The sequence below is a fragment of the Streptomyces sp. NPDC050703 genome (assembly GCF_040654435.1).
Classification (GTDB): Bacteria; Actinomycetota; Actinomycetes; order Streptomycetales; family Streptomycetaceae; genus Streptomyces.
In genome coordinates this window covers 1-56858 of record NZ_JBFAHX010000012.1, presented here as the reverse complement: position 1 = coordinate 56858, position 56858 = coordinate 1, and the positions used below count along the sequence as shown (strand labels likewise).

The 56858-nt window shown below is 71.6% G+C and carries 52 protein-coding genes, 1 tRNA gene and 1 pseudogene (1 of these 54 running past the window's edge); 28 read left to right on the top strand and 26 right to left on the bottom strand.

Annotated elements, in window-relative coordinates; translation table 11 throughout:
• From AB0I16_RS14100 to AB0I16_RS14090, 3 genes are all read left to right on the top strand, one after another.
• Positions 1-171: the final stretch of a PE-PGRS family protein gene (locus AB0I16_RS14100; protein ID WP_363249625.1), read on the top strand. It extends 1161 nt beyond the left edge of the window; the window shows 171 of its 1332 coding nt (coding positions 1162-1332); its start codon lies beyond the left edge, outside the window; the stop codon is at positions 169-171.
• A 147-nt stretch (positions 172-318) separates the two neighbouring features.
• Positions 319-516 (top strand): type I restriction enzyme endonuclease domain-containing protein, encoded by a 198-nt coding sequence (locus AB0I16_RS14095; RefSeq protein WP_363249624.1) that lies wholly within the window; start codon positions 319-321, stop codon positions 514-516.
• Positions 517-771: 255 nt separating this feature from the next.
• Complete coding sequence (locus AB0I16_RS14090; RefSeq protein ID WP_363249623.1) at positions 772-1905, top strand: hypothetical protein; 1134 nt, start codon at positions 772-774, stop codon at positions 1903-1905.
• 242 nt (positions 1906-2147) lie between these two features.
• On the opposite strand, the gene AB0I16_RS14085 is transcribed toward AB0I16_RS14090, so the two are convergent.
• The 3 genes from AB0I16_RS14085 to AB0I16_RS14075 all read right to left on the bottom strand — a co-directional run bounded on the left by AB0I16_RS14085 (position 2148) and on the right by AB0I16_RS14075 (position 4307).
• Positions 2148-2393 carry an integrase core domain-containing protein gene (locus AB0I16_RS14085; protein ID WP_363249622.1) on the bottom strand — a complete coding sequence of 82 codons (246 nt, stop codon included), beginning with the start codon at positions 2391-2393 and terminating at the stop codon, positions 2148-2150.
• Between the two features lie 502 nt (positions 2394-2895).
• Positions 2896-3036, bottom strand: coding sequence for a hypothetical protein (locus AB0I16_RS14080; protein ID WP_363249621.1), 141 nt, complete (start codon positions 3034-3036; stop codon positions 2896-2898).
• Between the two features lie 239 nt (positions 3037-3275).
• Positions 3276-4307: a hypothetical protein gene (locus AB0I16_RS14075; RefSeq protein WP_363249620.1), complete on the bottom strand. Its 1032-nt coding sequence runs from the start codon at positions 4305-4307 to the stop codon at positions 3276-3278.
• A 280-nt stretch (positions 4308-4587) separates the two neighbouring features.
• Between AB0I16_RS14075 and AB0I16_RS14070 the strand changes: the two genes are divergently transcribed.
• Genes AB0I16_RS14070 through AB0I16_RS14060 form a run of 3 tightly spaced genes read left to right on the top strand, consistent with a single transcriptional unit; the run spans position 4588 to position 9268 of the window.
• Positions 4588-6696, top strand: coding sequence for a DUF87 domain-containing protein (locus AB0I16_RS14070; RefSeq protein WP_363249619.1), 2109 nt, complete (start codon positions 4588-4590; stop codon positions 6694-6696).
• A gap of 2 nt (positions 6697-6698) precedes the next feature.
• A complete protein-coding gene (locus AB0I16_RS14065) occupies positions 6699-8108 on the top strand; it encodes a hypothetical protein (RefSeq protein WP_363249618.1) in 1410 nt (469 codons plus the stop codon).
• A complete protein-coding gene (locus AB0I16_RS14060) occupies positions 8105-9268 on the top strand; it encodes a DNA adenine methylase (RefSeq protein ID WP_363249617.1) in 1164 nt (387 codons plus the stop codon). Before AB0I16_RS14065 ends, AB0I16_RS14060 begins: the two co-directional genes overlap by 4 nt.
• A 683-nt stretch (positions 9269-9951) precedes the next feature.
• Here the strand turns inward: AB0I16_RS14060 and AB0I16_RS14055 are convergent.
• The 7 genes and pseudogenes from AB0I16_RS14055 to AB0I16_RS14025 all read right to left on the bottom strand — a co-directional run bounded on the left by AB0I16_RS14055 (position 9952) and on the right by AB0I16_RS14025 (position 19972).
• Positions 9952-11520, bottom strand: a complete 1569-nt coding sequence (locus tag AB0I16_RS14055) for an alkaline phosphatase D family protein (RefSeq protein ID WP_363249616.1) — start codon at positions 11518-11520, stop codon at positions 9952-9954.
• On the bottom strand, positions 11517-12095 hold the full coding sequence (locus AB0I16_RS14050; protein WP_363249615.1) for a phosphoesterase: 579 nt from the start codon (positions 12093-12095) through the stop codon (positions 11517-11519). The genes AB0I16_RS14055 and AB0I16_RS14050 overlap by 4 nt, the downstream gene beginning before the upstream one ends.
• A gap of 243 nt (positions 12096-12338) precedes the next feature.
• Entirely contained in the window at positions 12339-13208 is an 870-nt protein-coding gene (locus AB0I16_RS14045) for a methyltransferase domain-containing protein (protein WP_363249614.1), read from the bottom strand.
• Positions 13209-13400: 192 nt separating this feature from the next.
• The gene (locus AB0I16_RS14040) at positions 13401-15473 is read right to left on the bottom strand and encodes a M6 family metalloprotease domain-containing protein (protein WP_363249613.1); all 2073 of its coding nucleotides are present in this window, start codon (positions 15471-15473) and stop codon (positions 13401-13403) included.
• A 184-nt stretch (positions 15474-15657) separates the two neighbouring features.
• A pseudogene (locus AB0I16_RS14035) lies at positions 15658-16776 on the bottom strand (polysaccharide lyase family 1 protein); the annotation flags it as partial.
• A 167-nt stretch (positions 16777-16943) separates the two neighbouring features.
• Positions 16944-18155 carry a serine/threonine-protein kinase gene (locus tag AB0I16_RS14030; protein WP_363249612.1) on the bottom strand — a complete coding sequence of 404 codons (1212 nt, stop codon included), beginning with the start codon at positions 18153-18155 and terminating at the stop codon, positions 16944-16946.
• Positions 18152-19972: a hypothetical protein gene (locus tag AB0I16_RS14025; protein WP_363249611.1), complete on the bottom strand. Its 1821-nt coding sequence runs from the start codon at positions 19970-19972 to the stop codon at positions 18152-18154. Before AB0I16_RS14025 ends, AB0I16_RS14030 begins: the two co-directional genes overlap by 4 nt.
• 151 nt (positions 19973-20123) lie before the next feature.
• Between AB0I16_RS14025 and AB0I16_RS14020 the strand changes: the two genes are divergently transcribed.
• Positions 20124-22034 carry a hypothetical protein gene (locus tag AB0I16_RS14020; RefSeq protein ID WP_363249609.1) on the top strand — a complete coding sequence of 637 codons (1911 nt, stop codon included), beginning with the start codon at positions 20124-20126 and terminating at the stop codon, positions 22032-22034.
• A 71-nt stretch (positions 22035-22105) separates the two neighbouring features.
• Here the strand turns inward: AB0I16_RS14020 and AB0I16_RS14015 are convergent, their stop codons facing one another.
• Positions 22106-23194 (bottom strand): mechanosensitive ion channel family protein, encoded by a 1089-nt coding sequence (locus AB0I16_RS14015; protein ID WP_363249608.1) that lies wholly within the window; start codon positions 23192-23194, stop codon positions 22106-22108.
• 479 nt (positions 23195-23673) lie between these two features.
• Between AB0I16_RS14015 and AB0I16_RS14010 the strand changes: the two genes are divergently transcribed.
• The 10 genes from AB0I16_RS14010 (at position 23674) to AB0I16_RS13965 (ending at position 33330) form a co-directional block, all read left to right on the top strand.
• The gene (locus tag AB0I16_RS14010; protein ID WP_363249710.1) at positions 23674-24807 is read left to right on the top strand and encodes an amidinotransferase; all 1134 of its coding nucleotides are present in this window, start codon (positions 23674-23676) and stop codon (positions 24805-24807) included.
• Between the two features lie 193 nt (positions 24808-25000).
• Positions 25001-26143 (top strand): ROK family transcriptional regulator, encoded by a 1143-nt coding sequence (locus tag AB0I16_RS14005; RefSeq protein WP_363249607.1) that lies wholly within the window; start codon positions 25001-25003, stop codon positions 26141-26143.
• Between the two features lie 81 nt (positions 26144-26224).
• On the top strand, positions 26225-27481 hold the full coding sequence (locus tag AB0I16_RS14000; protein WP_363249606.1) for a sugar ABC transporter substrate-binding protein: 1257 nt from the start codon (positions 26225-26227) through the stop codon (positions 27479-27481).
• Positions 27478-28416: a sugar ABC transporter permease gene (locus AB0I16_RS13995; protein WP_363249605.1), complete on the top strand. Its 939-nt coding sequence runs from the start codon at positions 27478-27480 to the stop codon at positions 28414-28416. The genes AB0I16_RS14000 and AB0I16_RS13995 overlap by 4 nt, the downstream gene beginning before the upstream one ends.
• Entirely contained in the window at positions 28409-29272 is an 864-nt protein-coding gene (locus AB0I16_RS13990; RefSeq protein ID WP_363249604.1) for a carbohydrate ABC transporter permease, read from the top strand. The genes AB0I16_RS13995 and AB0I16_RS13990 overlap by 8 nt, the downstream gene beginning before the upstream one ends.
• Positions 29273-29313: 41 nt before the next feature.
• Entirely contained in the window at positions 29314-29997 is a 684-nt protein-coding gene (locus AB0I16_RS13985; protein ID WP_363249603.1) for a Gfo/Idh/MocA family oxidoreductase, read from the top strand.
• Entirely contained in the window at positions 29997-30134 is a 138-nt protein-coding gene (locus tag AB0I16_RS13980) for a hypothetical protein (RefSeq protein WP_363249602.1), read from the top strand. Before AB0I16_RS13985 ends, AB0I16_RS13980 begins: the two co-directional genes overlap by 1 nt.
• 201 nt (positions 30135-30335) lie before the next feature.
• Complete coding sequence (locus AB0I16_RS13975; protein ID WP_363249601.1) at positions 30336-31691, top strand: radical SAM protein; 1356 nt, start codon at positions 30336-30338, stop codon at positions 31689-31691.
• Positions 31692-32004: 313 nt separating this feature from the next.
• Entirely contained in the window at positions 32005-32739 is a 735-nt protein-coding gene (locus tag AB0I16_RS13970) for a glucose 1-dehydrogenase (protein WP_363249600.1), read from the top strand.
• Positions 32740-32775: 36 nt separating this feature from the next.
• The gene (locus AB0I16_RS13965; RefSeq protein WP_363249599.1) at positions 32776-33330 is read left to right on the top strand and encodes a GNAT family protein; all 555 of its coding nucleotides are present in this window, start codon (positions 32776-32778) and stop codon (positions 33328-33330) included.
• Between the two features lie 12 nt (positions 33331-33342).
• On the opposite strand, the gene AB0I16_RS13960 is transcribed toward AB0I16_RS13965, so the two are convergent.
• Both AB0I16_RS13960 and AB0I16_RS13955 read right to left on the bottom strand, forming a co-directional pair.
• Positions 33343-34869 (bottom strand): amino acid permease, encoded by a 1527-nt coding sequence (locus AB0I16_RS13960; RefSeq protein ID WP_363249598.1) that lies wholly within the window; start codon positions 34867-34869, stop codon positions 33343-33345.
• 69 nt (positions 34870-34938) lie between these two features.
• Positions 34939-35925 carry a hypothetical protein gene (locus AB0I16_RS13955; RefSeq protein WP_363249597.1) on the bottom strand — a complete coding sequence of 329 codons (987 nt, stop codon included), beginning with the start codon at positions 35923-35925 and terminating at the stop codon, positions 34939-34941.
• Between the two features lie 299 nt (positions 35926-36224).
• Between AB0I16_RS13955 and AB0I16_RS13950 the strand changes: the two genes are divergently transcribed.
• From AB0I16_RS13950 to AB0I16_RS13935, 4 genes are all read left to right on the top strand, one after another.
• Positions 36225-37688, top strand: coding sequence for an FGGY family carbohydrate kinase (locus AB0I16_RS13950; RefSeq protein ID WP_363249596.1), 1464 nt, complete (start codon positions 36225-36227; stop codon positions 37686-37688).
• On the top strand, positions 37685-39121 hold the full coding sequence (locus AB0I16_RS13945) for an FAD-dependent oxidoreductase (RefSeq protein ID WP_363249595.1): 1437 nt from the start codon (positions 37685-37687) through the stop codon (positions 39119-39121). Before AB0I16_RS13950 ends, AB0I16_RS13945 begins: the two co-directional genes overlap by 4 nt.
• The gene (locus tag AB0I16_RS13940) at positions 39118-40359 is read left to right on the top strand and encodes an FAD-dependent oxidoreductase (protein ID WP_363249594.1); all 1242 of its coding nucleotides are present in this window, start codon (positions 39118-39120) and stop codon (positions 40357-40359) included. The genes AB0I16_RS13945 and AB0I16_RS13940 overlap by 4 nt, the downstream gene beginning before the upstream one ends.
• 142 nt (positions 40360-40501) lie before the next feature.
• On the top strand, positions 40502-41689 hold the full coding sequence (locus tag AB0I16_RS13935) for a thiolase family protein (protein WP_363249593.1): 1188 nt from the start codon (positions 40502-40504) through the stop codon (positions 41687-41689).
• A gap of 218 nt (positions 41690-41907) precedes the next feature.
• Here the strand turns inward: AB0I16_RS13935 and AB0I16_RS13930 are convergent, their stop codons facing one another.
• Both AB0I16_RS13930 and AB0I16_RS13925 read right to left on the bottom strand, forming a co-directional pair.
• On the bottom strand, positions 41908-44001 hold the full coding sequence (locus AB0I16_RS13930; RefSeq protein WP_363249592.1) for an MDR family MFS transporter: 2094 nt from the start codon (positions 43999-44001) through the stop codon (positions 41908-41910).
• 89 nt (positions 44002-44090) lie between these two features.
• The gene (locus tag AB0I16_RS13925) at positions 44091-44621 is read right to left on the bottom strand and encodes a DUF309 domain-containing protein (protein ID WP_363249591.1); all 531 of its coding nucleotides are present in this window, start codon (positions 44619-44621) and stop codon (positions 44091-44093) included.
• Positions 44622-44728: 107 nt separating this feature from the next.
• On the opposite strand from AB0I16_RS13925, the gene AB0I16_RS13920 reads away from it, so the two are divergent.
• Both AB0I16_RS13920 and AB0I16_RS13915 read left to right on the top strand, forming a co-directional pair.
• A tRNA-Pro gene (locus AB0I16_RS13920) sits at positions 44729-44802 on the top strand.
• Between the two features lie 480 nt (positions 44803-45282).
• Entirely contained in the window at positions 45283-45525 is a 243-nt protein-coding gene (locus AB0I16_RS13915; protein WP_363249590.1) for a hypothetical protein, read from the top strand.
• Here the strand turns inward: AB0I16_RS13915 and AB0I16_RS13910 are convergent.
• The 4 genes from AB0I16_RS13910 to AB0I16_RS13895 all read right to left on the bottom strand — a co-directional run bounded on the left by AB0I16_RS13910 (position 45494) and on the right by AB0I16_RS13895 (position 48320).
• Entirely contained in the window at positions 45494-46180 is a 687-nt protein-coding gene (locus tag AB0I16_RS13910; RefSeq protein ID WP_363249589.1) for a YceI family protein, read from the bottom strand. The two genes, AB0I16_RS13915 and AB0I16_RS13910, sit on opposite strands and share 32 nt — an antisense overlap.
• Before the next feature lie 169 nt (positions 46181-46349).
• Complete coding sequence (locus AB0I16_RS13905) at positions 46350-46586, bottom strand: helix-turn-helix transcriptional regulator (RefSeq protein ID WP_363249588.1); 237 nt, start codon at positions 46584-46586, stop codon at positions 46350-46352.
• On the bottom strand, positions 46586-47083 hold the full coding sequence (locus AB0I16_RS13900) for a DUF2975 domain-containing protein (RefSeq protein ID WP_363249587.1): 498 nt from the start codon (positions 47081-47083) through the stop codon (positions 46586-46588). Before AB0I16_RS13900 ends, AB0I16_RS13905 begins: the two co-directional genes overlap by 1 nt.
• Positions 47084-47183: 100 nt before the next feature.
• Positions 47184-48320 carry a glutamate--cysteine ligase gene (locus tag AB0I16_RS13895; RefSeq protein ID WP_363249586.1) on the bottom strand — a complete coding sequence of 379 codons (1137 nt, stop codon included), beginning with the start codon at positions 48318-48320 and terminating at the stop codon, positions 47184-47186.
• A gap of 170 nt (positions 48321-48490) precedes the next feature.
• Between AB0I16_RS13895 and AB0I16_RS13890 the strand changes: the two genes are divergently transcribed.
• From AB0I16_RS13890 to AB0I16_RS13880, 3 genes are all read left to right on the top strand, one after another.
• Positions 48491-49456: an LLM class F420-dependent oxidoreductase gene (locus AB0I16_RS13890; RefSeq protein WP_363249585.1), complete on the top strand. Its 966-nt coding sequence runs from the start codon at positions 48491-48493 to the stop codon at positions 49454-49456.
• A 72-nt stretch (positions 49457-49528) separates the two neighbouring features.
• Entirely contained in the window at positions 49529-49948 is a 420-nt protein-coding gene (locus AB0I16_RS13885) for a hypothetical protein (RefSeq protein WP_363249584.1), read from the top strand.
• A 72-nt stretch (positions 49949-50020) separates the two neighbouring features.
• A complete protein-coding gene (locus AB0I16_RS13880; RefSeq protein WP_363249583.1) occupies positions 50021-50425 on the top strand; it encodes a hypothetical protein in 405 nt (134 codons plus the stop codon).
• A gap of 34 nt (positions 50426-50459) precedes the next feature.
• Here the strand turns inward: AB0I16_RS13880 and AB0I16_RS13875 are convergent, their stop codons facing one another.
• From AB0I16_RS13875 to AB0I16_RS13860, 4 genes are all read right to left on the bottom strand, one after another.
• Complete coding sequence (locus AB0I16_RS13875; RefSeq protein ID WP_363249582.1) at positions 50460-51476, bottom strand: iron-containing redox enzyme family protein; 1017 nt, start codon at positions 51474-51476, stop codon at positions 50460-50462.
• On the bottom strand, positions 51473-51727 hold the full coding sequence (locus tag AB0I16_RS13870; RefSeq protein WP_363249581.1) for a CDGSH iron-sulfur domain-containing protein: 255 nt from the start codon (positions 51725-51727) through the stop codon (positions 51473-51475). The genes AB0I16_RS13875 and AB0I16_RS13870 overlap by 4 nt, the downstream gene beginning before the upstream one ends.
• On the bottom strand, positions 51711-52403 hold the full coding sequence (locus AB0I16_RS13865; protein ID WP_363249580.1) for a HemK2/MTQ2 family protein methyltransferase: 693 nt from the start codon (positions 52401-52403) through the stop codon (positions 51711-51713). The genes AB0I16_RS13870 and AB0I16_RS13865 overlap by 17 nt, the downstream gene beginning before the upstream one ends.
• A 214-nt stretch (positions 52404-52617) precedes the next feature.
• Positions 52618-53142 carry a DUF6328 family protein gene (locus tag AB0I16_RS13860; protein WP_363249579.1) on the bottom strand — a complete coding sequence of 175 codons (525 nt, stop codon included), beginning with the start codon at positions 53140-53142 and terminating at the stop codon, positions 52618-52620.
• Between the two features lie 128 nt (positions 53143-53270).
• Between AB0I16_RS13860 and AB0I16_RS13855 the strand changes: the two genes are divergently transcribed.
• Complete coding sequence (locus AB0I16_RS13855) at positions 53271-53498, top strand: DUF5133 domain-containing protein (protein ID WP_363249578.1); 228 nt, start codon at positions 53271-53273, stop codon at positions 53496-53498.
• A 31-nt stretch (positions 53499-53529) separates the two neighbouring features.
• On the opposite strand, the gene AB0I16_RS13850 is transcribed toward AB0I16_RS13855, so the two are convergent.
• The 3 genes from AB0I16_RS13850 to AB0I16_RS13840 all read right to left on the bottom strand — a co-directional run bounded on the left by AB0I16_RS13850 (position 53530) and on the right by AB0I16_RS13840 (position 56097).
• Complete coding sequence (locus tag AB0I16_RS13850; RefSeq protein WP_363249577.1) at positions 53530-54927, bottom strand: NADP-dependent succinic semialdehyde dehydrogenase; 1398 nt, start codon at positions 54925-54927, stop codon at positions 53530-53532.
• 152 nt (positions 54928-55079) lie between these two features.
• Positions 55080-55496 (bottom strand): CBS domain-containing protein, encoded by a 417-nt coding sequence (locus AB0I16_RS13845; RefSeq protein ID WP_363249576.1) that lies wholly within the window; start codon positions 55494-55496, stop codon positions 55080-55082.
• Between the two features lie 127 nt (positions 55497-55623).
• Positions 55624-56097 carry a nuclear transport factor 2 family protein gene (locus AB0I16_RS13840; protein ID WP_363249575.1) on the bottom strand — a complete coding sequence of 158 codons (474 nt, stop codon included), beginning with the start codon at positions 56095-56097 and terminating at the stop codon, positions 55624-55626.
• Between the two features lie 108 nt (positions 56098-56205).
• Between AB0I16_RS13840 and AB0I16_RS13835 the strand changes: the two genes are divergently transcribed.
• Complete coding sequence (locus AB0I16_RS13835; protein WP_363249574.1) at positions 56206-56763, top strand: TetR/AcrR family transcriptional regulator; 558 nt, start codon at positions 56206-56208, stop codon at positions 56761-56763.
• Positions 56764-56858 lie beyond the last annotated feature (95 nt).

The following is a 56858-nucleotide window of genomic DNA, read 5'->3' as shown; positions in this document are numbered from 1 at the left end:
GGCACCCAAGGCATCCTCGGAACCCTCCACGTCCTGGGGATCGACACCCATGTGTCCCCGCAGCATGGGGCGTTGTGGGCGCGTTCGGAAATACGCTGGCCGCAGACTGACGACATCTACCCGCCAGTGGTGAGGCAGGGACGACCGGGGCTGCTCCGGCGCTTGCTGTAGTCCCATTTCCGGGCGATCAGCCTGCGGTGCCACGCCAGCAGCATGGCGGGCGCCACCGAGGATACCTGCGCCCACCGGCGTCGCGGAATCAGCGAGCACAGCCCTGCGAACCACGGTCGATCCGCCAGCTCGAGGCGCGCCGACTGCGTGAGCTGCCTGCGCAGCGCCGCGTTCTCGTGCCGCAGCACCAGCAATTCCGTCCGCGCGGGTCTGCGCTCGGAGACCCGCCGACTACTCGCGATCAACAAGTACCCGCCGGACGAGGCCCCGGCGGCCGTCGAGCTTGTCATCAAGCAGACGGAGCACTTCGCCGACGAGTGGTCGGCGAAGCCTGCTGAGGGGTGAGCTGTCTGGCTGGCATCCACCGCAGCCGTGGCACCGGCTTCCAGACGCGTTGCCTTTTGATCGGCGCCTGGGCCTGCTCTGCGCTGTGGACTGCGACTTCCGTCCACAGTGAGGGATTTCCGTGTCCGAGGGAGGTAGTGGGTGACCATTGAGGTCATCTCCTAGGGCAGCATGTGCAATTGGCGTACACAAGTACGACTGACTAATGTCCAGTAGAGGGGCAGGAGCGGCGTGGTGGGCTTTCCGACGAGCGACATGCTCAACGCGATGTCGTGGTACTTGAAGTTCCAAGGCCTGCGCGACCTCCTTCTGGAACGCCACGCGGAGTGGGGTTCCAGGGCCGAGGTCGTGGACGGGAAGAACGTCCTAAAGATCACGCTCGACGACATGTCGGATCGAGGAGTGGTCCTTGCTGTCATACGCGCGGGCCACCTTCACACGTGGGCGGTCATCGACGGCACGGACGTACTGCGTGGAAACACTCGCGTATGGCCCGTCCACGGAACCACGGACGAGACGCTCGTGGACGCTCTTCACGCCTGCGCCGCTGCTACTGATCGGAGAGAACCGCTCCCATCCCCGTGGTGCTGGAACGAAGCCGAGGCCTCGGAACTCACCGAGCTTGCCGACCTGCTTACCGCTCGCCGCGTGACGGTCGAACACGTGGCGGCCGGCAATCCGTACCGAGTGAGAAGGAACGGGCTGGCAGATCTCGATGTGGACGTTGCCGAGTCCTGGGAAGGCCAGTTCCTCGAAGCGCGGACGGACGACATGGATGTGCGCGTCTCCTTGAAGTCCGCCTTGGGGTGGTTCGTTGACGTCCGGTACGACCAGGAGGGCGTCTGGCGACGCGTCGATCTGGGCGCATGGCTTGCAGGAAAGGAGGTCACTCCTGAACCTGGCGTACCGCAGGACACCGTCGCTCTCACCCAGGTAGCAGACTTCGTTGCGTATGAGCTCCACAGCCTTGACGCCGCGGAGTACTGGATGCGCGAAACGGATGATTGCGATCTGGATGCTGAGGACAGACCGCGGCCTCGGTCCGGACTCTCACCATTCATGCTGGTGGAGGCTGCTGCCGCGCAGCTGGCTGAGCGCGGATTCGGCGACATCTATGTGGGCGATGGGGAGTCGGTGTTCCGGTCCGATCAATTCCGGGTTGACTGGAGGGACGGCGGCACCACCCTGTCGACGTCAACGCTGCAGAGGCTGAACGGGATCGCGGCGGCCGAAGAGCGGAGGCTCGTGCTCATTACGACGTCGGGACTCAGCAAGCCGGCCGCCGCCTTTGCCGACAAGGCGCGTGGGTACGTCTTCCAGGTCAGGCTGGACACCGGCGAGCTGATGCCGTTGAACCGGCGGGCGCGCGAGACCCAGTTGCCTCGGTAGCTGCACGAGGGTCGATCTGGCGAGCTCGACCAGCGACGCCAGGAGCGTCGAGACATCGGGTGAGGAGCAGGTCGTGGAGTTCCGATGAGCAGACAGCAGGGGCGCGGACGCCTACGATCGCGGTATGTCTGCCGTGATCTGGGCGTACGAGCTGGCGGGGGGGGGGGGGAGGGCAGGCAGCTGAGCTCGCACCCATGGGGGGCTCGAAAAGTCCTCGCCGCGGTTCAAGACGCGTACTGATATTATTTGATGGCTCCGCCGAGGATGCGTGTGCGCAGGAGCTTGCGCGGCGTGCCCACGGGCACGACGGGCGAAGCTTGTGGGGCTTCGGGTGGCCGTTGGCCTCGCGACCTGTGCGGCCGGTGGGAGTTGTAGTGCTTGTGGAATTCGGCCAGGGCGCGTCGGGCGTGGGCCTCGTTCATGACCAGAACGTGGTCGAGCGCCTCTCGTCGGATTGTGCCGATGACGTGCTCGCAGTGGGCGTTCATGCGGGGCGCCTGGGGTGCACTGAGCTGCGCGTCGATGCCTTCAGCCTCGTAGATGGCGTCGAAGGCGTCGGTGTACTTGCTGTCGCGGTCGCGAAGTAGGAATCGGAGCGACTTGACGCGGGTGCCGAGGGTGGTGCTCGATGACGGCGAAGACGTACAGCCGCGCCCCGGACAAGGCGATCGTCTTCAGGAAGTCACAGGCCAGCAGGGCCTCGGCCTGCGAGCGCAGGAAGTCCGCCCAGGTGCTTCTGCTTTGTTCGGGCCCAGGGCCGATCCAGGCCTCCCGCAGGATTTCCCAGACGGTGGAGGCGGCCACCTTCACTTCGAGGACCAGCCAGGTTCGCCGTGGAGGCGCCGGTAGCCCCAGTGGGGGTTCTCCCGTGCCAGCGCAGGCCCGTGTCCGGCCGGACCAGCAGCCGCAGTCTGCGCAGCACATCTTGCGGAAACCGGTGTGGCAGCGCCGCCAGGAACGCCCGATCACTTGGGCGGAACCGCACCTTCTTCATGCCGAGTTGGCGCACCAGGCCGTGATCTGGTGGCGCAGGGCGAGGATCTCGACGGTCTTGTCACGAGCGTTCATCGGCAGCAGTCGCAGCCTCGCGAACGCGTTCGCCACACCCAAGTAGGCCAGTCGCAGCAGCATGGTGGATCATCAGGCCCCGGCGCTCGTCAGCCGGGCGAGAGCCCCGGTGCTATTGGCCGCAGCCGTCATGCTTCACACTCCGCACCCCGGCCTTCACCAGGACGGATGAGTTTTCGGCTGGGGCACCGCCGGCCGGGACGGTTGTTCTCGGCCGGCAGGCTTCGATCTCCTCGGAGCACAGGCGGCGTTCCACTTCGGGCAAGAGGCCTTGTGCGCCGATTCTTTTCAACCCTGTGGGCTCAGGCGGCATCCGCGACGGTCAGTGGTCCCGGGGCGCCGGGAGGCCGGCCGGCCTTGACGAACTCGCCCCTGTCCTCGGCCACGAACTCCTCCTGAGCCTCGTGCACGTCCGCCAGGAGATGCATGATGCGCTCCTCCCTTTCCAGCGGGGTGAGGTGCTGGGGAAGGGTCACCCAGACAGGTCCGTCCTGCCGGGTGCTGCCGACGCTGTGTCCGAAGAAACCGGGAGCGTCGTAGGGGTGCTCGACGATCCTGGCGCCGCAGTACTCAACCAGTTCCTGGCAGGTGGGCGGGGTGTACGACGACGCGTACTCCCGTCCCAGCGCCAGGAGTTCGTTCAGGTGGGTGCGCAGTTCGTCGGCCTCGGTGAAGGTGAGCGCCACATGGTGTCGGCGTTCCGGGTTGCCGACGGTCAAATCGAGCTGCGGGAGCGGCGTGTACGGCATGTGTTCCATGCACAGTTCCAGCGTCTCGGGTTCGCGTGCCCTCTCGCGTTTGTTCCAGGTCAACGACTGCAGTGCGAGGACCATGACATGCTCGGTCGAGCCGTGGAAGTAGTCGCGCAGCAGCCCGGTCAGGTTGTGCTCGTCCCAGTCCCGGAACTGGCACCACGGCGGGCACGGAGGGACGAGCTCGAGCGGATGGTTCGGCGACGGGTAGTGATCGACCGCTTCGGGAATCCCGCCGCGGATGACGTTGTCGAAGCGGTGCTGAAGGCCGCGCAGCTGCAGGGCGAACTGCTCCACGCTCTCGATGAGCGCACCGAGAGCGTCGCTGTCCAACTCGGCGGTGCAGTCCGCGGCGGACAGCCACAGGCGAGGCGACTGACCGCGTGCCTCTTCCGCGTGGCCGAGCCCGAGCCGCACGGTCACCAGCGGCGCGTCGCCCGCCGGGTCGGCCGACTGGGGAGCGTCCAGGCCGACAGGGACACCGAGATGGCTGCCCGTGGCCTCCGCCGCGGAATCGCCCGAGCACCAGCTGGGGCAGGCCGGTGCGGCCGGCACCGCGTGGAGAGATGTAGCGGGGGACATGATGCCTCCTTGGTGGAGAACTTCTCTGGTTCCCACGAGTCTTCGCCGCATTGCCGACCGTAATCGGCAACAATGCCAATGTCGGTGTAGGGCCTGACCAGTTCAGCCAGCCTCCCGGGCCTCGCTCCACCCCCGCACGTACGCGGCCTGCAGTGCGAGACGCCACCGAGGCGCGCAGCAACCCCGCCAGACACACTCTGTCGCAGTGTGGTCGCTCTGTGGTACCCATGAAGTGCGGTGACGCTCTGAAAGGGCGCGGATCGCACGGGGAGGGGGCGTCGTGGGCGATCTGGTACCGGGCGTCGGCTCGGGCCGACTCCTGGAGGAGCTGCTTCTCTCGCGTGCACGCGCACACCGCATCGGCGCGATCCATCGCCTCGACTATGAGCGGGCGGTGGTCCTCACCCACGACCGATGGAAGTTCGAAGCCGGTGGGATCCCGCGGTTCTGTTTCCTGCTGGCGACCGCCCGCAATACGCAAGGGCCGGGCGGGGACGACGACGAGGTGCTGCTGCTGCGCGTCGAGGGGACGGCGGCCCTGTCGATGGAGGCGGACCTGTTCGCGGTGCGCGAGGAGTCGCTGCGCGACGCGCTGTCCGCGGTGGAGGACCCCTCGCCCGGCACCGTCCTGGATGTGTCCCTGGACCCGTTTACCCGCAACCGGATCTCCTTCACCGGGCTGAACTGCCGTATCCTTGGCACCTTTTATGAGGATTCTGCCACTGGCCGCCCTCAGCTGGCCTGGGGGCACGACGTCGACAACTTCTATGCCACAGCGACCTACCAGGTTTACAAACCACTCGGTGAGGGGCTCTCGCAGATCGCCTCCTACCTCAAGCCCGATCCGGGACACCCGGTTCAGAAGGTGCGCATCGGAGCGGTGCGCTATGCCTCCACCCGCCGCCGCGAACAGGCGGCCAAGCAGTCGCCCGCGCCGGTGCAGGTGAACGTCTACGACTTCATCGGTCACAAGACCGGGATGTTCGGCATGACGCGGATGGGTAAGTCCAACACGATGAAGACGCTCGTGGCCCGCACCTTCGCCGCCTCCGAGCAACAGCGCCGTCAGGGGCGACGGCCGGTCGGGCAGCTGATCCTGGACCCGCAGGGCGAGTACGCCAACCCCAATATCCAGGACGGCACCGAGATCGCGGCCATCGGCCAGGAGCACGTACTGATCTACAAATTCGGTGCGGACCGGCGCGAGCCGCATGTACGCCCGCTGGGATTCAACTTCTACGACGACCGCCAACTTGACGCCGTCCAGGGGGTGATAGCCGAAGCGCTCGCGGACAGCACCGCCGACTACATCCGCGCATTCACAGCGGCTGAGTACGCCGAACCCCTGCGGCGGGACGACGAGACGGAGGGGGAGTATCACCAGCGTAACGACGACGCTGCCCGTGGACGGCTGATCCTGTATGCAGCGTTGAAGAAGGCCGGCTTCCCGGTGCCGCGGCACAGCGCACGCTACCCGCACCAGCCATGGCGCGCCGGGGTGAAGATGGCCAAGAAGCTTGCCGACGCCCTCGAAGCGGCCCACAGCACGGTGCACCTCGACCGCCGCACGCACGGCTGGGTGGGTGTCCCGGCCGAGGCCCTGGAAACGGTCGTCGACTGGCTGCTCGAACAGATCGACGCGGACTCCACCGCGATCGACGGTCTTGCGGCCTTCGCCAAGAGCAACGCCTGGAAAGCCGCCGTACCGATCTACACCCAGACGCACGGCAAGCGCACCGTCTCCGGATACACCAAGCTGCAGCGGCTCAAAGGTTTTCACCAGCCGGGCTCTGGCGATGACTACCGCAAGCATGTGTACGAGGCGCTGCTCACCGGCAAAATTGTCATCGTCGACCTGCACCTGGGACCGGAGAACGTTACTCGGCGACTTTCCGAGGACTGCGCGGAGTATCTCCTCGAGCGGCAGACCGAAGTGTTCACCGACGGCCGTGAGGCCCCGCACATCCAGGTCGTCCTCGAAGAGGCGCACAACCTGTTCACCGCCCAGCGCTACAAGGACGACCTGGACGTCTGGGTGCGGCTCGCCAAGCAGGCGTCCAAGCTCAACCTCGGCATGGTGTACGCCACGCAGGAGGTTACGGGCGTGGCGCACCAGGTCCTGGCGAACACCAAGAACTGGGTGGTCGCCCATCTCAACAACCGGCCCGAGGTGAAGGCCCTGTCCCAGTACTACGACTTCGACGCGTTCGCCGACGCGATCGTCACGAGTGAGGACCGCGGCTACGTCCGCCTCAAAACGATGTCGTCGCCCTACATTGTCCCGGTCCAGATCGACCGCTACGGTCCGGAGCTGGTCGATGAGGCCCGTCGCGCCGCCGGAATGCCTCCGCTCGCGCCGTTGCCCGCGCAGTCCCGTACGGAAGGGTGAGCATGCCCTATCGGCAGATCAGCGGCAGACCAGAGCGCGCATCGCGCACCTCGCATGCGCAGGCCGCCGTGCGTGCGGCCGCGGACCGGGCGGTTTTCCACGTGCCCGCCGAACACATCCGCGACATCGAATGGCTCGCCCCACGCGTCGTCCCGCGCCGACAGACGGACCACCCGGCGCAGGCACCCCGCCTGTCGTCCGTCATCGCCATCGACGGCTCGCAGATGGCCCTCCCGGTACGCGACGGCCTGCCCTCGGTCCGTTACGGATACGTCCAGGCCGCAGCCGCCTACCTGGACCTCGACGCCCTGGACGCACAACGCCGCGAGCGCTACGTCGACCCGGTCGTGCTGCACGCCGCGGTCAACACCGCCCTGGTCTCTCTCGATCTTCCCACCGCAGGGGCTTATACCCGGGAGGGCATCTCGATCCAGCAGTCCTGGCGCGAAGCCGTGGACCGTCTCTTCGATGCCAAGAAGGTCGAGGTCAACCGGCTCGACCAGAGCTTGCTCGACCTCCTCTTCCGGCTCCATGGCACCCCGGCCCATCCCGCCACTTCCGTTCCGGTCAACTGCCCGCGTCCGGGCTGCACCACGCAGCGCCTCGCCGTGGGGCGCCGTGGCGGCACCTGTCCCGGTTGCCGCACGCGCCTCTACCCGACCGACGTGCTGCGCCTGCACGACGAGGTACTCGAGGAAGGAAGCAACCAGGCAGCCCTTGGGCGCTTGATGCAGACCGTCGAACTTCTCGTCCTGATCGGCCTGTCGACCCTGCTGTGGGACCAGGCCCGCGACGATCTCCTGCCCAGCACACTGTTCATCCTCGACGGCCCGCTCGCCATGTACGGGCCCTCCGCGAAGCTGCGAGCCCGCGCCCTGGAGTACTTCCAGGCGATGACCGATACCGTGTCGCACGGCGGCCCGTACCTGTGCGGTATCGAAAAGAGCGGTGCCATGGCCGACTACGCTCGCGCCCTGGCCCGCCACGACGTGCTGAGTCCGGGCGACCTCCTGACCGTCGACGACAAGGTCATCTCGGTGGTGACCCAGGCCGACAACCCGCGCGCGTACGGCGCCGAAACGTACTGGGGCCGCAAGTTCATCTACCGCAGCCTGGACGGCCGCGTACTCGTCCTCACCGTTCCCCCACCCCGCGGAGCCCCGTACGACGACCACGGCGGACAGCCTGAGCCGGCCGCCTACCCCACGCTACCCGCGGTCCTCGACGTGATCGACCGCACCGGCTCCTCCATGTTCCAGGACGGCCTCATCCCGGTCGCGCTTGCGCACGGCACGGCGGCGTACCCCATCGGGGTCGGCACAGACGTGCTGCGCTTGGTCGCACGCCGCAAGCTGGGCCTCCCCGCGGCGGCTACCGGTGAGCGCGTCAAGGCCGACCCTCAGACCTCATGACGTTCTCACTGCCCGGCCCACCGTTCGTGCCGCCCTCCGGTGCCAGCCCTGCGGCGGCCGCCCTCGTGCCTGAATTCCCGCGCACCCCACGACGATTGCGCGAGATCACGGCACCGCCTGCACATCCGCTTGCCCTGGCCCGCTACCAGTCCCCGCTGCGCTACCCCGGTGCCAAGTCCGGTCTCGGGCGCCACATCAAGACCCTCGTCGACGGTGCCGGCACCCTGCTCGGACGACCCGATCTCTTCGTGGAGCCATTCGTCGGCGGCGCCTCCATGGCTCTGCGCCTGGTCGGCGCGGGCAGCGTGGCCCGCGTGCTGCTCGCCGACGCCGATCCCTTGGTCGCCGCGTTCTGGCAGACGGCCGCCGCCGACACCGACTGGCTCATCGACCGAATGCACGAGGAACCCGTCACCCTGGACCGCTGGGACTACTGGCGGCACCGGCCAACTGCCCGCCTCGGCCGCAAGGAAGCTGCGGTCAAATGCCTGTTCCTGAACCGGACCACGTTCTCCGGCATCCTTCAGGGCCGGGCAGGCCCCGTCGGAGGACGCAAGCAGGCCGGTCGCTACCGGATCGACTCCCGCTTCAACAAGAACGGCCTGGAAGCGCGGCTGCGTTTCGTCGGCCACCTCTACGACCGGGGGCACATCGCCGATGTCTGGTGCAAGGACTGGTCCGCCACCATGAGCGACGTCACCGAGTGGTACCCCGGGCTCCTGCCCAACCGCGTCATGGCCTATCTCGACCCCCCGTACCTCACCAACTCCCCCCGCCTGTACACCGTCTCCTTTGACCCCGCCGGCGGATATGCACCCGGCCCCAGAGGCATCACCGGCCGCGCCTGGACCGAAGGCGCAGCCCACTACCGCCTCGCCCACTACCTGCGCACTGCCTGTCCGTTCCGCTGGATCCTCTCCTACGACCACCAGCCGGAACTGACCAACGACTTCCTCCTGTACAAGGCACATCGCATGACCCCCTGCGCCGAGGACCGCCGTGCTCTGGGCCTGCGAACCTGGCGTATCAGCAAGCGCCTGGTGAGCCTCCGCTACACGGCGTCCAGCTCCCGCAGCCGTACCACCGCCGACGAACTCCTGCTCACGACTCTGCCGCCGCGCTGTGTGCCCGCCAACAGTGAACTTCGGTGCATGACGTGACGCCAGGGGGCGGCTGGACCCGGCCAGCATCTCGTCCCGGTTGTCGGACACTGGGCTGCCCCGCTGCGCGAACTCGACGCTTGTGCATGCCGAAAACCCCGTCCGTGCAGGTCGGTCTGCTGAGCGGTGGTATTCGCGGAGGATGCCTCTGAGGCGGTTGCGGCGGCGGATGCCGAGGTGTCGCTGTGTGCTGTTGCGGTCAGCTTGGTACGCGGCAGATGCTGCCGGGTGCCGTAGTGCGATCCTTGCGGACGTGGCATCAGGCAAGCATGTCCGGGGCAGGTCCCCTGCATGAGTGATGGAGGAAAACGCGGCTGCCAACGGCGGCGACAATCCGTGTCCAGCGTCGAATGGCTGCGTAGTGCGCCCGATGGCGCCGTGCTGCTTTTGACGTCTCTGAACAGTCGCCCCATCTACTCAGCGCGCCCGACAGCGCGTCACATCCGCCAAGAACTCGTGACGGAATCCAGCGCGTTGCTGGGGGTCAAGGGGTCGCAGGTTCAAATCCTGTCGTCCCGACTAGTTCGAGCGATCGAACGTCGCAGGTGAAGGGCCGTTTTCGAACGGCCCTTTTTCTGTTGTCCGGGCGCTTCCGGGTCGGAGCGGGAACGCGCCGCCGACGGGGCGGGGGCGGAGGAGAGGGGCGGGCCCGCTGGAGGGGAGCGGGACCGCCGCGATGTGTGTCAGTGGTCCCTGCGGTACTGCGCGGGCGACCCCTTCGTCCTTTCGTCCTCGTACGAGCCGGCCTCGCCGCGGTCCACGTGGAACGTCGTCAGCGTCGTCACGGGGGAGTGCGGGTCGCGGCGGTCGCCGACCACGCGCATGTGGGCGGTGAAGCGCCGGGGCGTCACCTCGTACACGTCGTAGCCGTACCGGTTGCCCTCGAAGTACTTCAGGTGCGGGTTGGCCTCGCCCATGAGAGGGCCGTTGGCGGCGTTCCACTCGGGCGAGTAGGCACCGGACGTCACCGAGTGGGCGGTGATCTCGGTCCCCACCAGCGGTGAGTCGGGCTGGTCGAAGTCGGTGCGGACGTCGTCGACGAACGCCGAGTGCCAGTCGCCGGTGATGACGACCAGGTCCTCCAGGCCGCTCCTGTGCACATGCCCGAGGACCTCCTTGCGCTCGGCGAGGAAGCCGTCCCACTGGTCGGTGAACATGTACGAGCCGCCCGGCCTGCCCCGCAGCTGGCTCAGCATGATCGAGTTGGCCCACACGTGCCAGGAGTCCGGGGCGCGGTCGACGGTGCGCTTGAGCCACGCCTTCTGCTCGGCGCCGAGGATCGTGCCGTCCGGCAGGTTCTGCGCGGAGCGGTACGAGCGCAGGTCGAGGACGCTCAGTTCGAGCAGGTCGCCCCAGCGGCGCACGCGGTGGATCTCGGGGTCGGGCAGGGCCATGCCGCCGAACGAGTCGCGGTGCGGCATGTGCTCGAACCACGCCTGGTAGGCCGCCGCGCGGCGGCGCATGAACGGGGCGCCGCCCCCGGTGCCGCTGTAGTCGTTGACGACCTCGTGGTCGTCCCAGGTGAGGAACCACGGGTGGGCGGCGTGCGCCTCGCGGAGCGACTTGTCGCCCTTGTACAGGGCGTGCCGCTTGCGGTAGTCGGCGAGGGTGAGGATCTCCGGGCCGTCGTGGTCGCGTACGTGCCTCTCCGGCACGCCGCCGACCTGGCCGTGCTCGTAGATGTAGTCGCCGAGGTGGACGACGAAGTCCACGTCCTCGCGCGCGATCCCGCGGTGCGCGGCGTAGAAACCGTCGTGGAACGCCTGGCAGTTGGCGGCGGCGAAGGTGACCTTGGAGACCCGGCCGCGCGGCGCGGTCTTCGTACGGCCGACGCGGCTGGTCCTGCCGAGCGCCTTGAACGCGTACCAGTAGTGGCGGCCGGGCGCGAGACCGCTCACCGGCACGTGCACGCTGTGGCCGAGCGTCGCGGACGCCGGCGCGGTGCCGCGGGCGACGACGTGCCGCAGCCGGGAGTCCCTCGCGACCACCCAGTCGACCTCCACGACCTCGGGGAGTCTCTGCTCGGCGGCGAGGGGTTCGGGCGCGAGTCTGGTCCACAGGAGCACCGAGTGCGGCTGTGGATCGCCGGAGGCCACACCGAGCGTGAACGGCGCCCGGTCGTACTCCGCGCCCAGGCGCTCGGCGGCCTCACGGGCCTGCGCCGGGGTGAGTCCCGCGGCCAGCGGCCAGGCCAGGTTCAGGGCGCCGGCGGCCGCGGCGGCCTTCAGCAGATCACGGCGGTTGACGCTCATCGGTGGCCTCCGTCGGCGCTGAGGGTGAGGGAGAGGGCGTCCGCGTAGCCGTCGTTGGAGGTGCCGCCGCCGCTGCGGGTGAAGACGAGCAGGAGCCGCGCCGAGCGGGCGGTGGGCGGCACCGCGGCCTCGGCGGTGCGTTCCACCAGGCCCGTGCGGCCCTCCCGGTCCCCGGCGCCGACGGGGCCGAGCACGCTGAGCGCGACCGGTGTGCCCCTGGCGTCGCGGAACTCCACGGAGAGCCGGGCGCCGTCCTCCTGCCCGGCGTAGCCACCGAGCCAGGCGGACAGGGTGTAGCGCACCCGCCCCGCGTCGACGGCCCGGCGCCCCGTCCGGCCGGTCCCGGGCAGGGGGATGTCCTGGACCAGGGCGGTCCGGGCGCTGTTGCCGCCGGAGAAGAAGCGGCTGCCGCGCCGGGCGGGGCCGGGGTCCGACGCGGTCGGGTAGCCACCGCCGAGGCTGTAGGCGATGAGTGCCGGGGCTCCCTGGGCGACCCGCCAGCCGCTGACCTCCGTGACGGGTTCGGCGGTGCCGCCCGCCCCGCTCTCCGCGTCGCCGTTGACGACCAGATTCACGCGCGCCTCCTGTGATCGTTGGATCGAGCGCGGCCAGCCCACCAGCCGCGTGTGAACCAGGAGAAGCGTTTCGGCGAATTCCGTTGCGTCCACTGTCCGGGGCACCGCCCCTCACCACCGGCGACTGCCCCTCACCACCGGCGACCGCCGCACCCCGCGCGTGCCGGCAGCACCGCGCGTGTCAGGAGTGACGCGTCCCGACGGGGCCGGTACGCCGCCACGGACGCCGGCCCCGTCGGCCCGTCAGCCCACGGGCTTGCGCAACACCAGCAGGTGGTACTCCACGTGGTCGCGGGTGAAGGAGCGGTAGGGGCCCATCAGCGGGTCGACGCGGGCGACGGTCTCCTTGCCGTACCGCTGCTCCATCTCCTCGCGCCGGTCCTGGTAGAGGACGGACATCAGCTCGCCGCACACCACCGCGTTGGCGGTCATGTCCTGTGCCTGCCGCACCTGGAAGCCCGCCTCCTCGACCTCGGCGAACAGCGCGGCGAGCGGCCTGAGCGGCGGAGACGTCCACAGCCTCGTGTACGCGGCCACCTCCTCGTCCGTGGGCCTGCCGCGCACCGTGAACTCGGTCAGCAGGAAGTGCCCGCCGGGCTCCAGGACGCGCCACGCCTCCCGCAGGCCCTGGGCGCGGTCGGACAGGTGCGGGAAGCAGTCGATCGACCACGCGGCGCCGAACGACGCGTCGGGGTGTTCGATGGCCATGGCATTGCCGTACGCGAAGACGGCCCGCTCACCGGCGGGATGGCCCGCGCGCCGCTCCTGGCAGCGCGCGAGCTGGCTCCGGCTCACCGTGATACCCGTGACGTGGCACCCGGTGCGCTCCGCGAGCCGCAGCGCGGGGCCGCCGGTCCCGCAGCCGATGTCGAGCACCCGGGTGCCCGCCGCCGGGGCGAGCGTGTCGATCAGGAACTCCGTCTGCCGGTCCTGCGCGAGGTCGGCCAGGCCGACCAGGTCAGGCACGGGCGCGCGCGTCCCGTGCGGCACGAACAGGCCGATGTGCACGGCACTCGAACCGAGCGTCATCGCCAGCAGGTCGCCGTACTGGTCGTACATCGCGCCGACATCCTCGGGCGTGGGAGCCGTGCCGCCGCGTGCGTCCACCGTCATGTGCGTCTCCTCCCTGGCGTGCGGAGGCCGGTTCCTCCGCGCGGGCAAGACCATTGCACCCGTCCCACCGGGCTCCCGCGAGGGCGTAGTCGAGCCACATCAGGCGCGGCCCTCACGTCCCGTGGGGCGACAGCGGCCCCAGGGGGCCCGAGGCCGCTGCCGCTCCGCCGTCACCGGCCCGCCGGCCGCCGTCTACCTCCGGCCGCTCTTCGTCAGCTTGCAGACGGCCCGCGCGGACTCGCCCGGGTCGCTCTCCGAGCGGGCGGTCAGCGTGACTCTGCCGTGCCGGTCGGCGTCGCGCCCCGCGTTCACCGCGACGTCGACCTCGACGGTGTCGCCGGACCGCGCGGTGGCGAGCCGGTTGGGCAGCCAGGCGGACCAGCCGTCGCCGGACGCCTCGGCGGAGAGGCGGTAGACGTCCGAGCGCAGATAGCGGTCGACGTCCTCGGGGTGCCCGGAGTCCGACGGCGCCCCGCGCCCGGTGTTGGCCAGGTCGAAGGAGCACACGGCGCGGCGCTCGGCGCGGCCCTTGGCGTGTCCCCGGCCGAGCGCGACGCCCCGGCGCTGCGGTCCCGCGCCGTCGAGCGACCTGACCGCGAGGGTGTACGACAGGACGCCGTTCCCGCGCCGCTCCAGGTCGAGGACGTAGAAGTGCAGCCGGTTGGCCTCGTCGACGTACTCGTACATGCTGCCGGAGTCGGCGCCCGCGTGCAGCAGTGCGTCGCTGAGCTGCCGGTAGTCGCCCATGGTGATGTTCTGGAGGGTGCCGTCGGGCCGCTCGAAGTCCACCATGCCGATGTCCTCGGGGTGGGCGTCGACCACCCACGCGAACGGCTCCCGGTCCTTGTTCTTCGTCTTGGCGAGCAGCACGCCGTGGTCGGGCGTGAAGGAGTCCATGCCCATGCGGTCGACGACCTCGACGGTGTAGTTCTCGTAGCCGCCGCCGTCGCACAGGGGGTCGGTGTCCGTGTCGCAGCCGGGGGACCGGTCGCGGTCCATGGCGATGTTGACGCCGCTGAGCCCCCGGGAGCCGGGCGGCGCCGAGCGCGCCGTCACCCGGGCCACGACCGTGCCGGAGTCCTTGAGCGCGTCGCGGTCGAGGCGCAGCACGTTCCGCTCGTCGACGATGCCGAGCTTGAGCTTGTCGCGCAGGATGTGCTGGGCCCCCATGGAGCCGCCGTCGGTCGCCGGGATGTGCCAGCGGGTGTGCGGTCCGCCGGGGCCGTTGAAGGAGCCGCGCGAGAGCATGCTCCAGATGCCGGTGTAGGAGCGGCGCAGCGGCTTGCCGTAGGGGTTGTTGTAGTTGTCGGCGATGCCCAGGATGTGGCTCAGCTCGTGCGCGTACACGCCCATGCCGGAGCTCTCGGCCTGGGTCGAGGAGCCGGCCGCCGCGTTGGGCCAGATGCGGGCGGCCGCCGCCCACGACGTCCACGGCACGTAGCGGGTCTCCGCCGCGTTGCCCCCTGCGGCGATGGGCGCGGGCGGGCCCCACGCCGGGGGCACGGCCTCCGGCGAGGCGAACTTCATCTGCCCGAACTCCTGCCACACCGAGGACTCGTCCTGCCCGGCGGTGAGGAAGAAGACGAAGTCGTACTCACCGGTCTCGCCGCTGCCCACGTCCGCTTCCCAGGCGGCCTTGCCGTCGGCGCGGATGTCCTTGCCACAGCTGGTCCCGCTCGGGCACGCCCCCGGGTTCATCCGGGGTTCGATGCCGTACTGGAAGGACTTGTGCGGCATGCGGTAGACGCCGAAGGCGGTCAGGTCGACGCCGATGCGGCCGCCGGAGTCCTCCATCCAGTACTCGTTGATGGTGTGGCCGCGGTTGAGCTTGCCGGGCTTGTTCAGGAAGTCGCGGTAGAAGGCCGGGAGCCGGTCGCGCGGGATGCCGGACGCGCTCGGCCGCGGGTTGCCGAAGAGGCTGGAACCGGCCGGTCCGCTGACGGTGAACTCCTCGTCGGGGTAGTCGAGGAGCACCAGGGCGCCCTTGAAGGTGCGCCGCGTGGGCTTGAGGCCGGGGTCCGCCCAGTCGGTGCCGGGGACGGACCGGTAGTCGGCCCAGGTCATGTCGTCGGGGTTCTGCCAGCGCTGCGGGTCGATCGGCCGGACGAGGGGCGGGCGGCCGTCGGGCTCGGGGTTCGCCCGGGCGGGGCCGGCGGCGAGGACGGAGGCGGACAGGCCCAGGAGCGCCGCGAGGAGAGCGGCGCGGCGGGCGGGGGACGTGCGCGGTCTGTGTGAACGCGGTCTGTGCGGACGACGGAGGAACAAGGGTCACCTCTTGCCTGAAGGGTGTGGACAAGAACATGACAAACCGTTCAGCCGTACCCTCCGCCCCGCACCTCCCAAGAGTCAACAGCCTTTCGGGACGGTCCGCGAACGTGCGGCCGGTGGAACCGGCGGGCCCGGGCAGCCGGACGCGTGACCGGGCCCGCCGGAGTGCGTGCGGCCCTCAGCAGAGCCCGTCCGACACCTTCAGGCCGGTGCCCGCGCCCGCCGTCCTGCCCACGATGTCCGGCACGCAGCCGGCGCTGTCGAGGGTGTACGCGTAGGGGATGCCCACCGTCGTGTTGGACGCCGGGTTCGGGCCCGCCGGGCGGTACTCGTCGTCGGCGGGGGACCAGGTCACCCGGTCGAAGACGTTGCCGCTGACCTGCCAGTGACCGGCCGCGTCGGTGTAGAAGGTGCCCAGGACGTCCTTGGAGTCCTCGAAGTAGTTGTTGTCCACCTTGGCCTTGGCCCCTGCGCGCGAGTTGATGCCGGACTCGTTCAGCCTCACGTAGTGGTTGTTGTAGATGTGGGCCGTGCCGCCGCGGAGCAGCGGCGTGCGGGAGTCGATGTTCTCGTACTTGTTGTGGTGGTACGTGAGGAAGCCGTTGGAGACGTCGCTCTCGCTGGACCCGACGAGGCCGCCGCGCCCGGAGTCGCGCAGGACGCTGTACGACAGGGTCACGTACCGCGTGTTGTTCTTCATGTCGAAGAGGCCGTCGTAGCCCTCCGACTCGCCGCCCGACGCCTCCAGGGTCGTGTGGTCCACCCAGACGTTGCGGACACCGCTCTCCATGCCGATGGCGTCGCCGCCGTTGGACGTGGGGGAACCGGACTTCTTGACATTCCTGACGGTCACGTTCCGGATGACGATGTTGCTGGATTCCCTTATGTGGATGCCCAGTTGATCGAAGACGGCACCGCTGCCGACGCCGACGAGCGTGACGTTGCTGATCTGCTTGAGCTCGATGACGCCCGCGGCGGTGTTGCAGCTCTCGCCCGACACCTTCGCGGTGTTGGCGTGGTTGATCGTGCCCTCCACCTCGATGGTGACCGGGGTGTCGTCGGCGGCGCGGTCGCAGAGGGCCGCGTGGATCGCGGTGCCGGTCGTGGCCCGCACCGTCTTCCCGCCCGCGCCGCCGGTGGTCCCGCCGTTCTGCGCGGCGTAGCCGTCGGCGCTGCCGGCCGCGGCCGAGGCCCGCGGCTGCGCCGCCGCCTCCGGCAGCGTCACCGCCGCACCGGTCGCGGCCGTGACGGCCAGTGCGGCCAGCGCGGCGCGGACTCTGCGTGAACGTGCTCGGCTCATGGTCGGCTCCCTGTTCGTCGGCGCGTTGCGGGAAGGGGTGTGGCTGTCCCGTACGCCGTAGTCGCCGCGAAGGTCATAGGGGTTGCCGCTTGGTCGCCGCGCGGTTCACGTCAAGCCGTGCCTCACCGGCCGGCCCCCCGCTGGCCGGCCCCGCACCGGCCGACGCCTCACCCCGACCCCTCGCCCCGGCCGCTCACCCAGCGGGCCATCTCGGTGAAGGCGTCGAGGGTGCGCGGGTGGCCCGGCCCGTACCAGTCCCTGCAGTCGCGGCCCAACCGGTCGTACAGCTCGGCTGCCCCCCGCGGATCACCGCTGCGGCCGGTGAGGCCGGCCAGCTCCATGCGAGCCGCGACGACCAGGGCGTGGGAGGGGCCGTGCTGCCCCGAGAGCCTGCGTACGTTCAGTTCCGCCGCGCTCAGGCGGTCGGCGAAGCCGCTGTCGGCGGAGGAACCGTCCGAGGGCGAGGGCAGGACGTGGGCGGGACCGGCGCGCGGGTTCGCCTCAGCGGCCTCCAGGGGGCGCTCCACCTCGGCGATCGCCCGCACGACCATGCGGGCGTTGTCGGGCCGCTGCCGGGGGGCCTTGGCGAGCAGCGCCATGATCAGTTCGTCGAGCGCGGCGGGGACGCCCGGCACCTGCACCTGCGGCGGTGTCGGGCTCTGCAGTTCGTGCGCGCGGGCCAGGGCGACGGGATCGGCGCGGTCGTCGCCGAACGGAGGCCAGCCGGTCACCATCTCGTACATCACGCAGCCGAGCGAGTACAGGTCGCTTCGCTCGTCACCGGCCTCGCCGCGGCTCCGCTCCGGCGACATGTACAGCGGCGTCCCGGCCGCGCCGCGTGTCTCGGAGGCGTCGATGAAACGGGACAGGCCGAAGTCGACGATGCGCACGGCGCTGTCGACCTCGCGGATGAGTACGTTGCGGGGCTTGATGTCACGGTGCAGGATGCCCTTGTCGTGAGCTGCCGCGAGCCCTTCGGCCATCTGGCCGCTCCAGCGGCACGTGCGCGCCAGGGGCAGCGGCTTGGGGCGCACGTAGGCGCTCAGCGGTCGGCCGTCGACGTACTCCATGACGAGGAACGGATCAGTGCGGCTCATGTAGCAGTCGTGGATCTTGGCGACGTACGGGCTGTCGACCTTCGCGGCCATCAGGCTCTCGCGCGCGAACCGTTCCCGGACCTCCTCCAGTCGTCCCGGATCGGGACGAAGGCCGACGAGCCGGTCCAACGCCAGGAACTTCAGGGCCACCTCCCGGGCGAGGACACAGTCACGGGCGAGCCACACGTGCCCGAACCCGCCGCTGTCGACCAGATCGACCAGCTCGAAGCGCCGGTCGGGCCCGACGAACCGGCGGCGGCCATCGAAGGGGCCATGCGTCACGGCGCCTCTTTCCTCCGGGCGTCCCTCTCCTCGGCGGGGCCGGCTTCGAGAGCGCCGGCCTCGCCCTGCCACGCCTGTTCCGCCCAGTCCTCCAGACGGGAAACGGCGTCGAGGTTCTCACGCCACGCGGTGAAGAAGGCGACGCGCTGAGCCAGCGTACGGCTCGCGGCGCTGGTCACGGCGTGGACGGTGTGCCGTCCCTCGCGGCTCAGCTCCTCCTTGCGCGACGGTACGCGGCGCCACTCGAAGGCCGCCCAGACGGCCGCCGCGACCCCGGTGAGGATCACGGCGATCCGCGGTGTCCCGCGCGGCACCAGGAACACCGACGCGGCACTCATCAGGATCACCGCATTGGCGGCGATGAACCGGAACGCATCGATCCGGACGGACTCGACCCGGTGGCGTGTGCGTTCCTCGATCTTCCCGCGCAGGTTCCTGATGAGCGTCTCCTCCGCCACCGCCTTGTCCGGATCGGCGGGCAGGGGGCAGCGCCACTGGTCCCAGGTGACGTCGATCCGCGTGGGGAGCAGCGACTCGGAGCGGTCCGCGTAAGCCTGGAAGGCGCGGCGCATCTGTGGCCACACGGCGCGCAGCGCCAGCAGGCGGGCCTCATGGCCCAGGCGTACCGATTCCGGTGTGAAGACGGCATTGACCAGCAACGTCCGCAGGTCTACCGGTCTGGCGGCGATCTGACGCGCCGCGTGTTCCTCGCGTGCGCCTCGCTCGTCACCACCGTGCTCGATGACGAGCTCCAGGTAGCCGATGCGCGTGGCGAGGGCCGCCTCGTCGGCGTCGTGCCGGTCGATGAGCGCGTCCAGGGCACTGTCCGCGTGCCCGGCGTGAGGTCTGTCGTCGCGGTCGGCGGGGAACGCGTCCCGCAGGTGGGCAAGGGTGCTCTGGGGGACGGTCGCCCATTCCCACCCGCGGCGCAGCGCGTCCCAGTCGGCGCCGCACGCGATACTCAGTTCCCGGTACGTCTTGATGGGCAGTTCTTTCGCCAACGCCCCCATGTGATGGGCCACTTGATTGACGAGCAGACCCGACTGGGACAGATCGAGACGGCCGAGCCAGCGGTTCATGGCCTGCTGCGTGGAGGAGAGCGCGGTGATGCCCAACTCATGGCAGGCGACGGCGTCGAGTACGACGTGGAAGTCCTCGTCCAGGTTGTAGGGGTCGAGAGCCTGGAGATAGCGGTCCATCCAGGAGGCGGCCTCACCCTGCTCGCCCAGGCGGGTGCAGGCCAGCGCGAAGAACAGGTTGGACCGGGCCGAGTCGAGGGAGTACGCGTGACCGCGGGCGCGGTGCATCTGCTCCGCCCGGTCGAGGTGCCGGGCGGCGAGGGCCACCATCGCGGGGCCGAGCCAGAAGTCGGGCGCCATGAGCATGCGCTCCTGGGCGCAGGCGGCCACCAGGTCCTTGTCCACCGTGCCGTGCTCCAGCGCGTTCCGGGTCAGCGCGCTCACGAGGCCGTGCGCGAGGGCGCGGGTCCGGCGGCGCTGCTCGAAACGGGCGTTCCAGTCGACGGTGAGCCGGGTCAGCTCGGCCTCGGCCATCGCTCGCACCTGGTCCTTGGCGTACCGATCGGTGAACTCGTCGAAGGCGTCCCCGAGTTGCCGTACGGCATCCTCGACCCGGGTCATGGTGTGCGAGACGCCGTCCAGTGTGGACGCCACGGTCCGTACTTCGTCCCTCAGCGACGAGACTTCGCCCTGCACGGCGACGACCTGCTCGCCCACAGTGTCGATGTCACGGTCCACCTGCGCCAGCGCGCCGAGCAGCTCCGTGAGGTCCTCTTCCGCGCTCTCCTGGTCACCCATGTCGTCCCCCATTATCCGCATGGACACGACGGCCGGGCCATGAACGACTAATCTGTGAGGGCCGGTTGACGCGATGGTGGAGTGCCGTGTCCGATGAAGGGCCGTGGACGGGGGGGGAACCGTGGACCCTGAGGATCGACTTCACCGACCCGTGCGCGACCTGTTCTTCGGACGTGACGACGCCGAGCACGACTTCGCCGACGGCCTGCTGCGGCAGGGGTTCCAGCGCACTCTCGCCTACGAGGCGGCGCTGGGCGGCCGCAAGTCACTGATCGTCGGGCGCAAGGGGTCGGGCAAGAGCGCCATCTGCGCACAGCTCGCGCATGGCGGTCTGTACCCCGGGCCCACGGCCGAACTCTCGCCCGACAACGCGGCGGGCGACGAGATCCGCCGCTTCGACCTCCAGGGCCTCACCTCGGACAACGCCAAGGCGCTGATCTGGCGTTATCTGTTCGCTGTCCAGGCGGCCCGGCACGTGGTCGACCATGCGCACCGGGTCCGGCACGGCCGCAACCTGCGGCAGCCCGCACCGGTGCGGGCCCTGCGCGACTTCCTGCGTGCCAACGGTGAGGATGCCGATGTCCGGCTCACGGACCGGCTGCAACGCGGTACCCATCGTCTGCAGTCGGCGACACTCTCGCTGAAGATGTTCGGCGTGGAAGCCAGTGTGCAGACCGGCGAGGACGCGACCGAGCACACCTCCGAGGGAGCGCGCGCGATGCGCCAGCTCGACGCCCTCGAAGCCGGTGTCCGGGTCGGCCTCGACACGCTGGGCTGCGTCGCCGCCGGACATCCGCCGCTCCTCGTCCTCGTCGACCAGTTGGAGCGGGTCTGGGTGGCCGACCCCGACAGCCACGCCCTGGTCACCGGCCTGCTACTGGCCACCAAGCAGATCGCGCGGACATACGGCGGGGCCGTCCGCTGCGTGCTGTTCATCCGCTCCGACATCTACGACACGCTGAACTTCGCGGACGGCGACAAGTTCCGCAGCGACGAGGTGCACATCACCTGGACACCCGAGGCGCTGCGCGACCTGGCGCTTGCCCGGGCCTCCCTCTCGCTGCGACGCCCCCTCACCCACGACGAACTGTGGGGCGAGGTCTTCCCCGCCACGGTCCGCGGCGAGCGGACCGCCGACTACCTGGCCCGCCGCAGCCTGCTGCGCCCGCGCGACGCCATCCAGTTCCTGACCCGCTGCCGCGACGTGGCCTGGGAACGGGGCCATGCGAAGATCCACGAATCCGACGTCATGGTGGCGACCAAGCGTTTCTCACAGTGGAAACTCGCGGACCTGGCCCGCGAGTACAACGTGGGGTTCCCCTTCCTCCGCCAGATCTTCGCCCTGTTCGAGAACGGCGCTCACCGGGTGCACCGGGAGACGTTCGACGAACGGTTCGCCGAGATCCGCGCGGACCTGCACGAGGCCCACGCCGCCTACACCGAACACCTCACCGCGCCGGCCGTGGTGGAGGCACTCTTCGCCATCGGCTTCCTCGGCGTGGGCCGCGGTGACGGTGTCGTGTACGCGGGCTCCACGTCGCTGCCCGTCCAGTCGTACGAGGACGATCTGCACGTCCACCCCTGCTTCCGGCCCGCGCTGCACTGTGAGGCGACGGCTCCGGGACACCCGCCGACGGACATCGAGCGCATGTCGGACCGGTCATCGCGCTACGCGCACACCAGCTTCCTGCGCAATATCGCCGTGACGGACGCGGGGTTCAGCGTCAACCGCGACGTGCGGCTGCTCGCCGAGGCCGACAGCGCGGGACAACGACTGCTGCGTCTCCTGGGACGGGCGGGCCTGCCGGCCGCCACACGCACGGAGATGAGCGGCCTCCTGACGGAGGCGTTGGAGAACGCCCGTGCCTCCGGCAGGGACGGCGAGAGTGTCACCACGCGCGTTCGCTCCTTCGCCGCCGCGCTGCAGGCACTCGCCGCGACCCTGACCGAAGCCGGGTACGGCCGTGAACCGGTCACCCTCCGCCTGGCCGACGAGGCGTGGAACATCGAACGCGTGCTGGGCGGCATGACCGGTGGCGGAGGCTCGGACTCCTCCGGGTAGGCACACCGCCGCGCCGGCCATGGGGGCCGCCACCGGCAGCCGTCGCCCGGCAGCGCCCCCGTGGGCAGGGGTCAGTGCACCCGCGGCACCGAGATGTCGCGCTGGTGCGGGATGCCGAGCGGGGGCGGCAGCTCGCCCTGCTGGACCGTGACCGTGCGGGCGGGGGCGGGGACCCTGATGCCCTCGGCGCGGTAGCGCTGGTGCAGGCGCTTGATGAACTCGTGCTTGACGCGGTACTGGTCGCTGAACTCGCCGACGCCGAGGATCACCGTGAAGCTGATCCGCGAGTCCCCGAACGTGTGGAAGCGGACGGCCGCCTCGTGGTCGGGGACCGCGCCCGTGATCTCGGTCATCACCTCGTCGACCACCTCGATGGTGACCCGCTCGACCTGCTCCAGGTCGCTGTCGTAGCTCACCCCGACCTGCACCGTGATCGACAGCTGCTGCTCGGGGCGGCTGAAGTTGGTCATGTTGGTGCCCGCCAGCTTGGCGTTGGGGATGATGACCAGGTTGTTGGAGAGATCGCGCACCACGGTGTTCCGCCAGTTGATGTCGACGACGTAGCCCTCCTCACCGCTGCTGAGCTGGATGTAGTCGCCGGGCTGCACGGTCTTCGCGGCGAGGATGTGCACACCGGCGAAGAGGTTGGCCAGGGTGTCCTGGAGCGCGAGGGCCACCGCGAGGCCACCGACGCCGAGCGCCGTGAGCAGCGGCGCGATGGAGATGCCGAGGGTCTGCAGGACGACGAGGAAACCCATCGCCAGCACCACGACCCGCGTGATGTTCACGAAGATGGTGGCCGACCCCGCGACCCCGGAGCGCGACTGCGCCACCGCCCTGACCAGGCCCGTCACGATCCGCGCCGCGGTCAGCGTCGCCGCGAGGATGAGCAGCGCGGTCAGCGTCATGGTGACGTTGCGGCCGGTGCGCGAGGTCAGGGGCAGCGCGCCCGCCGCCGCGGCGAGGCCCGCGGTGATGGCGGCGCAGGGCACGAGGGTGCGCAGGGCGTCGACGATGATGTCGTCGCCGTTCCACCGGGTCCGGCTCGCCCGCTCGCCCAGCCAGCGCAGCAGCGCGCGCAGCAGGAGTCCGGCCGCGACCCCGGCGGCCACGGCGATCCCGGCCATGATCCAGTCGTGCAGTGTCAGGGCACGGGTCATCGGTGCACCTCCGGCGTGCGGGCGGAGTGTGCTCGGTCCACGGCCGGCGTACCGGCGGAGTGCACGCGTGCCCGGAATATGTGATGTGTCGTCACCTTGTGTTACCTGCTCGGTTCCTGGAGTCCGTTCGCGGTGCCGGAGCGAAGGGCCCGGCGCGGTCGTCATCCTGCCGCATGCGTGCACGGCGGGTGCGCGTACCCCTCTCCGGATCTCCACGAATCGGCCATGCCTCCGGACGGCGGCCACGGGCGGCGAGCACGGTGGCGGCCACCCCCGTGAGCTGCGGGAAGGCGCCCGGCCCGGGTCGAACGGACGTCACACCGGTGTACGGGGCCGTTCGGGTGACGCCTCTTCGCCGCACGTCCCACGCGCACGGGGGTCGACGACGGGCGCGCGGCCTGCTGTCATGCGTTCATTGTCGTAGTCGACGGTTCTTCTGCGATCGGGAGCGGTTCAGCATGGCGACAGTGGACGAGTCGGTGTGCCCGGCGGCCGGACCAGGCCGAAACAGCCCCCTGGAACCACCGGGGCCACTCCTCTCCCCGGTGAACTCGCACAACGAGTGGGACCCCCTTGAGGAGATCGTCGTCGGGCGGCTCGACGGTGCCACCATTCCCTCCGGTCACCCGGTGGTGACCTGCAACATCCCGCCCTGGGCGGCGCGTCTGCAGGGCCTCGCCGCCGGCTTCGCGTACCCGAGCGGACTGGTTGAGCCCGCCCAGCGGGAACTGGACGGTTTCATCGCGCTCCTGGAGTCCCTCGGCGTCACCGTCCGGCGGCCCGACGCCGTCGACCACAAGCAGCGCTTCGCCACCCCCGACTGGTCCTCGCGCGGATTCTGCAACGCGTGCCCGCGCGACGGCCTGCTCGTCATCGGCGACGAGATCATCGAGACCCCCATGGCCTGGCCGAGCCGGTACTTCGAGAGCCACTCCTACCGCGCGCTGCTGAAGGACTACTTCCGGCGCGGCGCGCGCTGGACGGCGGCGCCGAGGCCGCAGCTCACCGACGCGCTCTTCGCGGACGGCTTCCGGCCCCCCGCGCCCGGTGAGCCCATGCGCTACATCCTCACCGAGCACGAACCCGTCTTCGACGCCGCGGACTTCGTGCGCGCGGGACGGGACCTGTTCGTCACGCGCAGCAACGTCACCAACCTGACGGGCATCGAGTGGCTGCGCCGCCACCTCGGCCCCGGCTACCGCATTCACGAGATCGAGAGCCGCTGCCGCACCCCCATGCACATCGACACGACGTTCGTCCTGCTCGCCCCCGGCAAGGTCCTGGTCAACCCGGAGTACATCGACGTCGACCGGCTGCCCGACGTGCTCGCCTCCTGGGACGTGCTGGTCGCTCCCGAGCCCGACCCGATCAACGAGCGGCTGCTCAGGATGACGTCGATGTGCGGCAAGTGGCTGAGCATGAACGTGCTGATGGTCGACGAGAAGCGGGTGATCGCCGAGCGGCACCACACCGGCATGCTGCGCGCCCTGGAATCCTGGGGCTTCGAGCCGATCCCGTGCGACCTGCTGCACTACGCGCCGTTCGGCGGCTCCTTCCACTGCGCGACGCTCGACGTCAGGCGGCGCGGGACGCTGGAGTCGTACTTCGACTGAGCCCGCCCCGAAGCCCGACCCGCCCCCGAGAGCCCGGTCCTGTCCCCAGGGCCGGGCCTCGCCGTGGTCCGGCCGTGCAGAGGGGTTCCCGCGCCGCACCGGTTATGAAAGTGTCCTACCGAATTCAGCGGGCAGACACGCGTCCGAGCCCGTCACATGGGCTGTCGCGGCCCGGATTCGGGGTGGAGCAGCGATGCGCGAAGCGGCACGCGGGCACGATCTGGTCGCACTGCGACGGCTCAACACCACCGTCGTCCTGCGCGCGCTGCACCACCACAGCCCCCAGACCCTCACCGGACTCGCGGTCGCCACCGGCCTCTCCCGCCCCACCGTCGAAGCCGCCGTCGAGGAGCTGACCGAACGCGGCCTCGTCGGCGAGGCCGCGGAGGCGGCGGGAGCGGCGGGGGAGCGGGCACCCGGGCGGCCCGCGCGGCGCTTCCGCTTCCGCACCGAGGCCGGATACGTGCTCGGCGCCGACATCGGCCTGCACAAGATGGTGCTGCTCCTCGCCGACCTTGGCGGCACCGTACTCGCCACGCACCACACCGACATCGACCCCGGCCTCGGCGGCGGCCCCCGGCTCGACCTGCTGCGCCACGCCATCGGCGCCTTCGTCGACGACCACGCCCCGAGCCGGGCCGCCGTGCTCGCCCGCTGTGTCGGGGTGCCCGGCACGGTCGGCGCGGACGGGGTCGTCACCACCGTGGTGGTGCCCGAGTGGTCCGGCGCCGACCTGGGGCGGCTGCTCTCCGAGGACGGCCCCGACCGCACCCTCGTCGAGAACGACGTGAACCTCGCGCTCCTCGCCGAGCGCTGGCAGGGCGCCGCCACCCTGGCCCGTGACGTGGTCTGCGTGCTCACCGGGCACCGCGTCTCCTGCGGCCTCACCATCGGGGGCCGGCTGCACCGCGGCAGGCGCGGCGGCGCCGGGGAACTCGGCATGCTGCCGCTGCTCGGCCTGAACACCGCCCAGCGGGCCCTGGCCTGGTACGGCGAGCGGCTCCCGGGGGAGTCCGAGGTGGCCGCCCTCGCCCGCGCCGCCGACGCCGCCGACCCGCGCGCCCTGGCCGCCGTCGCCGACTTCGCCGACCGGCTCACCCCCGGCATCGCCGCGCTCGCCCTGGCCGTCGACCCCGAGCTGATCGTGCTGACCGGCGGCGCCACCCCCGTGGGCCCGCACCTGCTGCCGCTCCTCGAACAGCGGCTGCGCCCCGTGACCCTGCACGTCCCCCGCATCGCACTGAGCTCGCTCGGCGAGCGGGGCGTGGCCATCGGCGCCGTACGCATGGCGCTCGACCAGGTGGAGGAGGACCTGCTCGCGGACAAGGCGTCGTAGCGGCCCGCCCGTGCGCACGCGGGCAGGGCCGGGAGGCGTCCGACGACACACCGGCCGGCACACCGGGAGGCGAAGTCGCCCATGCGCAGAAGGACTCTGCTCGGCGGGGCGCTTGCCGCCCCCTTGCTCGCCGCCTGCTCCGGCGGGGACGGCGGCACGGAGGGCGGGGGCGGGACCACGCTCTCGTACGGCATGTGGGACCCGGCGCAGGTGCCGGGCATGGAGAAGATCATCGCCGCGTTCGAGAAGGAGAACCCGCGGATCTCCGTGCGGATCGAACTCACGCCCTGGGCGACCTACTGGACCACGCTCAAGACCTCGATGCGCGGCGGCACCGCACCGGACGTCTTCTGGATGAACGCCGTCAACTTCCAGCTGTACGCGTCCAGCGGCGTCCTCGAACCGCTCTCCGGGCACATCGAGGCCGACGCGACGCCCGTCGACCGCCACCCGGACGCCCTGGTGAAGCTGTACGCCCACCGGGGCACGCAGTACGGCCTGCCGAAGGACTTCGACACCATCGGCCTCTGGTACAACAAGGCGCTCTTCGACAAGGCGGGCATCGGGTACCCCGACGCGGACTGGACCTGGGACGACGTGCGCGACGCCGCCGCCGAGCTGACGAACCCCCGTGAGCGGGTGCACGGCTTCGCCGCCGAGATGGACCGGCAGATCAAGATCTACCCCGCCGTCTGCGGGGCGGGCGGGTACGTCCTCAGGGACGGGCGCTCCGGCTTCGGCGACGAGCGGTCCATCGACGGGCTGCGGTTCCTGACCGACATGATCGACCGGGGCTGGTCGCCGCCGCAGAGCGCGATGACGGAGTCCGTCGGGCGCGTGCGGTACTGGTCGGAGAAGGTCGCCATGAACTACGACCTCTCCGCGATGGCCGGGCAGATGTACGCCGTGCCCGCGCTCAAGGACCACGGTGGCATCGCCGTTCTGCCCGAGGGGCGCCGCAGGGCCACCATCATCCACGGCCTCGCGAACGTCATCTCCGCCAAGAGCCGCAAGAAGGCGGCGGCCTGGAAGTTCGCGCACTTCATGGCGGGACGCAGGGCCGCCGAGATCCAGGCGGAGGCGGGCGTCACCATCTCCTCGTACGAGGGAACGCAGGAGGCCTGGCTGAAGTCGATGCCGGAATTCGACCTGAAGAACTTCATCGACATGCAGGAGTACGCCGTTCCGTACCCCAGCTCCGAGAACACCGCTGTCTGGGAGAACCTGCAGTACCCCCTCCTCGGCGCCGCGTTCAGCGGCAAGGGCGGCATCGAGAGCGCCGCCCGCACCCTGGGTGAACAGATGGACCGGGCCCTGAAGGAGGAGAGCGGCTCATGAGCGTCTTTCCCGCGACGGCCGCCGCGAAGGCGAAAGGGCGCGGCGCCGCCGTCTCCGGCCCGCGCTCCCGCGACCAGCGCGCCGCGTACCTCTTCATCGCGCCCCTCGGCATCGGCTTCGCCGTCTTTTACTTCTGGCCGCTCCTGCAGACGTTCTTCTTCAGCTTCACCGAATTCGGGGCGTTCGGCGGCCACACCTTCATCGGCGGCGACAACTACGCCCGCGTCGTCAAGGACGTCACCGTCTGGCAGGCGCTCGGCAACACCCTGATATACAGCGCCATCGGGCTCACCGCGCTGCCGATCGCCGTCGTCGTCGCGTCGCTGCTCAACCGGCGCGGACTGCGCGGCGTCGCCCTCTACCGCGCCCTGTACTTCGTGCCGTTCGTGACACTGCCCGTCGCCGTGGGCCTCGTGTGGAACTGGCTCTACAACGGCGACTACGGCCTCCTCAACGACCTGCTCGGCCGGTTCGGCATCGACCGGAACTACTGGGTCTCCGACCCCTCCACCGCCGTCTACGCGATCGGCGCCGTGATGGTCTGGTCGACCACCGGCTACTACCTCGTCATCTTCATGGCCGGCATCAAGGGAATACCGCGGGACTACTACGAGGCCGCCGAACTCGACGGGGCGGGGGCGCTGCGCAGGTTCTTCACCATCACCCTGCCGCTGCTGAGCCCCACCCTCTTCTTCGCCTCCGTCATCTGCATGATCAATTCGCTGCAGACCTTCGACCTCATCTACATCATGATGGCCGAGAAGAACCCCGCGATCGGCGACACCCAGTCCGTCGTCGGCCTCTTCTACACATGGGCCTTCATCGAGAACGCGCAGGGCGCCGCCGCCGCGCTCGCCTTCCTGCTCATGCTGCTCATCGCCGCCCTGACGTATCTGCAGTTCCGGCTCCAGAAGAGGTGGGTGCACTATGCCTGAGACGCCGGGGACACGCGTCACCCCCGCGGCGCGCCGGCGTCCGAAAGCCGGTTCCCTCGCCACCCACGCGGTGCTCTCGCTCGGCGCCCTCGTCATGGTCTTCCCGTTCCTGTGGCAACTGCTCACCGCGCTCAAGACCCTCGCGGAGACCTCACGGGTACCGCCGACCTTCCTGCCCGACCGCTGGAACTGGTCGAGTTTCGAAGAGGTCTTCACCGCGCTGCCGTTCCGCGAGATGCTCACCAACAGTGCGATCAACACCCTCGGCCGCACGCTCGGACAGCTCGTCCTCTGCTCCCTCGCCGCCTACGCCTTCGCGCGCATGCGCTTCCGCGGCCGCGACGTCCTCTTCGCGCTGTTCCTCTCCGTCCTGATGGTCCCCAGCTCCCTGCTCGTCCTGCCGCAGTACGACATCATCCAGCGGCTCGGACTGCTCAACTCCGCGCCCGCGCTGTTCCTGCCGGGCATGTTCAGCGCGTTCGGCACCTTCATGCTGCGCCAGTTCTTCCTCGCCCTGCCCAAGGAACTCGAAGAGGCCGCCCGCATCGACGGCGCCGGGTCCTTCCGCGTCTTCTGGTCCGTCATGCTGCCGCTGATCAGGCCCGCCCTCGCGGCCCTCGCCGTCATCACCGCGATGTGGTCGTGGAACGACCTCCTCTGGCCCCTCGTCGTCAACACCGACCCGGTGAAGATGCCGATCAGCGCGGGACTGACCTCGCTCGAAGGGCAGTACGAGACCAACTACCCGGTGATGATGGCCGGTTCGTTCATCGCCGGCCTGCCCATGCTGCTTGTCTACGTCTTCCTCCAGCGCCACTTCGTGCAGAGCGTCGCCCTCTCCGGCTCCAAGAGCTGACCCCGCGCCTCGTACGCCCCCTACGAAAGGGAGCCCCCTTTATGCCACCGCTCCACATCGGCATGCTCGGCTGGCTGCGGCTGCCCTCCCGCATGCCGGGCGTCGAGGTCCTCGGCAGCGACCCCGACCAGGACCTCGCGGCCCCGACGCGGTGGTCGTCTGCTCCGAGAACGCTCTGCGAGAAGCCGCTGGCCGCCTCGGTGGCCGACGGCGAGGCGATGGTCTCGGCCTGCCGCGCCGCCGGGGTGCGGCTCGCGGTCGCCTTCCCGGTCCGGTTCAGCCCCGCGTACGCCGCGGTCCCGGCGGCCGTCGCCTCGGGCGAGGCGGGCCGCGCGCTCGCGGTGTCCGGCGCGAACAACGGCTCGATGCCGAACAGGGCCCGGCGCTGGTTCGCCGAGCCCGGGCTGTCGGGCGGCGGCGCGCTGATGGACCACACCGTGCACATCGCCGACCTGCTCGACGACCTCTTCGGCGACGCCCGGCCCGTCGAGGTGTACGCGCGGACCAACAACCTCATGTACGCGGACGAGGCCGCCGTCGGGACGGCCGGGCTCGGCAGCTGGTCCCACCCCCGCTCGCACCACTCCTGGGGCGGCCCGGAACTCACCGTCGTCGGCGAGCGGGCCACCCTGGAGATGGACGCCTTCGACCAGAAGGTGCACGGCTTCGACGAGCGCCGGGGGCGCGGACCGAGCTGCCCTTCGGCGCCGACCTGGACGAGCTGATGCTCCGCGCCTTCCTGCACGGGCCGCCGGAGGGCGGCATGGACGTGGCCGACGGCGAGGGCGGGCTGCGGACGCTCCGGGTGGTCGCGGCGGGGTACGCGTCGGCGCGGAGCGGGAAGCCGGTCACGGTCGACTGAGGGCCGGCCGGGAGGGGGCCCGGGGGCCGGCGGGACGGGCGGGGCGCGGGGGCGGTCCGGCCCGGTCGTTTCACGGCACGTCTCCCGCAGCCTAGCCCCGCGGGGGAGCGCGGCTCCGACCGGAGCCGGGTCCGGGCGCGATCGGGAGGGTATTAGCGTGGACGGAACAGATCGACCGACCGGATCCGAGGTGCCCCGTCCATGACCACCCGCAGCGAGAGCCGTACCCAGCTCATCGAGTCGCTCATGGAGCGGTTCCCGCACGTGCCGCGGGAAGCCGTGATCAAGGAGGATCTGCTGCGCGGCGGCATCGCCTTCGACGAGTCGGCGCTCAGTGACAACGAGAGCGGCGAGGTCAAGCCGAAGTCCTACTTCATCTTCTCCTTCGACCACGGCACCCTCCCCGAGCTGGGCGCCGCCGCCCTGCGCCGCCCGCCCGAGGAGATCGTCCTCACCGGCGGCCCCTACGGGCTGCGCCGCACCGTCGTCTCGGTCCGCGTGAACCCCTCGTCGCCCTACCGGGTCGCCGCCGACGACCACGGCGTGCTCGGCCTCTACCTCGACGGCGCCCGGATCTCCGACGTGGGCCTGCCGCCGATGCCGGACTACTACCGGCACACGCTGGAGAACGGCAAGTCCGTGATGGAGGTCGCACCCACCATCCAGTGGGGCTACCTCATCTACCTGACGGTCTTCCGGGTCTGCCAGTACTTCGGCGCCAAGGAGGAGTGCCAGTACTGCGACATCAACCACAACTGGCGCCAGCAGAAGGCGGCGGGCCGCCCCTACACGGGCGTGAAGCCGATGGACGAGGTCCTCGAAGCCCTCGCCATCATCGACAAGTACGACACGAACAAGTCGTCCACCGCGTACACGCTCACCGGCGGCGCCATCACCACGCGGCTCCAGGGCAAGGACGAGGCCGACTTCTACGGGCAGTACGCCAAGGCCATCGAGGAGCGCTTCCCCGGCCGCTGGATCGGCAAGGTCGTCGCCCAGGCCCTGCCCAAGGCCGACGTGCAGCGCTTCCACGACTACGGCGTGCGGATCTACCATCCGAACTACGAGGTGTGGGACCCGTACCTCTTCGAGCGGTACTGCCCCGGCAAGGAGCGCTACGTCGGGCGTGACGAGTGGCACCGCCGCATCCTGGACTCCGCGGACGTCTTCGGGCCGCGCAACGTCATCCCGAACTTCGTCGCGGGCGTCGAGATGGCGGAGCCGTTCGGCTTCAAGACGGTCGACGAGGCGATCGACTCCACGGTGGAGGGGCTGCAGTACTTCATGTCGCGCGGCATCACGCCGCGCTTCACCACGTGGTGTCCCGAGCCGACGACGCCGCTCGGTAAGGCGAATCCGCAGGGGGCGCCGCTGGAGTACCACGTCCGCCTCCTTGAGGCCTACCGGGCCACGATGGAGGCCAACGGCCTCTCCTCGCCTCCCGGCTACGGGCCCGCCGGGCCCGGCAACGCGGTCTTCTCCGTGAGCAGCTTCATGGACAGCCTCCCCGCGGAGGCGGCGGCCCCCGAGGACGCGATCCCCTCCCCTCGGGGGTAGCCGCCCGGGCGGCTCCCCCCCCCGGGCGGCCCTGCCCGGGGCGGCAGCCCGTTCTCGGCTGCCGGGGGTGTCCCCTTCCCGCCGCTTCGCGGCGATCTCTCCCACCCACCCGCCCGATACTCCGGATCGAGCGCTTGCCGACCCCGGGGGGGCTGACCGCCGGGTAACGGGCGGGTGGGTGGGAGACCCGCCGCGAAGCGGCGAACAGGGAACACCCCAGGCCGCCCAGGCCCGGCGCACCCCCGGGCCCAGGGGTCAGGAGCCGTAGGATGCTCCGCGGCGCGACACAGTGAACCCCAGGCCGGAGGCCCCCGTGGAGCAGACCCCCGTCACCGTCGTCACCGGCGGCAGCCGCGGCATCGGCGCCGCCGTCAGCGCCCGCCTCGCCGAGGACGGCCACGACGTCGTCATCGGCTACCGCTCCGACGAGGCCGCCGCCGAGAAGGCCGCGGCGGCGGTCCGCGCCGCCGGGCGGCGCTGCGTCACCGTCCGGGCCGACACCGCCGCCGAGGCGGACGTGGAGCGCCTCTTCGACACCGCGGCCGAGCGGCTCGGCCCGGTCACGGGCCTCGTCAACAACGCCGGGGTGAGCGGCCCCGTCGGCCCCCTCGCCGAGGCCGACGCCGAGGGCATGCGCAGGGCCCTTGAGGTCAACGTCCTGGGGTACCTGCTCTGCGCGCGCCGCGCCGTACGGGACATGACGGCGAACGGCGGCGGTGCCATCGTGAACATCTCCTCGGTGGCCGCCACCCTCGGCAGCCCCGGCGAGTACGTCCACTACGCCGCGGCCAAGGGCGCCGTCGACACCCTGACGGTGGGCCTCTCCAAGGAGGTCGCCGCCCACGGCATCCGCGTCAACGCGGTGGCCCCCGGCGTCATCTGGACGGAGTTCCACGCCGACCCCCAGCGCCCCGCGAAGCTCGCGTCCGGCATCCCCATGGGCCGCTCGGGCCGGCCCGAGGAGATCGCGGGAGCCGTCTCGTGGCTGCTGTCGGACGACGCCTCGTACACCACGGGCACGGTCCTCAAGGTCTCCGGCGGCCGCTGACCCCCGGGCCGGCCGGGGCTCTCGTACGCTGAACGCATGGTTCTCGGAGAGGCCGTGCTCGCCACGGATGTGCTGATACGTCCCGTCGTCCTCGACGACGCCCCCGCCCTCGCCCGTGCCTACCGGCGCAACCGGGCCCACCTCGCCCCGTGGGACCCGGACCGGCCGGAGGCCTTCTACACCGAGGAGGGCCAGGCCGAGCGGGTGCGGGAGCAGCTCGCGGACGGTGCGGCGGGGCTGTCCGCGCACTGGGTGCTCATCTCCGGCGACGAGGTCGTCGGGCACGCCGCCCTGTCGAACATCGTGCTCGGCCCGGCCCGCAGGGGGAACCTCGGCTACTGGATCGACGCCGAGTACCAGGGCAGGGGCCTGGCCTCCGCCGCCACGCGGCACGTCTGCGCCGAGGCGGACCGCCGGCTCGATCTGCACCGCGTGGAGGCGGGCGCCATGCTGCACAACACCGCGTCCCAGCACGTGCTGCTGAAGTGCGGTTTCGAGGAGTACGGGATCGCGCGCAGGCACCTGTACATCAACGGCGCCTGGCGCGACCACCGGCTCTTCGAGCTGACGCTCAACGACCGCCCCGCGTAGCGGTACGCCCGCTCAGACGATGTTCTCCGCGACCTCCGCCTGCTCGCGGTCCGAGCCGTACGCCTGCGGCGTGCTGTACGAGCGGCGTGCCACGAACCACCAGACGGTGGCCAGGGCCAGCACCGCGGCGAGCGCGATCGACGCGTAGTTCATCGAGTCGACGGTGACCGGCGACGACTGCGGCAGGCAGAACAGGACCGTCACGAACGCGACCCAGACGACCGCGATCCAGCCGACGGGCTTGGACCAGCGGCCCAGGTTCCAGGGCCCCTGCTCGAAGCGGTCGCCCGCGCGCAGCCGCAGGAAGATCGGGATGGCGTAGGCGGGCGTGATGCCGATGACATTGATGGCGGTCACGGCCGTGTACGCGGTCGAGGAGTACAGCGAGGGCAGGGCGATCACCGCGGCCAGGCCCACCGAGAGCCACACCGCGGGCACGGGCACCTGGGTGCGGGAGCTGACCTTGCGCCAGATCGCCGAGCCGGGCAGGGCGTTGTCGCGGCTGAAGGCGAACACCATCCGGCTGGCGGCGGCGGTCTCGGCGTTGCCGCAGAAGAGCTGGGCGACGATCACGATGAGCAGCAGGGCCGTGGCCCCCGACTCGCCGATCGCGTCGATCATGATCTGCGCGGGCGGCACCTCGGTGGCGGTCGCCTGCGTGCCCGCGTAGTCCTGGATGGCGAAGGTCAGCCCGGCGAGCAGCACGAAGCCGGCGATCCACGACGCCCAGATGGCGCGCACGATGCCGCGGGCCGCGGAGACCGAGGCGTTGGAGGTCTCCTCGGAGAGGTGCGCGGACGCGTCGTACCCGCAGAACGTGTACTGGGCGAGGAGGAGGCCGATCGCCGTCACGTAGAGCGGGTTGTCCCAGCCGGTGTCGTTGACGAACTCGCCGAAGACGAACGACGGCGACTGGTGGTGGTCGGGCACGATCGCGAGGACGCCCACGATGATGGTGACGCCCGCGACGTGCCACCACACGCTGATCGAGTTGAGGAGGCTGACCAGCTTGACGTTGAACAGGTTGAGCACGGCGTGCAGGAGCAGGATGCAGAGGAATATCAGGAAGGTCTTCTCCGGGGTCGGCGTGAAGCCGAACCGGAGGTTCAGGAACGCCCCGGTGAAGAGCGCGGCGCCGTAGTCGATGCCCGCGATGGCGCCGAGCAGGCCGAGCAGGTTCAGCCAGCCCGTGTACCAGCCCCAGCGGCGTCCGCCGAGCCGGTCGGCCATGTAGTACAGGGCGCCCGACGTCGGGTAGGCGCTGGTGACCTCGGCGAGCGCGAGGCCCACGAAGAGGACCATCAGGCCCACGCCGGCCCAGCCCCAGAGCATGACGGCGGGGCCGCCGGTGGCGAGGCCGAAGCCGTACAGGGTCATGCAGCCGGACAGGATGGAGATGACGGAGAAGCTGATGGCGAAGTTGCCGAAGCCGCCCATGCGGCGGGCGAGCACGGGCTGGTAGCCGAGGTCTCTGAGTCTCTGTTCCTCGTCCTGGCGTGGCGCCGGGGCGGAGCTCGACGACCAGGTGGTGCGCGACACGGGTGTACCTCCGGGGGATGAGCGGTGGTGGGGTGCGTGAGGGCCGGGTCCGGCCCGGTTGCGCCGGGCCTACCCCGGTGTGCGGGACGCCGAGACGCAGCGGGCACGGGCCTGGACGAAGACCTCGGCGGCCGCGTCCGCGTCGCCGGGGGAGTGGGTGCGGTACGTCCACGGCACGGTCGTGAAGAACGGGTCGAGGGCCCTGAACACCCGTAGGCCGTCGTGGAACTGGTGGGCGCCCCAGAGCGCGTGTGCCAGGTAGTTGAGGTCGAGGAGCGATGCCGTGCCGTGCCGCGTGTGGTCGAACCACAGCTCCAGGGCGCGCAGCGCGCCGCGCGTGGCGTCCTCGGAGATCCAGTGCAGGTCGAGCGCGCGCTCGTTGCCGGCCTCCCTGCGGTAGCGCTCGACGCGTACGTAGAGCGGCAGCAGGTGCAGCGGTGAACCGGCGGGGGCCGAGGCAGACGCCCACTGCACGAAGTTGTACGCCTCGGTGAGCGGGCCCCGGGAGCGGCGCGCGTACACGAACTGCAGCATCCGGTGGTAGGCCTCGCGGTTGCCCGGGTCACGCTTGTCCGCCTCGGCGAGCAGCTGCCAGGGGCCGGGGAAGAGCATCGGCTCGGGCGGCGCCACGCGGTGCTCGTCCCAGCGCTGGCCCTCGTCGAGCTGGGCCAGGGAGAGCAGGCAGATCCACGGCACCGGGTCCTCGGGCGAGAGCGAGGCCGCGGTGCTGCACGCGCCGACCGCGTCGCGCCAGAGGTCGTTGGTCTGGCGGTGCCCCGCGCGGTGCGCGCGCAGGGCCCGCTCCACGAGGACGCGGGTGTACAGCACGGCCGCCGACGCGCTGTGCGGTTCCTCGGCGCGCCAGGCGCGCACCACGTCGGAACCGGCGACGGCGGCCGCCAGTATCTGCGTGCGTTGGGTCCACAGCCCCCAGTCGGGCGTCTCGGTCAGCAGGTTGCGCGTGGAGACCCAGCGACCTGCCTTGAGGTCCTGGAGTACCGCGCGCAGCGCTTCGTCGTGGCCCGCCGGGTGGTACACCGGGCGGCCTAACGGCATGGGCATGGGTCCTCTGTTGGGGGAAGAGGGCGGAGAGCGTGCGAGAACTGGGGTTCGGTGACGGAAGTCGGCGTAAGTCGAAGGGAGGTGGCGGAAGTTGACGGTGTTGGTGGTGTTGCCGGTGTTGACGGGGGTGTTCGGGCGACAGTGTAGATCCGGCCGTTCCTGCCGCAGGCCACTTCCTGCATCTTTTCTGACCGGCTTGTGTCAAAGCGGCGCGCCGCAGTGACATTTGGTGCGCCCTTGCGGTGATTGCCGGTCTCTTGACGCCTTCCGTGCGCCTGTAGCAGTCTGCCGCGGTGATCACCTATGAGCGGTCCCCGGAGCGGCGGCCCGTACTCGCCGTCGACCAGGGCACTTCAGGGACGAAGGCCCTCGTCGTCTGCCCGGAGCGCGGGGTGATCGGCTCCGGTGCCGCCGAGGTGCGGCCCCGCTTCCTGCCCGGCGGCCTCGTGGAGGCCGACCCCGCCGACCTGCTCGCCTCCGTCGTCGACGCGGGCGGACGCGCGCTGGCCGACGCGGGCGAACCGGTCGCCGCCGTGGGGCTCGCCAACCAGGGAGAGACCGTCCTCGCCTGGGACCCCGGCACGGGCGAACCGCTCACCGACGCCCTGGTCTGGCAGGACCGCCGCGCCGAACCGGTGTGCGCGGAACTGGCACCGCACGGCGAGGAGTTGCGCCGGATCACCGGCCTTCCCCTCGACCCGTACTTCGCCGCGCCGAAGATGGCCTGGATACGTCGCAACCTCACCCGGCGGGGCGTGGTGACGACCAGCGACGCCTGGCTGGTCCACCGCCTCACCGGAGCCTTCGTCACCGACGCCGCGACGGCCGGCCGCACCCAGCTCCTCGACCTCGACGACGTCACGTGGTCGCCGCGCGCCCTTGAGCTCTACGGCCTCGCCGACGAGCGGCTGCCCCGCGTCGTCGACGCCGCGGGCCCCGTCGGCACCACCACCGCGTTCGGCCCCGAACTCCCGCTCACCGGGCTGCTCGTCGACCAGCAGGCCGCGCTGCTCGCCCAGGACGTCACCGCGCCCGGCAGCGCCAAGTGCACCTACGGCACGGGGGCGTTCCTGCTCGCCCAGACCGGGGGGCGGCCCGTCCGCGGTGACTCGGGCCTCGTCGGCTGCGTGGCCTGGCGGTTCGCCGGCGAGACCAGCTACTGCCTCGACGGGCAGGTCTACACCGCCGCCTCCGCCGTCCGCTGGCTCACCGACCTCGGCGTGATCGGGGGCGCCGCCGACCTCGACCCCGTGGGCTCCGCCGTCCCGGACACCGGCGGCGTCACCTTCGTACCCGCCCTGGCCGGGCTCGCCGCGCCCTGGTGGCGCGGTGACCTGCGGGGCTCGCTGACCGGCCTCGGCCTCGACACCACCCCCGGGCACCTGGTGCGCGCCCTGTGCGAGGGGATCGCCGCGCAGGTCGCCTCGCTCGCCGACGCGGTCGCCGCCGACCTCGGGGAGCCCCTGACGAGCCTGCGCGTCGACGGCGGCCTGACCCGCTCGGCCCTGCTCATGCAGACCCAGGCCGACCTCCTCCAGCTGCCCGTGGAGGTGTCGGCGCTGCCCGACGCCACCGCGCTCGGCGCGGCGGCCGTCGCCCGCGTCGGCCTCGACCCCGCGCTCCCCGTCTCCGCAGCGGTCCCCGCCTGGCGCCCCTCCGCCGTCTACGAACCCCGCGTCGGCGCGGCGGAGGCGGCCGAACGCCTCGGCGGCTTCCGCGCGGCCGTGGCGGCACTCATGGAACGGGGCCCCGCGTGACGGGGGCCAGGGCCGAGGGGCGGGTGCTGCGGAGGGGCGCGCTGCCGGACACGGCCTACGACGTGTGCGTCGTCGGCGCCGGGGTCGTGGGCTCGGCCATCGCCCGTGAGCTGGCCAGGTACCCCGGCCCGCGCATCGCCGTGGTGGACGCGGCGGACGACGTCGGCGAGGGCACGTCCAAGGCCAACACCGCGATCCTGCACACCGGTTTCGACGCCGTGCCCGGCTCCCTGGAGGCCCGGCTCGTCCGCGAGGGCCGAGGGCTCCTCGCCGCGTACGCCGCCGAGGCCGGCATCCCCGTCGAGCCGGTCGGCGCCCTGCTCGTCGCCTGGGACGAGGAGCAGCGGGCGGCGCTGCCCGGCCTGCTGGAGAAGGCCGCCCGCAACGGCTACGACGCGGCCCGGATCATCGGCCCCGACGAGGTCGCGGCCCGTGAACCGCACCTGGGCCCCGGAGCCCTCGGCGCGCTCGACGTCCCCGGCGAGAGCGTCATCTGCCCCTGGACGACCACCCTCGCCTACGCCACCCAGGCGGTACGCGCCGGTGCCGACCTGCTGCTCGGCTGCCGCGTGGAGCGGATCGACGAGGCGGAGGGGCTGCACGTGCTGCGCACCGGACGCGGCGTCGTGCGCGCCCGGTACCTCGTCAACGCGGCGGGCCTGCACGCCGACACCGTCGACCGGCTGCTCGGCCACGACGACTTCACGGTCACCCCGCGCCGCGGCCAGCTCCTCGTCTTCGACAAGCTCGCCCGCGGCCTGGTCCGCCACATCCTGCTGCCCGTCCCTACCGCACTCGGCAAGGGCGTCCTGGTGGCCCCGACCGTGTACGGGAACGTCCTGCTCGGCCCCACCGCCGAGGACCTCGACGACAAGACGGCCACCGGATCGACCGCGGAGGGCATCGCCGGGCTGCGCGAGAAGGGCCGGCGCGTCCTCCCCGCGCTCCTCGACGAAGAGGTCACCGCCGTCTACGCCGGGCTGCGCGCCGCCACCGAGCACGAGGACTACCGCATCAGCGCCCACGAGGAACAGCGCTGTGTCACGGTCGGCGGCATCCGCTCGACCGGCCTCACCGCGTCCCTGGCCATCGCGGCCCACGTCGCCGGACTCCTCGGGGGCGTCGGGCTCGATCTCAAGGACCCCGGGGAACTGGAGCCCGTCCGCATGCCCACCATCGGCGAGGCATTCCCCCGCCCCTACCGGCGAGCGGACCTCATCGCCGCCGACCCCGCGTACGGCACCGTGGTGTGCCACTGCGAGCGCGTGACGCGCGGCGAGATCCGCGACGCGCTCGCCTCGACGGTGCCGCCCGCCTCGCTCGAAGGGCTGCGGCGCCGCACCCGGGCGCGCGGCGGGCGCTGCCAGGGGTTCTCCTGCGGCGCCGAGGTGCGCTCGCTCCTCGAAGGCGGCGAAGGGCCGGTGTCCCGATGAGTGTGGAGCGGTTCGTCGACGTCCTGGTCGTGGGCGCGGGCCCGGCCGGCCTCGCCACCGCCGCTGGGCTCGCCGCGGCGGGCGCGGGCGAGGTCGAGGTGGTGGAGCGCGACCAGGAGGCGGGCGGGGCCCCGCGGCACTGCCCGAACCGGGGCTTCGGGCGCTTCGGGACGACCGGACCGCAGTATGCCGAGCGCTGTGTGACGGCGGCGGTGAACGCGGGCGCGGTGCTGCGGACCGGGGTCACCGTCACCGGATGGGCGGGCCCGCTCACCCTGGACGCCACCAGCCCCCGGGGCCTCGAACGCGTCACCGCCCGCGCGGTCGTCCTCGCCACCGGGGCCCGCGAACGGCCGCGCGCGGCGCGCCTGGTGCCCGGCACGCGGCCCGCGGGGGTGTTCACCACGGGCGAGCTGCAGCGGTCCTTCCACCGCCACGGGCAGTACATCGGCACGCGGGCCGTCGTCGTCGGCGCGGAGCCGGTGAGCTTCGCCGCCCTCGACACCCTGCTCCAGGCGGGCGTCGAGATCGCCGCCCTGGTCACCGAGCACCCGCGCCACCAGGCGGCGCGGGCCCGCGCCGCCGACGCCCGGCTGCGGCACGGCGTCCCCCTGCTCACGGACGCCACCGTCACGGAACTCCTCGGGCGCGGCCGCCTCTCGGGGGTGCTGCTGCGGCACCGGGACGGCAGGACGGCGCGGCTCGCCTGCGACACCGTCGTCTTCACCGGCGACTTCGTCCCCGACCACGAACTGGCCCGGCGCGGCGGCCTCGCCATGGACCCCGGCACGCGCGGCCCCGCGGTCGACAGCGCCTTCCGCACGGCCGAGCGCGGGGTCTTCGCGGTGGGCAACGTCCTGCACGCCGTCGAACCGGCACGGACGGCCGCGTACGAGGGCTCCCTCGCGGCGGCGGCGGTGCTGCGCCACCTCTTCGACGGCGACTGGCCCTCCGCCGCGGTACCGGTGCGGGTCGCGCCCCCGCTCGCCTGGGCGGCGCCCAACCGCCTGACGCCGGACGAGCCGGGCGAGCCGGAGGAGGGGTTCGTGCTCCGCGTCACGGAGTTCGTCCCGTCCCCGCGGCTGACGGTCACGCAGGACGGCAGGGAGCTGTTCCGCGCCCGCCGACGGCGTCCCGCGGTGCCGAACCGTCCCTTCCGCGTGCCGGGGCAGTGGACCGGCAGGGTGGACCCGCGCGGCGGCGCGGTGCGGATCACCCTCTCGGCGGGCCGCGGCTGACCCACCGTGGCCCCGAGCCGCGGGGGAGCGGGCCGGGCACGGCGGTGACCCCTTCCCCCGGGTCCGCCGTGCGCATACACTCCAAAACTAGCAGCGCTAATTAACATGCAGCGAGACCCGAGCAACGATCCGGAGCCGTATCGTGCGCACCGTCCACTTCGCCGCCGCCCGCCGCACCCCCATCGGCAGACTCCGCGGCGCCCTCTCCTCCGTCCGCCCCGACGACCTCGCCGCCGGCGTCGTGCGGGGCCTGCTCGCCGACATCCCCGGGCTCGACCCCGCGAGGATCGACGACATCTACTGGGGCGCCGCCAACCAGGCGGGGGAGGACAACCGCAACGTGGCCCGCATGGCCGCCCTCCTCGCGGGCCTGCCCGCATCGGTGCCCGGCGCCACCGTGAACCGGCTCTGCGCCTCCGGCCTCGAAGCGGTCACCACCGCCGCCCGCACCATCGCGGCGGGCGAGGCCGACATTGTCCTCGCGGGCGGCTCCGAGTCCATGAGCCGCGCCCCCTTCGTGCTGCCCCGCCCCGACGAGGCCCTGCCGCACCGCATGGAGACGGCCGACACCCGCCTCGGCTGGCGCCTGACCAACCCGCGCATGAAGGACCTGCACGGCGTCCTCGCGATGGGGGAGACCGCGGAGGAGGTCGCCGAGCGCCACGGCGTCACACGCGAACGGCAGGACGCCTTCGCGCTGCGCAGCCACCAACGCGCGGCCGCCGCCCGCAAGGACGGCCACTTCGACGACGAGCTGCTCCCCGTCACCCGGCCCGACGGCACCGTCGTCGACACGGACGAGTGCGTGCGCGAGGACACCTCGTACGAGAAGCTCAGCGGCCTCAGGCCCGTCTTCCGCGAGGGCGGCACGGTCACCGCCGGCAACGCGTCGCCGATGAACGACGGCGCTGCGGGGCTGCTGCTCGTCAGCGAGGAGGCCCTGAACGACCTCGGCCTCGAATCCCTCGGCCGGTACGCCGCGGGCGCCTCGGCGGGCGTGCACCCCGACGTCATGGGCCTCGGCCCCGTACCCGCCACCCGCAAGGCCCTCGACCGGCTCGGCTGGAGCGTCGGGGACATCCAGGAGGCGGAGTTCAACGAGGCGTTCGCCGCGCAGGCCCTCGCCTGCGTCGACGCCCTCGGCTTCGACCCCGACCTGGTCAACCCCTCCGGCGGCGCCATCGCTCTCGGCCACCCCCTCGGCTGCTCGGGCGCCCGCATCCTCACCACCCTGCTGCACCGCATGCGCCGCACCGGCGCCGCGCGGGGCCTCGCCACCATGTGCGTCGGCGTCGGCCAGGGCAGCGCGCTCCTCGTCGAGCGCGACTGACCCACGGACCGCGGCGGAGGCGGACGCCGTCGCGGCCCCCTCAGAGCCTGTCTTTGAACCCTCGCCTGCGCCCCGACGCCCGGCACGCCCGCTCGCCGCACGGCGCCCCCGGACAGGTGGCTTCGCCACATGACCGGGGACGCCGCACGCCGATCGCACGCACCGACCGCCGCTGCGCCCGCGCTCCGCGCGGACGACGGGGGTTCAAAGACAGGCTCTCAGCGGGAGGCCACCGTGGCGCCCGCCATCTCGGGGGTGAACCCCTGCTCCAGATCCTCGGCGAGCAGCCGCTTGGCGATGGAGTCGACCGCCGCGGCCAGCTTCTCGTCCGGCGGACGCCCCAGATCCTTCTGCACCTCCTCGCCCAGCCACTTCGACCACGCCGCGGAGATGGCGGCGGCCTCGCGCTCCCCGGCCGGGGTGTGCGAGAAGTACGTACCCGTACGGGTCAGGAAGCCCTCCTCCACCATGCGGTCGAAGACGGGCACCAGGACCTCGGCCGGAATCCTGCGCCGGGCCGCGATCAGACCCAGGCTCGCGTGCCCCACCATCCGGGTGAAGAGCGAGACCTGCATGACCGCCCAGGCGCCCGCGATGTCGAGGCGGGTGTCGGAGTCCCTGATGATGCCGCGCGCGGTGCTCATGCCGACGTTGCGGACGAGGTGCGCGACGCTCCTCTGCAGGTGCAGCTCCGAGTCCGAGCCGGTCGGCTGCGCGAAGCCCTCGCCCATGTCGGGCGCGCTTGTGCGGGCGCTGTCACGCAGCTGCACCTGCTTGAGGAACAGCGCCACCAGGAACCCGAGCAGCGCCACGGGGACCGTCCACAGGAAGACGGTGTGCAGGGTGTCGGCGTACGCCCGGACCACGGGCGCCGCCGCGGCGCCCGGCAGCTCGTGCACCCCCTGCGGGCTCTGCGCCGCCTCCGCGACGGCGCCCGGGTCCGCCGTCCCGGTCCGCGCCGCGTCCGCGATGCCGTCCCTGAGGTTCGGCGCGAGGGTGTTGGCGTAGATGGTGCCGAACACCGCGGTGCCGAAGGAGCTGCCCAGCGTGCGGAAGAAGGTGACGCCGGAGGTGGCGGTGCCCAGGTCCCCGTACGGGACGGTGTTCTGCACGGCGATGGTCAGCACCTGCATGCACAGGCCGATCCCGGCACCGAGCACGAACATGTACAGCGACTCCAGCCAGGTGCTGGTGGTGTCGTCCATGAGGGAGAGCAGGAACAGCCCGAACGCCATCACCAGGGAGCCGACGATCGGGAAGATCCTGTACGTGCCGGTCTTGCTGACCACGTTGCCGCTGAAGACCGAGGCGATGAGGAGGCCGATCACCATGGGCAGCGTCCGCACGCCGGAGGTGGTGGCCGAGTCGCCGTCGACGTACTGGAGGTACGTCGGCAGGAACGTCATCGCGCCGAGCATCGCGAAGCCCACGATGAAGCTGAGGATCGAGCAGACCGTGAAGACCGGGTTGCCGAAGAGCCGCATCGGCAGCATCGGCTCCGCCGCCCGGGTCTCCACCACGCAGAACAGCGCCAGCGAGACGACGCCGCCCGCGAAGAGGCCGAGGATCATGGGGGAGCCCCACGCGTACTGGTTGCCGCCCCAGCTCGTCGCGAGGATCAGCGCGCTCGCCCCGATCGCGACCAGCGCGATGCCGAGGTAGTCGATGACCGGGCGCACCGCCGACCTCACGACGGGGATGGTGCGGGCCGCCGCCAGGACCACGACGATCGCGATGGGCACGTTGACGTAGAACGCCCAGCGCCAGCTGAGGTGGTCGGTGAAGAGCCCCCCGAGCAGCGGCCCGATCACGGTGGAGACACCGAAGACGGCGCCGATCGCGCCCTGGTACTTGCCGCGCTCGCGCAGCGGGATGACGTCGGCGATCAACGCCATGGACGTGACCATCAGACCGCCCGCGCCGATGCCCTGCATCGCCCGCCAGGCGATGAGCAGCGTCATGTTCGCCGACAGGCCGCACAGGAACGAACCGGTGATGAAGACGACCGCGGAGACCTGGAAGACGATCTTGCGGCCGAAGAGGTCGCCGAACTTGCCGACGAGGACCGTGGCGACGGTCTCCGCGAGCAGGTACGACGTGACCACCCACGACATGTGCTCCGCGCCGCCGAGGTCCGACACGATCGTCGGCAGCGCGGTGCCGACGATGGTCTGGTCGAGCGCGGCGAGCAGCATTCCCAGCACGATCGTGGCGAAGACGACGTTGCGACGGCGCCGGTCGAGTACGGGCGGCGCCTGGGCCTGCGCGGCGGCGGGGGCGGATTCCGGTGCCGGCTGCTCGGTGGTGGTCACACGGTCACCCTCACACCGGGGCGCGGTAGCTGCATGCGGGGCGAGTCCGCTCCGGTGACGGCGCCGGGTACCGGCCACCCGGCCCCCGGCTACGCTCCCGGGCCCTCCCGCAGCCGCGGCGCGTGGGCGTCCGCGTCCACCGCCCGCTGCTCGCGCGCGAGCCCCTCCGCCAGCTCCTCCGCCCAGGCGGTCAGCTCCGGCACACGGATTCCGTAGGGCCGGGGGCGGCCCGTCTCCTCGGTCCACGCGGAGACCGCCGCGGCCCCGCGCAGCAGCAGCCGTGCGCCGCCCGTGGTGTTGCCGCGGGCCGCGTGGGTGAGGCCCACCGCGAGCTGGGCCATGCCCTGCCACAGGCCGCGCTCCTCCTCGGGGCCCGACTTCCACGCGTCCTCGAAGACCTCGTGCGCGTGGAAGGGCCGCCCCGCGTCCAGCAGCTCCTGCGCCTCGGCGAGGGATTCGCCGGGCGTGCGCACGACACCCTCGGGCTGCCGGGCCACGCCCTCGGTGCCGTAGGGGAGGGGCCTGCCGAGGCCGTCGCGCGGGCGCTGGTTGCGGGCCCGGCCCTCGGCGTCCCTGTCCCGGTCGCGGTCGTCTTCGTACGGTCGCGGTGCAGTGCTCATACGAGCATTGTCGCGCGGAGCTGACGACGGTCACCGGCGAACGGAGCACCCTCGGCCGTGGGGTAGAGTTCTTCTTGTGATCACGCGGGGCACCGCGAAGGACACAACGGGACGTGGCGCAGCTTGGTAGCGCACTTGACTGGGGGTCAAGGGGTCGCAGGTTCAAATCCTGTCGTCCCGACTCGAAGGAGTCGTGGAAGAGGGGCCATCTCTGGATGGCCCCTCTTCTCGTTTCACCGGGGGTGCGGTCCACTTCCCCTCCCGGAACGGGGCAGCACCTCGGGGGCCTGGACGGGGGCCCAGTGGCCGGGCTCGGTGAAGTCGATCTCCGTCGGCAGGGCGTCCGTCCCTTCGCCCCGTCTTTCCGCGACGGTGTGAATGGCTGTATGCGGATAGCGGGCAGCATCGGCACGGGGGGCCGGTACCACGGGACGTACGCGTGGCGGCTCGTCGGGGACCCCGGAAGAGGCTCAGCGGAACAGGCGTTCCCGCGCGGCCCGAAAGGAATTTTTCCGTAGGGCCCGACGGGCCCGGCGGACTCGAATGCGGAGTATGTTGAAAGGGCTGGGGGCCACCCTGAGATCAATTCATTGATCGATCAATTCGGGTGCCCCTGCGATCTTTTTCAGAAGCACGTGATCCATCGCAAGGGGGCAGCGCCGTGTTCGAAATTCTGACTGATTTACTGGACTCGCTCGACAACACTCCCGATTTCACTCCGGAGGCCGCCCACCCCGCATCGGGCGGTGACGTGTTGTTCGGGCACCACGGCGAGATACAGAACGGAAGCTATGTGACCGTCCCGGACCCCGGTGAAGTGACCGCCGCGGACGGCACGGACTACCTCTCGCCCGCGGACAAGAGCGCGGGCGTCAACCCCCGGCCGGCGCCGAACCCGGCGTAGCCGCCCCGGGCGTGACCCTGATCGCCGAGATGTCGAACTGCAGGCGCACCTTCTCGCTCACCATGGTCCCGCCCGCCTCAAGACGCTGGTTGTAGACCAGGCCCCACTCGGTGCGGTCGATCGTGGTGGTGCCGTCGAAGCCGGCGCGCTCGAAGCCGAACGGGTCCACGACGGAGCCGAGGTAGTCGAGCTGCAGCTCGACGGGGCGCGTGACGTCGCGGATGGTCAGGTCCCCCGCCATGCGGAAGCTCTCGCCGCCCTCGTGCAGCGCGGACGTACTGCGGAACGTCATCTCCGGATGGCGGCGCGCGTCGAAGAAGTCCGCGCCGACGAGATGCGCGTCGCGCTGCTCGACGCCCGTGTCGACGCTGCCGACCCGGATGGTGATCTCGGCCCGCGACGCGGAGGGCCGCGCCCCGTCGAAGTAGAGCGTGCTGTCGTAGTCGCCGAAGGCGCCGCGCACCGTCGTGACCATCGCGTGCCGCACGGAGAATCCGATGCGGCTGTGCGGGCGGTCGATGGTCCACTCCCCGGTCAGCGCGCGCAGTGCGGGGTCGAGCGGCGCCGCGCCGACCGCCGTCGAGAAGGGCGCGCCCGGTCCGACATCCTGCGTCCGCTCTATGGTCGCCGTCTGGCGGCGGCTGAAGATACCCATGATGTCCGTGGTCTCCTTCGAAATCGATCAGTCCGTGCTATCACGCCGGGGGCCCGGCGTGAGCTGCGAGATGGGAGGCCTCGTCCGGGTTCCATGGTGTCGGCGGCAAAGCTCTACGAGATCCGCACGGATGGGGACACGCGTCCGGCCGGTCGCGTGTCGTCCTAAGTCACAGCGGAGCCTCGTCCAGGGCGCGGGCGGGCTCGGCCTCGAAGCGGAGCAGGTCGCCCGGCTGGCAGTCGAGCACCTCGCAGAGCGCGGCGAGGGTCGAGAAGCGCACCGCCTTGGCGCGGCCGTTCTTCAGGACCGCCAGGTTGGCGGGGGTGATACCGACGCGGTCCGCCAGCTCGCCCACCGACATCTTCCGCCGGGCCAGCATCACGTCGATGTCGACGGCGATCGGCATCAGATCACCCCGGCCAGTTCGGCCCGCATCCGTGTGGCCTCGACGTCCCGCGCCACCGCCTGGGCGAGCAGTGTCCGCAGGACGAGGACGACGAGCGCGACGCCCATGACCGCCACGCCGACCCCGCCGAGCAGCAGGACGACGCCCGGCGCGACGGCCTCGCCGGGGGCCAGGACGGCTCCCAGGGCGAACACCAGCAGGGCGGCGGCCGCGAAGGCGCCGGCCACCGTGTCGACGTAGCGGAAGGCGGCGGTGGAGAACACCGTGCCGCGCCGTGTCATCGTCACGAGCCGCCATACGCAGACCATGACGGCCTGCGCCGAGACGATGCCCAGCAGGACGATCGTGAGGATCGGTGTCCGCTGGGCCGCCAGGGCCGCGTCGGCCCCGTCCAGATCGGCCGCGAGCAGCGGCACCAGGACCGCCTGCACGAACAGGGAACCGGCCCCGAGCGCCGCGAGCACGGCGCGCAGGGCCAGTACGGTCGTTCGTCCCATCGTCTCTCCACCCCTCGGTCACGGGCCGCCGTCCGTCGATCGACCCACGATGGGAATGTATCGAAAAACGATAGATGCGACAAGGTCGCGCCCGCGGCGTCTACGAGGCCTGCGTGCGGCGCACGCACTCCGCGACCATGGCGCTCAGACTGCCCGTACGCTCCACCAGCTCGCGCTGGACGCGGGCCCCGTTGCCGTGTTCGAGCAGGCCCGCGGCCGTCTTGCGCACCATGTCCAGGTCGCCGGTGTCGTCGAGGGCGTCCTTGACGTGGTCGATGAGCGCGGCCACCACCTCGGCACCCGGGGCGGGCCGCATGGTCACCGGGTCGAGCAGGACGTCGTCGACGCCCGACCTCGCCGCCCGCCACGCGGCGAGGCGCAGCAGGCTGACGCCGTGCGGCACCGGCGGCCGTCCCGCGCGCCAGTCCCGCGCGGCCGTCTCGACCAGCGCCCTGGCCAGCGCGGCGACCAGGATCGTCGTCGAGGCCTCCAGGCAGACGTCGGCCACCCGGATCTCGACGGTGGGGTAGCGGTGGGAGAGCCGGGCGTCGAAGTAGACCATCCCTCGGTCGCGCAGGACACCGCTCGCCACCATGTCGTCGACCTGCCGCTGGTACTCCTCGGGCGAGCCGAAGAGCCCGGTCGGGCCGGCCATCGGCCAGCGGCCCCACACGCGGTTGCGGTAGCTGCTGTACCGGCTGTCGTTCCCCTGCCAGTAGGGGGAGTTGCCGCTCAGCGCGAGCAGCACCGGCAGCCACGGCCTGATCCGGTCGATGACGGCCACGCCCTCCTCGTCCGAGTCGACGGACACGTGGATGTGGCAGCCGCAGGTCAACTGCTCCTGGGTGGTGAGGCCGAACTGCTCGTCCATCCACTGGTAGCGCGGGCCCACGTTGAGCTTGGGGCTGACCGGCAGGGGAGAGGTGGCGAGGGCCGCGACGGCGCCCCCCACGTCGCCCGCGTGCCGGTCCGCGTCCGCGCGCCACCGGACGACCTCGTCGAGGAGGCTGTCCATGCTCGTACGGGGCTGCGTGGCGAACTCCAGCTGCTGCCCCTGGAGCTCCGTCTCGAAGGTCTCCTCCTCGGGAGCGCGGTAGTCGGAGTCCTGGGGCTCGGCGCCGGTGTTCTCGCCGGTGTCCCTGGCGGCCCGTGCCAGTACCGCCGAGGACAGCGCCCTCGGTTCACCGCTCTCGCGGTCGATGAGGAGAAGCTCCTCCTCCACTCCTACAGTGCGCACGCTGCCCATCCTTAGAACTCTCCGCCGGCGGCGGGCGCCACCGGACTCTCTCGCGGGTGGCGGGAACCACCGTCCCCTGCGGGTACCCCGATGTTGCTTCCGCAGCCGCCGACCGAGGGCTACGGGCCGTCGAATGTTTCGGCGAGACCATTTCGGCAAAGCGATGTTTTATGGTGCAAATCGGCTACACAATGATGACGGAGCAGGCCGGGCCCCGCGCTCTGGTCGACGATGTGGTCGCGGCGGAGCGCGCCGGATTCGACTTCTCCGTCACCTCCGACCACTACTTCCCGTGGCTGGAGTCCCAGGGGCACTCGCCGTACGCCTGGAGCGTCCTCGGCGCGGCGGCGCAGGCGACCTCGCGCATCCCCCTCATGACCTACGTGACCTGCCCGACCGTCCGCTACCACCCCGCCGTGGTGGCGCAGAAGGCAGCGACCATGCAGCTCCTGGCCGAAGGCCGCTTCCGGCTCGGCCTCGGCTCCGGCGAGAGCCTCAACGAGCACGTCGTCGGGGCCGACTGGCCCTCGCCGCAGGTCCGCATCGAGATGCTCGAAGAGGCCATCGAGATCATCCGCGCCCTCTTCACCGGCGACAACGTCAACCACCAGGGCACCCACTTCGACGTCGCCAACGCCCGCATCTGGGACCTGCCCGACGAGCCGCCGCCCATCGGCGTCGCGGTCTCGGGCAAGCGGTCCTGCTCCCTGGCCGGACGCCTCGCCGACCTGGTCATCGCGACCGAGCCCAAGGCCGGACTCCTCGACGCCTTCGACCGGCACGGCGGCAGCGGCAAACCCCGCGTCGGACAGCTCCCGGTCTGCTACGACCCCGACAAGGACGCGGCGGTCGCCCGCGCCCACGACCAGTTCCGCTGGTCCGTCGGCGGCTGGCCGGTCAACTCCGAGCTGCCGGGACCCTCCGGCTTCGCCGGCGCCACCCAGCACGTGACCCCGGAGGAACTCGCGGAGACGATCCCGTGCGGCGACGACGTCGACGCCTTCGTGGAGGCCGTACGCCCCTTCGCTGACGCGGGCTTCACGGAGATCGCGCTCGTCCAGGTGGGCGGCGACCACCAGCGTCCCTTCATCGAATGGGCGGAGAAGAAGCTGCTGCCCGCACTGCGCGAGCTCTGACCGCCGGATACCCGCGACGCCACCGGGTACCCGCGCCCCATCAGCCACCAGCCACCCCACGGAGAGATCAGCGTGAACGACACATCGAACGCCGCGTCGGCCGACCCGGAGTCCCCTTCCCCCGACCTCGTGCAGGTCGTCCTCGACAAGTGCTCGGCGGCCGACGCGGACACGGTCTTCGGCGTGCTGCGCGAGTACTTCCCCTCCGACCGGGGGGACGACGCGCCCCGCCAGACGGGCCAGTCCGAGCCCGCCGTGTGGACCGGGGAGTTCTACGCGGACAAGTCCCCCGAGTCCGTCTCCGGCGTCCTGCTCGCGGACTCCGTCACCGCCGACCTGCAGGGCGGTCCCGTCGCGGTCGGCCGGGTGCGCTCGGTCCTGGAGTCCGCCTTCGTCGCCGAGGCGGGCGGCACCGTCTCCGGCGACCAGGAGGTCCAGCTCCAGCTCCGCCTGACGGGCGCCGAGCACGGGGAGCCCCGCGACAAGGCCTGATCGGGCGCACCTCGCCGCGTGTCGTGCGCCGAACCAGCGGGCCCCGCTGCGGCGTACGGCATCGTGTCGCGGGTGAGAGCAGCATCGGTGCGCGCGAGAGGCCCCGCCCTGGCCGCCACGGCGGCCCTGGTCGGCGCGCTCACCGGCTGCGGCGGCACCGGCGTGCGCGAGGACGCGGCGGCGCGGGCGGCGACCCGCTTCGCGGAGGGCCCGCGAGCCCCGGAAGCCGCCTGCGCCGCGCTCGCCCCCGGCACCCGCGAGGAGCTGGAGCGGAACGCCGGACTGCCCTGCGCGCGGGCCCTGCCCGACGCCGGGCTGCCGGAGGCGGGCCCTGTCCGCTCCGTCGACGTCCACGGCACGCAGGCACGGGTGGCGGCCGCCCGGGACACGCTGTTCCTGTCGTCCCTGCGCCGGCGCGGCTCACCCGAGTCCAAGCCCGTCGGCGTCCCGCACGGCGCGACCGGCGTCGAGGGCTGAGGGTCCGCGGACCGGCGGCCCGCGGACCGTCCGCTCAGGCGGCGCGCAGGGCGCTGCGCCCCTGCCGCCAGTTCGCCAGGAGCAGCGCCCCGAGCCGGTCCTCCAGGAACCCGGTGGACTGGATGCCGAACGCCACGTCCGCGTCGAGGTCCGGTTCGGCGGCGAGGAGACCGCCCACGACGTCCCTGCGCACCACCTGCTCGTGCACCGCGTCCGCCTCCACGTGCTCGTCGTAGAACCGCTGCGCGGCCGGACCCGCGCCGACGCGGCGCAGCGCGGCGGCCAGCCGGCGCGAGCCGGGCGGTGAGGTGACCTCGACGGCCGCGAAGTGCCCGACCAGCGCGCCGCGCAGCGCACGGTGCAGACCGAAGAGGGACATCAGGTTCACCGTGGCGAGGGCCTCCGCCGGGGCCGCCTCGATGTAGTGGCCGTAGTCCGTCGCGAGGTCCAGGTCGGCCATCAGCTCCGCGAACAGCCGCGCGTGGATGTCCTCCGCGCGCCCGGCGCCGAACTCGTCGAACTCGATGGCCACCATGGCGGCCTTGGCCCGGCCGTGCAGCCGGGGGATGACCCAGGCGTGCGGGTCGGCCTCCTTGAGGTGGTAGAGCGAGCGCAGGGCCGCGTACTCCCTGAGCTGCCACAGCTCCCCCTCGCGCTGGAGATGGTGGCTGACGCTGCTCTCGTCGTGGCCGACGGGCTCCACGAGGAGCCCGGCAAGGGCCTCCTCCGCGGTGTCGACCGCCGGGACGTCGGCGCGCAGGGCCGTGAGGAACCGCTGCTCCATGGCGTGCCTGAGGGCGAGGAGACCGGGGTCCCACTCCCGCTCGTCGGCGACGTCCGCGTAGCCCTGGTAGTGGAGTTCGTACAGGACGTAGAGGGCGAGCTGGAGGTCTTCGCCGTACGGGTCGGCGTCCGCCGCCCGGCGCTGGAGGTCGGGGGCGGGGGCGTCCTGCCGCAGGGCGGAGACGACGCCCTCGGACAGCTCGCCGCGGGGGGCGGGCAGGCCCGGACTGTGCAGGCGGGATTCACGGACCGCGGTGGGGGCGCTCATGACGTCCTTTCCGTTTCCCCGGAGTCGGCCGGCGTGCGCGCACCGCGGCTCTCGGGCTTCACTCGCTTGCGGTGGCTGGTGTCGCACCACGGGTACCTGCGGCTGCGGCGGCAGGTGCAGATCGCGACGTTGAAGCGGCGCGAGGTGTGGACGGTGCCGTCCGCGCCGACGACCTCGACCGGGCCCTCCACCAGGAGCGGTCCCTCGGGGTCGACCGTGACGCGGCGGGGGCGCTCATCGGCGTTCGGCACGGATCACCACCAGCTCTTCCAGGTTCTCGTCGGCGCCCAGGAGATTCTGGCTGCGCAGCCACGCCCTGCGGGAGCGGAGCACCGGGCCGAGCGGTATGTACTCCCGGTCGGTGACCTTGGGGACCATGCCGGCCTCCCGCAGCCGGGCCAGCGTGGCGTCCGTGCCGCAGAGCGCGGAGTGCACCATGAGCAGCACGCCGCCCTCGCCGAGGGCCTTCGGCGCCGCCTCGCAGACCCGGTCCACGACGGAGCGCCCGCGCGGCCCGCCGTCCCACGCCCGCGCCGGGCCGCGCCGGGGCAGCACGGGGGAGGGCGAGGGCACGTAGGGCGGATTGCTGATCACGAAGTCGTACGGTCCTTCGGGCACCTCGGTCGTCAGGTCGGCGCGGAGCACGGTGACCGACTGCCCGGCGAGGCGGGCGTTGAGCCGCGCGGTCAGCACGGCCCGGCGGGAGATGTCGACCGCGGTGACCCGTCCGCCCTGGCGGGCGGCGGCCACGGCGAGCGCGCCGCTGCCCGTGCCCAGGTCGAGGACGGAGGCACCGTCGACGGCCTCGCGGCGCAGGGCGCGGGTGAGCAGCGCCGTGTCGTACTGGGGGGCGTACACGCCGGGCAGGGCCATCAGGCGCGGCGGGCGCAGCGGGGCCGGCATGGGCATCCGGGTCTGCGTGGTCATACGGCGTCTCCCGTCTGTGGGAACTCCCACGAGGGGCGTCCCTCCCTCCACACTCCGCCGGTTCGCACGGGGTCACCAGTCGAACAGTGACAGGTAGTGACATAGTGCGAACAGGGCGGATTTCTTCCAGGCTTCCGTCCCGGACCTGAGTGCCCGCCCCGCCGTGATCCAATCCACCCCGGTGCGCACGGAAGCCGGACACGGGGAGCGTGGACTACTGCTCCGGCGTGGTGTGGCGGTGCCGGGCCCAGGCGGGCAGGACGAACCAGCAGAGCAGGTACCAGCCGACGACTCCGGCCACCAGATAGGGCACCACGGCGTCGTGCGTGGCGACGCGCAGGACCAGCAGCAGGGCCGCCGTCAGGGTGCCGAGGAGCAGCAGCAGGCCCGCGAGGGTCAGGCGCGAGGCCCAGACCACCGCCCGCGGCTTGATCCAGCGGCCGGTCACCAGGCGGTGGAAGGAGACGGGGGCGATGAGGGCGCCCGTCGCGGCGGAACCGAGGACGACCGTCACGATGTAGATGATCCGGTCGGTGTCGCCCAGGTCCTTGAACCGCTCCGTGAAGACGACGGTGAGCAGGAAGCCGAAGAGGATCTGCACGCCGGTCTGCGCCACGCGCACTTCCTGGATGAGTTCGGCCCAGCGCCGGTCCGCGCGCTCGTCCTGCGTCTCGCGGCGGCCGTCGCCCCCGGGCTCGTCCCGGAGTCCGTGACCTGCATTGCCGCGCGAGGTGTCCACGGCTCCGAGTCTGCACAGGATGCGGGCGGACCACAATCGGAGCGATCACCGCTGATTCACCCGGTGGAGGCGGGGCAGACGGACCGCGAGTCAACATCCCGCGCACCGCGCCCGAGGGAGGAGCCCCCGTGCTGCTGGCACATCCCGTCCTGCTGGAAGACCTGGTGGAACGCTACAAGGCCCTGGCCATGCTCCGTGCCGACCAGGGCAGCGAGGCGAGCCGTCAGGAGTTCCAGGACATCGCGTACAGCCTGTGTGTCGCGACCGGTACGAGCGACGTCGACGCCGCGCTCATCGCGGCCAGTCACCGGCTGCCGGGGGCCCGGACGACGGACGACTCCCTGCTGACCGCCTGATCCGCCGTCCGCCGCGTCGCCCGGCCGGGTGCTACTCGGTCGGGCCGTACCAGACCGTCGTGGCGTTGCAGAACTCGCGGATGCCGTGGCCGGACAGCTCACGGCCGTAGCCGGAGCGCTTGACGCCGCCGAAGGGCAGCCCGGGGTGGGAGGCGGTCATCCCGTTGAAGAAGACGCCGCCCGCCTGGAGGTCCCGTACGCAGCGTTCCATGTCGGCCTCGTCGCGCGTCCACACGTTGGAACTCAGCCCGAACGGCACGTCGTTGGCGAGTGTCACCGCCTCGTCCAGGTCCCGTACGCGGTACAGCGTGGCCACGGGCCCGAACGTCTCCTCCCGGTGGACGCGCATCTTCGGCGTGACGTCCGCGAGGACGGTGGGGGAGTAGAACCAGCCCCGGTCACGGCCCTCGGGGCGCCCGCCGCCGCAGAGGGCGGTCGCGCCCTGGCCGAGCGCGTCGTCGACGAGTTCTTCGAGGTCGGCGCGGCCCCGTTCGCTGGCGACCGGGCCCACGTCGGTGTCCCGGTCGAGCGGGTCGCCGACGGTCAGCTCCCGCATCCCGGCGACGAACCGGTCACGGAAGTCGTCGTAGACGTCGGCGTGCACGATGAAGCGCTTGGCGGCGATGCAGGACTGGCCGTTGTTCTGCACGCGGGCGGTCACCGCGGTCCGCGCGGCGCGTGCGACGTCGGCGCTGGGCAGGACGAGGTAGGGGTCGCTGCCGCCGAGTTCGAGGACGGTCTTCTTGATCTCGTCGCCCGCGACGGAGGCCACCGAGCGGCCCGCCGGCTCGCTGCCGGTGAGGGTCGCGGCGGCCACCCGGTCGTCGCGCAGGATCGCCTCGACGGCGTCCGAGCCGATCAGCAGCGTCTGGAAGCAGCCCTCGGGGTATCCGGCGCGCCGGAAGAGGTCCTCCAGGTACAGGGCCGTCCTCGGCACGTTCGAGGCGTGCTTCAGCAGGCCCACGTTGCCCGCCATGAGGGCGGGGGCGGCGAAGCGCACCACCTGCCAGAGCGGGAAGTTCCACGGCATCACGGCGAGCACCACGCCCAGCGGGCGGTAGCGCACGACGGCCCGCGTGGCGCCGGAGTCGGACACGTCGGCCTGCGCGGGGTGCTCGTCGGCGAGCAGTTCCGCCGCGTGCTCGGCGTACCAGCGCATGGCCTTGACGCACTTCGCCGCCTCGGCCTCGGCCGCCTTGACGGGCTTGCCCATCTCGGTGGTCATGGTCCGCGCGATGTCGGCCGCGTCCTCTTCGAGGAGGTCGGCGGCCCGGTTCAGGAGCCGGGCGCGCTCGTCGAAGCCGGTGGTGCGGTGCCGCGCGTACGCCGCTTCGGCCGCCGCGAGGCGGCGCTCGATCTCCGCGCTCCCGAGCGGCTCGAAGGTTTCGAGCGTCTCACCGGTGGCGGGGTTGACCGTGGCGATGGGCATGCGGTTCCTCCTGGGGGTGCCTGGGCGCGGCGGATGGGCCCCCGGCCCGGGACGGCCAGCGTAGGCCGGGGGCCGCGCGGGGGCATGCGGAGAGACCGGAACGCGCCGCCCCGAGGGAGAGGAGGGCGGCGCGTTCCGGCCGGGGCGGGCCGTCAGTCGGTGGAGAGCGCCTCCAGGAGCTGTCCGGCCTTGGGGTCGGCGAGGGCACGGGCCGCGTCGGCGAGCGCCACCATCCCGACGAGGGAGTGGCCGTCGATGACGGGGAGCCGCCGCACCTTGTGGCTGGTCATGGTCGCGAAGATCTCGTCGGCGCTGTCGTCGGCGCCGATCGTCACGGCCTCGCTCTGCGCGAGCTCCCCGACGAGGACCCTGGAGGGGTCCTTGCCCTTGCCGAGGACCTTGACCACGATGTCCCGGTCGGTGAGGACTCCCTTGAGGCGGTTGTCGGTGCCGCAGATGGGCAGCGCCCCGACACCGAGTTCGGTGAGCTTGGCGGCCGCCTGGAGGACGGTCTCCTCGGCCCCCGCGCACTCGGCGCCCGGAGTCATGATGTCGCGAGCGGTGGTCACGTATGCCTCCTTGCCGGTTCGTTGGGTTCGCTGGGTTCTTCGGGTTCGGCGTCCCGGTGTGCCGGGCCGTCGACGCCCTCCGGGTGCCCAGCGCCGGGGAGGTGACACCCCGATCGTCCGCCTTCGTTCAGAGCCCGAGTGCGGTGAGGCCCGGGTGGTCGTCGGGGCGGCGGCCCAGCGGCCAGTGGTGGAGGCGGGCGGACTCCGCGATGGGGAGGTCGTTGATGCAGGCGTGGCGCACGCGCATCAGGCCGTCGTCGCCGAACTCCCAGTTCTCGTTCCCGTAGGACCGGAACCACTGCCCCGAGTCGTCGTGCCACTCGTAGGCGAAGCGCACCGCGATGCGGTGGCCTTCGTACGCCCAGATCTCCTTGATGAGCCGGTAGTCGAGTTCGCGGGCCCACTTGCGGGACAGGAAGGCGACGATCTCCGCCCGTCCGGTGACGAACTCGGCGCGGTTGCGCCAGCGGGAGTCCTCGCTGTACGCGAGGGCCACCTTCTCGGGGTCCCGGCTGTTCCAGCCGTCCTCGGCGAGGCGGACCTTCCGGATCGCCGTCTCACGGGTGAAGGGGGGTACGGGGGGTCGCGTCGTGGCGGTCATGTCACTCCTGGGCGTGCCGGACTGAGAACGATCGTTCTCCACTGTAGTAGCCTCGGACCCGACAGAGAACGCGCGTTCTCACATCCGGTCGCATCGCGGGAGGCACCCATGAACCACGCCGAGGCGGAGACCAGGCTCCTCGACGCCGCGGAGCGCCTGTTCTACGAGCGAGGCGTCCAGGCGGTCGGCATGGACCAGGTGCGCGCCGCGTCGGGGCTGTCGCTCAAGCGGCTCTACCAGCTCTTCCCCGCCAAGTCGGAGCTGGTGCGCGCCTGCCTCGACCGCAGGGACCGCCGCTGGCGCGCCCGGCTCGCGACCGCCGTGGAGGAGCGGCCCGCGGGCGACGAGCGCGTCCTCGCCGTCTACGACTGGCTGCACGCGTGGTTCAGCGAGCCGGACTTCCGAGGCTGCGCCTTCGTCAACGCGTACGGCGAACTGGGCGCGGTCGACCCGGCGGTGGCCGGCACCGTCCGGGCGCACAAGCGGGCCTTTCGCGCGTACATGGCGCGGCTCGTGACGGCCGCGGGCCACCCGGAGGCGCTGTCGGGCCCCCTGGTCCTGCTCGCGGAGGGCGCCATGACGGCCGCCGCGATCACGGGCTCGCCCGAGGCGGCCCGCGAGGCGCGGCGGGGGGCGGAGCGGCTGCTCGGCGCGGCGGTACGGTGACCCGGCCGCGGCCGGCGGAACAGGTGCGGGACGGCGGACGGCCGGGCGGTCCTGATCGGGGATCAGGAACACCGCGGCGGCCGGGCGGTCCTGAT

Coding starts and splice junctions, on each gene's coding strand:
- AB0I16_RS13925 (WP_363249591.1), bottom strand. CDS start 44,621: ATGAGCACTGCACCGCGACCGTACGAAGACGACCGCGACCGGGACAGG.
- AB0I16_RS13875 (WP_363249582.1), bottom strand. CDS start 51,476: ATGAGCGCCCCCACCGCGGTCCGTGAATCCCGCCTGCACAGTCCGGGC.
- AB0I16_RS13955 (WP_363249597.1), bottom strand. CDS start 35,925: ATGCCGTTAGGCCGCCCGGTGTACCACCCGGCGGGCCACGACGAAGCG.
- AB0I16_RS13990 (WP_363249604.1), top strand. CDS start 28,409: ATGCCTGAGACGCCGGGGACACGCGTCACCCCCGCGGCGCGCCGGCGT.
- AB0I16_RS13900 (WP_363249587.1), bottom strand. CDS start 47,083: ATGGGACGAACGACCGTACTGGCCCTGCGCGCCGTGCTCGCGGCGCTC.
- AB0I16_RS14075 (WP_363249620.1), bottom strand. CDS start 4,307: ATGTCCCCCGCTACATCTCTCCACGCGGTGCCGGCCGCACCGGCCTGC.
- AB0I16_RS13840 (WP_363249575.1), bottom strand. CDS start 56,097: ATGACCGCCACGACGCGACCCCCCGTACCCCCCTTCACCCGTGAGACG.
- AB0I16_RS13985 (WP_363249603.1), top strand. CDS start 29,314: ATGCCACCGCTCCACATCGGCATGCTCGGCTGGCTGCGGCTGCCCTCC.
- AB0I16_RS13980 (WP_363249602.1), top strand. CDS start 29,997: ATGCTCCGCGCCTTCCTGCACGGGCCGCCGGAGGGCGGCATGGACGTG.
- AB0I16_RS14000 (WP_363249606.1), top strand. CDS start 26,225: ATGCGCAGAAGGACTCTGCTCGGCGGGGCGCTTGCCGCCCCCTTGCTC.
- AB0I16_RS14090 (WP_363249623.1), top strand. CDS start 772: ATGCTCAACGCGATGTCGTGGTACTTGAAGTTCCAAGGCCTGCGCGAC.
- AB0I16_RS14005 (WP_363249607.1), top strand. CDS start 25,001: ATGCGCGAAGCGGCACGCGGGCACGATCTGGTCGCACTGCGACGGCTC.
- AB0I16_RS13965 (WP_363249599.1), top strand. CDS start 32,776: ATGGTTCTCGGAGAGGCCGTGCTCGCCACGGATGTGCTGATACGTCCC.
- AB0I16_RS14025 (WP_363249611.1), bottom strand. CDS start 19,972: ATGGGTGACCAGGAGAGCGCGGAAGAGGACCTCACGGAGCTGCTCGGC.
- AB0I16_RS14065 (WP_363249618.1), top strand. CDS start 6,699: ATGCCCTATCGGCAGATCAGCGGCAGACCAGAGCGCGCATCGCGCACC.
- AB0I16_RS13905 (WP_363249588.1), bottom strand. CDS start 46,586: ATGCCGATCGCCGTCGACATCGACGTGATGCTGGCCCGGCGGAAGATG.
- AB0I16_RS14015 (WP_363249608.1), bottom strand. CDS start 23,194: ATGACCCGTGCCCTGACACTGCACGACTGGATCATGGCCGGGATCGCC.
- AB0I16_RS14085 (WP_363249622.1), bottom strand. CDS start 2,393: ATGAACGCCCACTGCGAGCACGTCATCGGCACAATCCGACGAGAGGCG.
- AB0I16_RS14055 (WP_363249616.1), bottom strand. CDS start 11,520: ATGAGCGTCAACCGCCGTGATCTGCTGAAGGCCGCCGCGGCCGCCGGC.
- AB0I16_RS13975 (WP_363249601.1), top strand. CDS start 30,336: ATGACCACCCGCAGCGAGAGCCGTACCCAGCTCATCGAGTCGCTCATG.
- AB0I16_RS13890 (WP_363249585.1), top strand. CDS start 48,491: ATGGTGCAAATCGGCTACACAATGATGACGGAGCAGGCCGGGCCCCGC.
- AB0I16_RS13910 (WP_363249589.1), bottom strand. CDS start 46,180: ATGGGTATCTTCAGCCGCCGCCAGACGGCGACCATAGAGCGGACGCAG.
- AB0I16_RS14045 (WP_363249614.1), bottom strand. CDS start 13,208: ATGACGGTGGACGCACGCGGCGGCACGGCTCCCACGCCCGAGGATGTC.
- AB0I16_RS14060 (WP_363249617.1), top strand. CDS start 8,105: ATGACGTTCTCACTGCCCGGCCCACCGTTCGTGCCGCCCTCCGGTGCC.
- AB0I16_RS13835 (WP_363249574.1), top strand. CDS start 56,206: ATGAACCACGCCGAGGCGGAGACCAGGCTCCTCGACGCCGCGGAGCGC.
- AB0I16_RS14080 (WP_363249621.1), bottom strand. CDS start 3,036: ATGCTGCTGCGACTGGCCTACTTGGGTGTGGCGAACGCGTTCGCGAGG.
- AB0I16_RS13865 (WP_363249580.1), bottom strand. CDS start 52,403: ATGACCACGCAGACCCGGATGCCCATGCCGGCCCCGCTGCGCCCGCCG.
- AB0I16_RS13995 (WP_363249605.1), top strand. CDS start 27,478: ATGAGCGTCTTTCCCGCGACGGCCGCCGCGAAGGCGAAAGGGCGCGGC.
- AB0I16_RS13940 (WP_363249594.1), top strand. CDS start 39,118: ATGAGTGTGGAGCGGTTCGTCGACGTCCTGGTCGTGGGCGCGGGCCCG.
- AB0I16_RS13850 (WP_363249577.1), bottom strand. CDS start 54,927: ATGCCCATCGCCACGGTCAACCCCGCCACCGGTGAGACGCTCGAAACC.